Source organism: Candidatus Stoquefichus massiliensis AP9, assembly GCF_000455285.1.
Lineage (GTDB): Bacteria > Bacillota_I > Bacilli_A > Erysipelotrichales > Coprobacillaceae > Stoquefichus > Stoquefichus massiliensis.
In genome coordinates, this window is record NZ_HG005295.1 from 5,415 (window position 1) to 49,803 (window position 44,389).

The 44,389-nt window shown below is 31.0% G+C and carries 49 protein-coding genes; 17 read left to right on the forward strand and 32 right to left on the reverse strand.

Annotation, left to right across the window (positions count from 1 at the left end; all coding sequences use genetic code 11):
• The 3 genes from glgB to BN350_RS15875 all read right to left on the reverse strand — a co-directional run.
• Positions 1-1,738 (reverse strand): 1,4-alpha-glucan branching protein GlgB (glgB, locus tag BN350_RS19590; protein WP_044600410.1); only part of this gene is annotated, 1,738 nt, incomplete at its 3' end.
• A 122-nt stretch (positions 1,739-1,860) separates the two neighbouring features.
• Positions 1,861-2,070, reverse strand: a complete 210-nt coding sequence (locus BN350_RS20410) for a helix-turn-helix domain-containing protein (RefSeq protein ID WP_081652952.1) — start codon at positions 2,068-2,070, stop codon at positions 1,861-1,863.
• Between the two features lie 109 nt (positions 2,071-2,179).
• Positions 2,180-3,163: a nucleoid-associated protein gene (locus BN350_RS15875; RefSeq protein ID WP_028044465.1), complete on the reverse strand. Its 984-nt coding sequence runs from the start codon at positions 3,161-3,163 to the stop codon at positions 2,180-2,182.
• Positions 3,164-3,282: 119 nt separating this feature from the next.
• On the opposite strand from BN350_RS15875, the gene BN350_RS15880 reads away from it, so the two are divergent.
• A complete protein-coding gene (locus BN350_RS15880) occupies positions 3,283-3,993 on the forward strand; it encodes a YaaA family protein (protein ID WP_028044466.1) in 711 nt (236 codons plus the stop codon).
• A gap of 10 nt (positions 3,994-4,003) precedes the next feature.
• Here BN350_RS15880 and BN350_RS15885 read toward each other — a convergent pair whose 3' ends face one another.
• The 3 genes from BN350_RS15885 to BN350_RS15895 all read right to left on the reverse strand — a co-directional run bounded on the left by BN350_RS15885 (position 4,004) and on the right by BN350_RS15895 (position 5,646).
• Entirely contained in the window at positions 4,004-4,543 is a 540-nt protein-coding gene (locus BN350_RS15885) for a DJ-1 family glyoxalase III (RefSeq protein WP_028044467.1), read from the reverse strand.
• A complete protein-coding gene (locus BN350_RS15890) occupies positions 4,521-4,961 on the reverse strand; it encodes a DUF2871 domain-containing protein (protein WP_028044468.1) in 441 nt (146 codons plus the stop codon). Before BN350_RS15890 ends, BN350_RS15885 begins: the two co-directional genes overlap by 23 nt.
• 82 nt (positions 4,962-5,043) lie before the next feature.
• On the reverse strand, positions 5,044-5,646 hold the full coding sequence (locus BN350_RS15895; RefSeq protein WP_028044469.1) for a hypothetical protein: 603 nt from the start codon (positions 5,644-5,646) through the stop codon (positions 5,044-5,046).
• 182 nt (positions 5,647-5,828) lie between these two features.
• Between BN350_RS15895 and BN350_RS15900 the strand changes: the two genes are divergently transcribed.
• The 6 genes from BN350_RS15900 (at position 5,829) to trpA (ending at position 11,702) form a co-directional block, all read left to right on the forward strand.
• Complete coding sequence (locus BN350_RS15900; protein WP_028044470.1) at positions 5,829-7,001, forward strand: AI-2E family transporter; 1,173 nt, start codon at positions 5,829-5,831, stop codon at positions 6,999-7,001.
• 400 nt (positions 7,002-7,401) lie between these two features.
• On the forward strand, positions 7,402-8,415 hold the full coding sequence (gene trpD, locus BN350_RS15905; RefSeq protein WP_028044471.1) for an anthranilate phosphoribosyltransferase: 1,014 nt from the start codon (positions 7,402-7,404) through the stop codon (positions 8,413-8,415).
• The gene (trpC, locus tag BN350_RS15910; RefSeq protein WP_028044472.1) at positions 8,412-9,200 is read left to right on the forward strand and encodes an indole-3-glycerol phosphate synthase TrpC; all 789 of its coding nucleotides are present in this window, start codon (positions 8,412-8,414) and stop codon (positions 9,198-9,200) included. Before trpD ends, trpC begins: the two co-directional genes overlap by 4 nt.
• A complete protein-coding gene (locus tag BN350_RS15915; RefSeq protein WP_028044473.1) occupies positions 9,190-9,777 on the forward strand; it encodes a phosphoribosylanthranilate isomerase in 588 nt (195 codons plus the stop codon). Before trpC ends, BN350_RS15915 begins: the two co-directional genes overlap by 11 nt.
• The gene (gene trpB / locus BN350_RS15920; RefSeq protein ID WP_028044474.1) at positions 9,764-10,945 is read left to right on the forward strand and encodes a tryptophan synthase subunit beta; all 1,182 of its coding nucleotides are present in this window, start codon (positions 9,764-9,766) and stop codon (positions 10,943-10,945) included. Before BN350_RS15915 ends, trpB begins: the two co-directional genes overlap by 14 nt.
• Positions 10,938-11,702 (forward strand): tryptophan synthase subunit alpha, encoded by a 765-nt coding sequence (gene trpA / locus BN350_RS15925; protein WP_028044475.1) that lies wholly within the window; start codon positions 10,938-10,940, stop codon positions 11,700-11,702. The genes trpB and trpA overlap by 8 nt, the downstream gene beginning before the upstream one ends.
• 61 nt (positions 11,703-11,763) lie before the next feature.
• On the opposite strand, the gene BN350_RS15930 is transcribed toward trpA, so the two are convergent.
• The gene (locus tag BN350_RS15930; RefSeq protein WP_028044476.1) at positions 11,764-12,498 is read right to left on the reverse strand and encodes a nitroreductase family protein; all 735 of its coding nucleotides are present in this window, start codon (positions 12,496-12,498) and stop codon (positions 11,764-11,766) included.
• An 88-nt stretch (positions 12,499-12,586) separates the two neighbouring features.
• Here BN350_RS15930 and pepT point away from each other — a divergent pair, with 88 nt between their 5' ends.
• Positions 12,587-13,807: a peptidase T gene (pepT, locus tag BN350_RS15935; protein ID WP_028044477.1), complete on the forward strand. Its 1,221-nt coding sequence runs from the start codon at positions 12,587-12,589 to the stop codon at positions 13,805-13,807.
• 21 nt (positions 13,808-13,828) lie between these two features.
• Here the strand turns inward: pepT and BN350_RS15940 are convergent, their stop codons facing one another.
• From BN350_RS15940 to BN350_RS15975, 8 genes are all read right to left on the reverse strand, one after another.
• Positions 13,829-15,049 (reverse strand): MFS transporter, encoded by a 1,221-nt coding sequence (locus BN350_RS15940; protein WP_028044478.1) that lies wholly within the window; start codon positions 15,047-15,049, stop codon positions 13,829-13,831.
• Positions 15,050-15,064: 15 nt separating this feature from the next.
• Positions 15,065-16,291, reverse strand: coding sequence for a M24 family metallopeptidase (locus BN350_RS15945; RefSeq protein WP_028044479.1), 1,227 nt, complete (start codon positions 16,289-16,291; stop codon positions 15,065-15,067).
• Positions 16,292-16,345: 54 nt separating this feature from the next.
• Positions 16,346-17,977: a peptide ABC transporter substrate-binding protein gene (locus BN350_RS15950; RefSeq protein ID WP_028044480.1), complete on the reverse strand. Its 1,632-nt coding sequence runs from the start codon at positions 17,975-17,977 to the stop codon at positions 16,346-16,348.
• A gap of 13 nt (positions 17,978-17,990) precedes the next feature.
• Positions 17,991-18,974, reverse strand: coding sequence for an ABC transporter ATP-binding protein (locus BN350_RS15955; RefSeq protein ID WP_028044481.1), 984 nt, complete (start codon positions 18,972-18,974; stop codon positions 17,991-17,993).
• 2 nt (positions 18,975-18,976) lie between these two features.
• Positions 18,977-19,990, reverse strand: a complete 1,014-nt coding sequence (locus tag BN350_RS15960) for an ABC transporter ATP-binding protein (protein ID WP_028044482.1) — start codon at positions 19,988-19,990, stop codon at positions 18,977-18,979.
• Between the two features lie 12 nt (positions 19,991-20,002).
• Complete coding sequence (locus BN350_RS15965; RefSeq protein ID WP_028044483.1) at positions 20,003-20,935, reverse strand: ABC transporter permease; 933 nt, start codon at positions 20,933-20,935, stop codon at positions 20,003-20,005.
• Positions 20,936-20,951: 16 nt separating this feature from the next.
• Entirely contained in the window at positions 20,952-21,869 is a 918-nt protein-coding gene (locus BN350_RS15970; protein WP_028044484.1) for an ABC transporter permease, read from the reverse strand.
• A gap of 308 nt (positions 21,870-22,177) precedes the next feature.
• Complete coding sequence (locus BN350_RS15975; protein WP_028044485.1) at positions 22,178-22,993, reverse strand: mechanosensitive ion channel family protein; 816 nt, start codon at positions 22,991-22,993, stop codon at positions 22,178-22,180.
• A gap of 139 nt (positions 22,994-23,132) precedes the next feature.
• Between BN350_RS15975 and BN350_RS15980 the strand changes: the two genes are divergently transcribed.
• The 3 genes from BN350_RS15980 (at position 23,133) to BN350_RS15990 (ending at position 26,662) form a co-directional block, all read left to right on the forward strand.
• The gene (locus BN350_RS15980) at positions 23,133-24,005 is read left to right on the forward strand and encodes a DegV family protein (protein WP_028044486.1); all 873 of its coding nucleotides are present in this window, start codon (positions 23,133-23,135) and stop codon (positions 24,003-24,005) included.
• A gap of 90 nt (positions 24,006-24,095) precedes the next feature.
• Positions 24,096-25,847: a ribonuclease J1 gene (gene rnjA / locus BN350_RS15985; RefSeq protein ID WP_044600411.1), complete on the forward strand. Its 1,752-nt coding sequence runs from the start codon at positions 24,096-24,098 to the stop codon at positions 25,845-25,847.
• Positions 25,844-26,662, forward strand: a complete 819-nt coding sequence (locus BN350_RS15990) for a metallophosphoesterase (RefSeq protein WP_028044488.1) — start codon at positions 25,844-25,846, stop codon at positions 26,660-26,662. Before rnjA ends, BN350_RS15990 begins: the two co-directional genes overlap by 4 nt.
• 8 nt (positions 26,663-26,670) lie before the next feature.
• Here BN350_RS15990 and BN350_RS15995 read toward each other — a convergent pair whose 3' ends face one another.
• Together BN350_RS15995 and BN350_RS16000 are read right to left on the reverse strand one after the other, a co-directional pair.
• Positions 26,671-27,483, reverse strand: a complete 813-nt coding sequence (locus tag BN350_RS15995) for a MurR/RpiR family transcriptional regulator (RefSeq protein WP_028044489.1) — start codon at positions 27,481-27,483, stop codon at positions 26,671-26,673.
• Positions 27,480-28,241, reverse strand: a complete 762-nt coding sequence (locus tag BN350_RS16000; protein WP_028044490.1) for a metallophosphoesterase — start codon at positions 28,239-28,241, stop codon at positions 27,480-27,482. Before BN350_RS16000 ends, BN350_RS15995 begins: the two co-directional genes overlap by 4 nt.
• A gap of 153 nt (positions 28,242-28,394) precedes the next feature.
• On the opposite strand from BN350_RS16000, the gene BN350_RS16005 reads away from it, so the two are divergent.
• On the forward strand, positions 28,395-29,045 hold the full coding sequence (locus BN350_RS16005) for a PTS sugar transporter subunit IIB (protein ID WP_044600412.1): 651 nt from the start codon (positions 28,395-28,397) through the stop codon (positions 29,043-29,045).
• A gap of 7 nt (positions 29,046-29,052) precedes the next feature.
• Here BN350_RS16005 and hflX read toward each other — a convergent pair whose 3' ends face one another.
• The gene (hflX, locus tag BN350_RS16010) at positions 29,053-30,270 is read right to left on the reverse strand and encodes a GTPase HflX (protein ID WP_028044492.1); all 1,218 of its coding nucleotides are present in this window, start codon (positions 30,268-30,270) and stop codon (positions 29,053-29,055) included.
• Positions 30,271-30,303: 33 nt separating this feature from the next.
• Here hflX and BN350_RS16015 point away from each other — a divergent pair, with 33 nt between their 5' ends.
• The 3 genes from BN350_RS16015 (at position 30,304) to rbr (ending at position 32,307) form a co-directional block, all read left to right on the forward strand.
• Complete coding sequence (locus BN350_RS16015) at positions 30,304-31,224, forward strand: hypothetical protein (RefSeq protein WP_028044493.1); 921 nt, start codon at positions 30,304-30,306, stop codon at positions 31,222-31,224.
• Between the two features lie 73 nt (positions 31,225-31,297).
• Positions 31,298-31,702, forward strand: a complete 405-nt coding sequence (locus tag BN350_RS16020) for a Fur family transcriptional regulator (protein WP_028044494.1) — start codon at positions 31,298-31,300, stop codon at positions 31,700-31,702.
• 17 nt (positions 31,703-31,719) lie between these two features.
• On the forward strand, positions 31,720-32,307 hold the full coding sequence (gene rbr / locus BN350_RS16025; protein WP_028044495.1) for a rubrerythrin: 588 nt from the start codon (positions 31,720-31,722) through the stop codon (positions 32,305-32,307).
• A gap of 653 nt (positions 32,308-32,960) precedes the next feature.
• On the opposite strand, the gene BN350_RS16030 is transcribed toward rbr, so the two are convergent.
• The 3 genes from BN350_RS16030 to BN350_RS16045 form a co-directional block, all read right to left on the reverse strand.
• A complete protein-coding gene (locus tag BN350_RS16030) occupies positions 32,961-33,533 on the reverse strand; it encodes a DUF2812 domain-containing protein (RefSeq protein WP_028044496.1) in 573 nt (190 codons plus the stop codon).
• Entirely contained in the window at positions 33,533-33,850 is a 318-nt protein-coding gene (locus BN350_RS16035; RefSeq protein WP_044600413.1) for a PadR family transcriptional regulator, read from the reverse strand. The genes BN350_RS16030 and BN350_RS16035 overlap by 1 nt, the downstream gene beginning before the upstream one ends.
• Before the next feature lie 201 nt (positions 33,851-34,051).
• Positions 34,052-34,672, reverse strand: coding sequence for a phosphatase PAP2 family protein (locus tag BN350_RS16045; RefSeq protein WP_044600414.1), 621 nt, complete (start codon positions 34,670-34,672; stop codon positions 34,052-34,054).
• A 79-nt stretch (positions 34,673-34,751) separates the two neighbouring features.
• Between BN350_RS16045 and BN350_RS16050 the strand changes: the two genes are divergently transcribed.
• Positions 34,752-35,348, forward strand: coding sequence for an HAD family hydrolase (locus BN350_RS16050; protein WP_028044499.1), 597 nt, complete (start codon positions 34,752-34,754; stop codon positions 35,346-35,348).
• A gap of 14 nt (positions 35,349-35,362) precedes the next feature.
• Positions 35,363-35,959 carry an HAD family hydrolase gene (locus BN350_RS16055; protein ID WP_028044500.1) on the forward strand — a complete coding sequence of 199 codons (597 nt, stop codon included), beginning with the start codon at positions 35,363-35,365 and terminating at the stop codon, positions 35,957-35,959.
• A 29-nt stretch (positions 35,960-35,988) separates the two neighbouring features.
• Here BN350_RS16055 and BN350_RS16060 read toward each other — a convergent pair whose 3' ends face one another.
• The 11 genes from BN350_RS16060 to BN350_RS19595 form a co-directional block, all read right to left on the reverse strand.
• Positions 35,989-36,594: a DUF1349 domain-containing protein gene (locus tag BN350_RS16060; RefSeq protein WP_028044501.1), complete on the reverse strand. Its 606-nt coding sequence runs from the start codon at positions 36,592-36,594 to the stop codon at positions 35,989-35,991.
• 5 nt (positions 36,595-36,599) lie between these two features.
• Complete coding sequence (locus tag BN350_RS16065; RefSeq protein WP_028044502.1) at positions 36,600-37,184, reverse strand: sugar O-acetyltransferase; 585 nt, start codon at positions 37,182-37,184, stop codon at positions 36,600-36,602.
• Between the two features lie 14 nt (positions 37,185-37,198).
• Complete coding sequence (locus tag BN350_RS16070) at positions 37,199-38,017, reverse strand: Cof-type HAD-IIB family hydrolase (protein WP_028044503.1); 819 nt, start codon at positions 38,015-38,017, stop codon at positions 37,199-37,201.
• A gap of 77 nt (positions 38,018-38,094) precedes the next feature.
• Positions 38,095-38,985: a DMT family transporter gene (locus BN350_RS16075; protein WP_028044504.1), complete on the reverse strand. Its 891-nt coding sequence runs from the start codon at positions 38,983-38,985 to the stop codon at positions 38,095-38,097.
• Between the two features lie 21 nt (positions 38,986-39,006).
• On the reverse strand, positions 39,007-39,486 hold the full coding sequence (locus tag BN350_RS16080) for a pyridoxamine 5'-phosphate oxidase family protein (RefSeq protein ID WP_028044505.1): 480 nt from the start codon (positions 39,484-39,486) through the stop codon (positions 39,007-39,009).
• A gap of 60 nt (positions 39,487-39,546) precedes the next feature.
• Positions 39,547-40,512, reverse strand: a complete 966-nt coding sequence (locus BN350_RS16085) for an SIS domain-containing protein (protein ID WP_028044506.1) — start codon at positions 40,510-40,512, stop codon at positions 39,547-39,549.
• A 69-nt stretch (positions 40,513-40,581) separates the two neighbouring features.
• Entirely contained in the window at positions 40,582-41,418 is an 837-nt protein-coding gene (locus tag BN350_RS16090) for a PTS system mannose/fructose/sorbose family transporter subunit IID (protein ID WP_028044507.1), read from the reverse strand.
• A gap of 13 nt (positions 41,419-41,431) precedes the next feature.
• Positions 41,432-42,232, reverse strand: coding sequence for a PTS mannose/fructose/sorbose/N-acetylgalactosamine transporter subunit IIC (locus BN350_RS16095; protein ID WP_028044508.1), 801 nt, complete (start codon positions 42,230-42,232; stop codon positions 41,432-41,434).
• A gap of 19 nt (positions 42,233-42,251) precedes the next feature.
• Positions 42,252-42,719 (reverse strand): PTS sugar transporter subunit IIB, encoded by a 468-nt coding sequence (locus BN350_RS16100; protein WP_028044509.1) that lies wholly within the window; start codon positions 42,717-42,719, stop codon positions 42,252-42,254.
• Positions 42,720-42,733: 14 nt separating this feature from the next.
• Positions 42,734-43,165 carry a PTS sugar transporter subunit IIA gene (locus BN350_RS16105; protein WP_028044510.1) on the reverse strand — a complete coding sequence of 144 codons (432 nt, stop codon included), beginning with the start codon at positions 43,163-43,165 and terminating at the stop codon, positions 42,734-42,736.
• Positions 43,166-43,176: 11 nt separating this feature from the next.
• Positions 43,177-44,389 (reverse strand): PRD domain-containing protein (locus tag BN350_RS19595; RefSeq protein ID WP_147573619.1); only part of this gene is annotated, 1,213 nt, incomplete at its 5' end.

Below are 44,389 nucleotides of genomic sequence, written 5' to 3' on the forward strand. Positions count from 1 at the left end.
AATCTGTATCAGTATTAATAATCTCTTTATACGTTCCTTCTACAGGGACTGGAATATGATATCCTTTATGAGTATTTCCAATAAAGTTCATAACACAAATCAAGACTTCACCATCTGGTGCATATCTTGCATATGCAAAGACACTTTGCTGCATATCATCTACAACTAACCATTCAAATCCTTCAGGATAATAATCATATTGATATAATGCTGGATGATTTAAAATCAAATGATTTAAATCACTAAAATATTTGTGGAATGAATCATGTTGTGGATATTTTAATAATACCCATCCTAAAGCTTTCTTTTCATCCCATTCTTTATATTCTGCAAGTTCATTTCCCATAAAGTTCAATTTCTTACCAGGATGTGTCATCATATAAAGATAAAGTGCCTTACATTGTGCAAACTTCTGATCATTATTCCCCCACATTTTATCAAGAATCGTTCCTTTACTATGAACAACTTCATCATGAGATAATGGTAAGATATAGTTTTCACGATAAAAATACATCATTGAGAATGTTAATTTGTAATGTGTATCAGAATATTGTCTAAAAAGAGGATCTTTTTTAAAATAAGCTAATGTATCATTCATCCATCCTAAATCCCATTTATAATCAAAACCTAATCCACCATCCCAAGCAGCTTTTGTAACATTTGGATAATCCGATGAATCTTCTGCAATCAACATAACTCCTGGGAATAATCCAGTCATATGTGAATTCATACGTTTCATGAATTCAATTGCACCATCATTAACGCCTCTTTCTTTATTTCCTTTCCAATATATTAAATTACTAACAGCATCGAAACGAATACCATCAATATGGAAATACTCTGCCCAATAATGAACAGAAGACATCAAGAAACTTCTTACTTCTTCCCTACCTAAATCAAAGTAACAACTATCCCATTCTGTATATCTTAAATTAATATCAGGATATTCATAAACAAAACCACCATCAAACTGATGTAACCCATGTCCATCTTTTACAAAATGAGCTGGAACAAAATCCATAATGACACCAATATTATTCTTATGACAAGCATTAATAAAAGCCATTAATTGTTTTGGATTTCCATAACGACTTGTTGCACTAAAATAACCAGTCGCCTGATAACCCCAAGAACCATCAAATGGAAACTCAATTAAAGGCATGAGTTCAATATGAGAGAAACCATTTTCAATAACATAAGGAATCAATTGATCAATCATTTCCTCATAACTATAATATTCACCATCTTCTTCATCAGTGAAATCTTTCTTCATTTTCCATGAACCAATATTTGCTTCATAAATATTTAAAACTCTATCAAAATTCTTTGTACGCTTATTCATCCAACGCTTATCAGCCCATTTATAACCATCAATCTTATAAACTTTAGAAGCAGTTGCTGGACGTAGTTCACTAAAGAAAGCATAAGGGTCGGCACGATCTACCCAAGAACCATTTGGTGTTTCAATACGATATTTATATGTATCATACTGTTTTAATTTTGGAATAAATAATGTAAAAATCCCACCATCAGTATATCTTTCCATATAATGATTTTCACCATTCCATTTATTAAAATCTCCTACAACCTGCACACTTCTTGCATTAGGTGCATAAACAGTAAATCTAACACCCTTTTGTCCTTCATCTTCTTCTAAATGTGCTCCAAATACTTTATACATTTCCAAACAATTTCCTTCATGGAAAAGTTGAATCAAAAAATTATCTAATTTTGCCATAATTTAACCCCTTTCATATATTTCTATTATACATGAATTGAGTTCAAAAAGCATTAACATTCATCATTTGTAAAAATATAAATAATACAAAAAAATAACATATCTCATTATATAAAGACATGTTACTCACTATCATTATCAATAAATTCAAAAACATCATTAGGTGTGCAATTTAATATTTTACATAGCCTTTCAACTGTATATGTTGAAATATTTTGGCCATGTTTGATGTTATTCATTGTTCTAGAATTAATATGATGTTTATAAATCAATGCATAACTGGTTATTTTTCGTTTTTTCATTGTTTCATATAACGGCCTATAACTAATCAAATGACACCACACCCTTTGTATACATTATCCCTTTTTATTCAATTATTGAATATACCGAAAAATGTATACATATATGTATAAAAAAAATAGATTGGAATGTTTATCCAGTCTATTTTACAATCACTTCATTAATATCTTTTAACACAATAGAATATGTGCCATCCTCCTGTTTTATTTTTTCCAAATGAGTCCCTGATAAATACTCTTCTATCGGTAACTTCACTTCAATTTCATCATCCAATACTAATTTACAAGTATCCATAGCACCTGCTAATACAGCAATTTGATCTTCCTCACTGATACCTAAATCTTTCATCATCAGTTCACTTTCTTCCTGTGCCTGATAATCTCTTTCAAGTACCTTTTTAACAATTTCTAATGGCTTAACTGGTTGATTTGTTTCCACTTTCTCCTGTATTTCTTGCTTCATTAATGGCAAAGCCTTCCCATCATTCACATTATAAATATCATCCATCTTCTTAACGACTTTTTTCATAGTTGAAAACTTCTGTTTATCTGTTAATTTTTCTTCACCTTTAATCCATTGTGGATTAAGATAGAAGTCTGGTTTCCCATCAATCGTAAACTTCTTTTCAATTAAGAATAACTGTTTTTGGTCACAATTCATAATGATAGCTTCATCAACAGCTGAACCCATCATTGGAAGCACTTGTTGTTTAGTAATACGAACAATACCTTCTTCTACTACACTCATAGGAATTGTACGATAATTCAATTTTAAAACTGCCATAAATCTTTCACCATTTTTATAACAATCTACAAAAAGAACATTACTATTGGGCATTTCTTCAATAACAGAACCTAAAGAAAATAACTTATCTGTTATTTCTTGAGCCTGTTTGATAAATTCTTCATCACTCTCTACTAACTTATCACATCTTAACATCATTTCATGCAATGAACCAACTGTTAATTCTTTCATCGTTGGAGAACTCAAAGCTTTTTCTACTTTTTTACGATAATAATCTATAGATGTTTCATTAAGATCTACAAATGCTGTAGAATGATAAATTTTACGATGTTCAAAATCTAACATATGCATTAATATTTTATTGATAATAATTGTATTCATATCTTTCACCTGCCGAAGTGATTATAGCATACTTTCATACAGATTATAAGTTTTTTCAATGCATTGTCGTAGATAACTCTATGAAAGCATGATAGAATAATTAAAACAAGGAGGATTCTATGAAAATAATTATTGCCCCTAGTAAAACAATGAAATATAAAAAACATCAATTTTCTACAACTGATCTTATTTTTCCAGAGCAGACTGAATATCTTCGTTCTCTATTAGAACAATATACTGATGAAGATCTTTGTAATCTTATGAAAATATCATATAAACAGGCACTTCAGGTTTATGATTACTATCATCAACAACAAGTTCAAGCCCCTGCTCTCACCCTATACCAAGGCACAGTTTTTAAACAGTTACAGTTAGATCAATATCATCTTCATACTGATTATTTACATCAACATGTAAGAATTATGTCTGCATATTATGGTGTCTTACAATATAATACCGCTATAACTCCCTATCGTTTAGATATGACTATAAAACCAGATCATCTGAATCTTTATAGTTATTGGTATACACCCATCTACCAGTATTTTGAACAAGAAGATTTCATTATCTCACTTGCTTCCAAAGAATTTACTGATATGATCAATCATCCCCATATCTACTTCATCGATTTTATAGAAATTGATAATCAAAAATACAAAAGAAATGCGATGATCATTAAAAAGGCAAGAGGACAAATGCTCAATCAAATGATATTACAAGAAATCAAAACATTGGATGAACTAAAACAAATGGATATTGATGGATTTACTTATAATCCAGACAATAGTCATGAGCACACTCTTGCTTTTATAAGGAAAAAGAACACCTAGTGTTCTTTTTCTATAAATAATGATATTGCATACCTTCTAGTACATTTTTTGAATTGACTCCAAGTTTTTCTAAGATAGTATAACCAAACATGAGTGCTGCTGCCGGACCTCTACCTGTGATAATATTTTGATCTACATATGTTAAAGTATCTTGATAAATACCTGAAGGAATTTGTTCTTCAAATCCTGGATAGCATGTAAATTTCTTTCCTGTCACAACTTTTGCCTTCTCTAAAGAAATAGGTCCTGCACAAATTGCAGCAATCCATTTTCCTTTATCATTAAAATCTTTTAAGATATCAATGACTCTTTGATCATCTCTTAAAGAAGTGGCACCTGGCATCCCACCTGGCAAGACGACAACATCAGCTTCATACGCTGACTCATCAAATAACTTATCCATTTTGACTTCAATACCATGCGAACTTGTTACATTCATTTTATCCATTCCAATCATCTCACAAGTTACATTGGCTCGTCTTAAAACGTCTACAACACTAAGGGCTTCTATTTCTTCAAACCCTTCTTTAAATAGAACAATTGCTTTCATCTTTAATCTCCTCACTTACCTTCATTAAAATTGTCATTAACAATATCAAAGAAATTCCCAGCAAGATATGTCCAATACCAGCCATCCCAGATATGGATGCATCCAATCCCTTAGACAAATTCATTGCTAAAACTTGTGTTATCCCTCTAACACTCATCATTATAACAGTTAATCCCAAGCCTATGTTATATAAAATCATAAATAACTTAAATTTCTTTGCTTCTAAAAGTTGAGTTCTTTGAGCAAACAATGCCAAAATCATAAACATAAAAGTTCCTAATACCATAAGATGAACATGAATATCTGCTAATCTTGTTACACCTGTAAAACCATTAAACTTTGTAAACTCTCGATAAAAAACACCACCAATCAAAGCCAAAATAACATATATCAATGATACTTTTAATAACTTCTTCATTTTCCTCACTCCTTGAAAAGATTATAATCCTATTACACTCAAAAAATCAAATTATATGCAAAAGAACTATCTTTTGATAGTTCTACCATGTTAACATCTGTTCTCTTTTTTCTATATCTTTTAATGCATTAATAAATTCCTGAAGATTAACTATCTTCTCTTTTGTTTTCTTTTGATTAGCAATTGCAACATTATTATTATCACTTAGTAAAGTCAATGGAATCTGCTGATATGTAATATGTGCATTAACAACTTCATATGTTTTCTCTTTTGTTGTTGTATTCGTTTTTTCTATAACATCTCCACTCAATAACATTGTATAAGCATAATGTGTCATAATATTCTTTGAACCTTTAATTAACTTCTGTTTTTCATCAGGTCCCAATAATTTTATATATTTTATAAAAGTCTGTTCAGATGAAAGTATATAATCTCCTACTTTTTGTCCTTTTTCTAAAACAATTTTATTTTCAACATAATTTGTAGAAGATTTCTCAATAGAAATAGAATCAATATACGTTGATTGCAATTTTACATCTTCTCCTACCAATTGAACTGTATATTGATCTGTTTTATTTTCTTGATTTTGTTCTTCACTTGGTTTAAACAATAAAAAAGCAGTGATTAAAAAAATTCCTATCATAAATGTAAAAATGAGTACCTGTGCCTGCCGCGTTAATTTCATAACATTTTATCGAGTTAATCTCTCGACTCGACCCTCCTTTTATATAAATTTACATTCTTTTCCACTATTATCCAATATCTTTATCCCTTATGTCATATTTTAGCATGTTTTCATGCTTTTCACAATCAACTACACATTTTATTCTATTTATGTTATGATAAAAAAGCAAAGAAGGTGGAAATATGATTGACAAAACACATATTGTCAAAAACAACAAAACAATGCTTTATATTACCTATGCTATTGTATTAGCCTTTGTCGTATTTAACTTTAATACGGTCTTTTCAATCATTGGTTATATATTATCACTAGCAACACCATTATATATTGCAATTATTATTGCATTTATATTAAATATACCTATGCGTAGAATTGAGCATTTGTATGGCAAGAAAATTAAAAAGAGAGGATTAAAAAGAGGTTTAGCTATTGCTACAACTCTTATTTTAGCAATTATTTTAATTGTTTTATTCTCTTCCTTTATTATTCCTAAATTAGGTGAAAGTATTACATTAATTATTTCAAATATATTTAACTACTCTAATCGTCTTGTTACATTAATTAATGATACAATGGCTAAATTCCATGTGAATTATGCAATTAACTATGAATCAATTCAACAAGCTTTATCAAATTTAGATTTAAATAATCTGTTATCTAAAAGTGGTGATTTATTAGGGAATGCTGGGATTAATTTGATTTTCCAATCAATTGGTATATTTGGATTTTTTATTAATGTAATTACATCATTCATTATGTCTCTTTATTTATTAGCAAATAAAGAAACTCATTTAAGACAATTAAAAAAAGTTGTTACTTTCTTATTTGGATATAAAGAATCACTTATGATTTTTGATATTGGAGCAGAAGCTAACCATTACTTTAATGGTTTTGTTTCTGGACAATTATTAGAGTGCTGTATTTTAACATCATTGATGTATGCGGGCTTTAGATTAACAGGATTACCTTTTCCAGAATTAATTGCTTTTATTATTGGATTGGCAAGTTTAGTTCCAATGTTTGGTGGATTTGTTGGTTTTGGGATTAGTTTTATTCTTGTATTAGCTGTTGAGCCAACACAAGCTATTATTTTTACAATTTGTTTTGTAATTATTCAGCAATTTGAAGCAAATATTATTTATCCTAGAGTTGTTGGTGGGGCTGTAGGTATTTCTGGATTATATGTTTTATTATCATTGGTTGTTTTTGGAAATTTATTTGGGTTCTTTGGTTTATTAATAGCTGTCCCAAGTATGGCATTGATTTATGCTGTAGGCAGTCGATTTATTAATATTGCTCTTTATCGTAATCATATTGAAGTAACTGATAAATCTATAAAAAAAATGAAAGAATAAAAATGAAAAATTCTCTTATTATGAGAGAGTTTTTTTCTTTTATAGATTGTATAAACAATTGTAATTTAAATATTATGTTGACAATTTTTTATTACAAGTATATGATATGTACAAGTAAACCGTTGAGGTGGAGATAAAAATAGATCGTGCACTACTAGAGAGCTTGGATGGTGGAAACAAGCAGAACGCAGCCTATTAAATGGACCACTGAGGGCAAAGTGAAAAGCCTAGCTGAGTATTCTTTGACGTCATTGACTTACGTAAGTAGTCAGAGATGTGATAGCATCTTATAAGCGCACGATTATTTCGTGAAACAAGGTGGCACCGCGGGTTATGTATCCGTCCTTGACAGAATTTTTCTGTTGGGACGGATTTTTTATTTATAGAAGGAGGAAAACAAATGATTAGAACAGCAATTCAATTATTATCACAAAACAAAGATTTAACAAAACAGCAAGCTTATGATTGTATGAACGAGATTATGGCAGGACAAGCATCTCCAATTCAAATATCAAGTTATTTAACAGCCTTAGGTCTTAAGGGCGAGACCATTGATGAAATAACTGGGAGTGCTGCTGGAATGCGTGAACATTGTATTAAACTTCTGAATGATGAAGATGTTTTAGAAATTGTTGGTACAGGTGGGGATCATTCTCAATCTTTTAATATTTCTACGACTTCTGCCTTTGTGATTGCTGCAGCCGGTATAAAAGTAGCAAAACATGGTAATCGTTCAGCCAGTTCCCAATGTGGCGCAGCAGATGTATTAGAAGCATTAGGTGTCCGTATCGATGTCACTCCAGAACATAGTGCTAAGATTCTTAAAAAACATGATATCTGCTTTCTGTTTGCCCAAAATTATCATCTTGCAATGAAATATGTCGCACCCGTTCGCCAAGAACTCGGTATTCGAACTGTCTTCAATATTTTAGGACCACTCACCAATCCTGCTGGTGCATCAATGCAGTTAATGGGCGTTTATGATGAAAGCTTAGTAGAACCATTAGCAAATGTCTTGCATAACTTAGGTGTCAAAAGAGCTATGGTTGTTTATGGTCAAGATGGATTAGATGAAATTTCATTATCATCTTCTACTAAAGTCTGTGAAATTAATAATGGACATTATATGAATTATATCATTACCCCTGAACAATTTGGTTTCAAACGTTGTCAAAAGGAAGAACTTGTTGGTGGTAGTCCTGACGAAAATGCCCAAATCACTTTAGATATCTTAAATGGAAAACACAATCCAAAAAGAGATGCTGTCTTACTAAATGCTGGTGCTGCAATTTACCTTGGTGGACAAGCTCAAAATATGCATGAAGGTATCACTATTGCAAGACAAATGATAGATGAGGGAAAAGCCATTCATAAATTTAAACAGTTTATGAATGCTTCACAGGTGAATATATGATTCTAGATGATATTGTTATGCAGACTTATAAACGACTGGAAATGCAAAAACAAAAAATCTCATTAGAGGAGATGAAATCTCTTGCTGATAATTGTCCTATTTACTATGATTTCCCTTTTGAAAAAGCAATGCGTAAACAAGAGATGAACTATATTCTTGAAGTAAAAAAAGCTTCTCCCTCTAAAGGTATAATTGATCAAGACTTTGATTATATGAGTATTGCTAAAGAATATGAAAGTATTGGAGCTGACGCTATTTCTGTTTTGACAGAACCACACTTCTTTTATGGAAGTCCTGACTATTTAAAAGAAATTAAAAAAGCAGTTCATATTCCAATACTTAGAAAAGACTTCATCATTGATGAATATATGATTTATGAAGCAAAAGTTATCGGAGCAGATGCTATTTTACTGATATGTTCAATTCTCACACAAGACCAATTAACGAAGTTTATGAAAATGGCCTATAGTCTTGGCTTAAGTGTTCTTGTAGAAACCCATGATGCTATGGAAATACAAAGAGCACTTAATGCTAAAGCGAAAATGATTGGTATTAATAATCGTCATCTTCAAGACTTTACAGTTGATCTCAATACAAGTATCAATCTTAGAAAACTTATTCCCAATGATATCATCTTTATCTCTGAAAGTGGTATCCATACCCATGCAGATATTCAAAGTCTTACCAAACAACATGTCAATGCTATTTTAATTGGTGAAGCACTCATGACTTCTCAACATAAACAGAAAACATTTGATATTCTGCGTGGTTATCATGAAAATTAAAATATGTGGACTTTTTAGAGAACAAGATGTGAAATATGTCAATCAGGCTATGCCTGATTATATTGGTTTTGTTTTTGCTAAAAGTAAGCGTCAAATCACTATAGACCAAGCTTATCATTTTAAAAAAATGCTTAATCCACACATTTTGACTGTTGGTGTTTTTGTTGATGCACCAATTTCAGAGATTAAAACAGTTGTACAACTTGGAATCATTGATATTGTACAATTACATGGTCAAGAGGATCAGAAATACATTTCACAATTAAAACATCAGGTTCATCTTCCCTTAATAAAAGCAATGACAGTAGAGGATATTTATAGCGAGTATGAGGATATTGATTATTATCTTTTTGATTCATCGAATGCTGGTAGTGGTAGATGTTTTGACTGGACTTTAATACCTCAAATTAGGAAACCTTTTTTTCTAGCTGGTGGTATTCGTCTTTCTAATATTGATGAAGCAATAAAATTAGATTGTTATGGTATTGATATAAGTAGTGGTGTTGAAACACATGGTTATAAAGATCAAGAAAAAATAAATGAAATTGTATGGAGAGTAAAAAATGGAAACAGGTAGATATGGTATACATGGTGGACAATATATTCCAGAAACATTAATGAATGAAATTCACAAAATTGAAGATACCTATGAATATTATAAAAATAATAAAGATTTTCAAGATGAACTCAGTCAGCTTCTCAATGAATATGCTGGTCGTCCTTCTTTATTGTATTACGCTAAAAAAATGACAGAAGATTTAGGTGGTGCGAAAGTTTATTTAAAGCGAGAAGATTTAAATCATACCGGATCACATAAAATCAATAATGTTTTGGGTCAAGTTCTTATGGCTAAAAAAATGGGAAAAACACGCGTGATTGCTGAAACAGGTGCAGGACAACATGGTGTTGCAACTGCAACAGCAGCTGCATTATTAGGACTAAAGTGTGAAATATTTATGGGAAAAGAAGACACTGATAGACAATCTTTAAATGTTTATCGTATGAAGTTGTTAGGTGCCCAAGTTCATAGTGTAACAACTGGAACAATGACACTCAAAGATGCTGTTAATGAAGCCATGCGTGAATGGACTAAGCGTATTGATGATACTTTATATGTATTAGGTTCAGTTATGGGTCCTCACCCTTTCCCAATGATTGTTAGAGATTTCCAAAGTATTATCTCGAAGGAAGCTCGAAAACAGATATTTGAGTATGAAGGGAAATTGCCAACTGCGGTGATTGCATGTGTAGGTGGTGGCAGCAATGCTATGGGAATATTTTATCATTTTATTAATGATCCTGTACAATTGATAGGTTGTGAAGCTGCTGGTAAAGGTGTTGATACTGCCTTAAATGCAGCAACTATCAACACTGGAACATTAGGTATATTCCATGGTATGAAATCTTACTTCTGTCAGGATGAAAATGGTCAGATTGCTCCTGTTTATTCTATTTCAGCAGGTTTAGATTATCCTGGTATTGGTCCAGAACATGCTCATCTATATGATACAAAAAGAGCCCAATATGTTCCCATTACAGATGATGAAGCTGTTGAAGCCTTTGAGTATATTGCAAAAACAGAAGGAATCATCTGTGCTATAGAAAGTGCACATGCAATAGCCTACGCTAAGAAATATGTACCAACATTATCTTCTGATGATGTAGTCATCATTTGCTTATCAGGACGCGGTGATAAAGATGTTGCTGCCATAGCAAAGTATAGGGGGATAGATATTCATGAATAGAATAAAAAATGCTTTTAGAAATCAGAAAGCCTTTATTGCTTTTTTAACTGCTGGTGACCCAATACCACAAAAGACTGTTGAATATATTTTAGAAATGGAAAAAGCAGGGGCTTCACTCATTGAAATTGGTATTCCTTTTAGTGATCCTGTAGCAGAAGGACCAATTATTCAAGAAGCTAATCTTCGTGCCTTAAAACAAGGAATAACACCTAATCAAGTGTTTGATATTGTTCAAGCTGTTCGTCAAGTCTCAAATATTCCTATTTGTCTAATGACATATTTAAATCCTGTATTTCATTATGGTTATGAACGTTTCTTTCAGAAATGTCAAAATGTTGGTGTTGATGGCATTATTATTCCTGATTGTCCATTTGAAGAAAGTCATGAAGTGAAAGATATCTCTAAAAAATATCAAGTTCATTTCATCCATATGATAGCACCGACATCAAAAGAAAGAGTGCTTCAAATCGCTAAAGAAGCACAAGGATTTATCTATCTTGTCTCATCTATGGGAGTGACTGGTGTTCGTGAATCATTCTCAAGTAACTTATCTGCAATCGTTAATACAATTCGTTCAGTGACAGATACCCCAGTTGCTGTAGGCTTTGGTATTCATAGTCCAGAACAAGTACAGAAGATTTCACAAATCGCTGATGGCATTATTGTTGGAAGTGCAATTGTTGATATCATAAAAATATATGGTGAAAATGCTCACCAGCCACTTCATCAATATGTTAAAAAGATGATTAATGACTAATATGTAAAGAGGTTTCAAATCTATGATTATAGATTAAGAAACCTCTTTTTGATTAAAATTATTATTTTATCCAATGTTTTAGCATTTCTCTAGAAGATCTATTCATCTCATCTCTAAATTCTGCAAAGAACTTTCTTTTTGCAAAAGATGATATATATTTTCCAAGTTCTTCTTCACTTTTACCTGATTGTTTCATAAACATCTGTTTTGTTTCTACTATAGTTTTTTGATGATATGTATCAATACTTACCATATCCTCAACTGTAAATCTCTTTGGTTTTTGTCTTGTTTTTTGTTGTTCAGTTGGTCTTCCAAATACAACCATAACAAATGGAACAGCATATTTAGGCAAATGAAGTAATTTTTGATTTTCTTCAAAATTCTCCAAAATATCACCAATATAACAAGATCCAATTCCTAATGATTCTGCTGCAACAACTGCATTCTGTGCTGCTATAATACAATCTTGTGTCGCTAAAAATAAATCTGATTCTTCTAATTGAGGTACACCAGGTGTATACTCATTAAACATATCAAACCATTTTTGATAATCTGCTAAAAAGATGAGAACAAGTGGTGCTTTTGCTATAAATGGCTGATGGTCACAACGAATTGCTAATTCATCTTTCAATGATTGATCTTGTACATCAATGATTGAATATAAAGCCATATTTCCAGCGGTTGGAGCTTGTAATGCCGATTCTAATATGAGCCTCTTTTCTTCTTCTGTAATAGCTTCATCTGTATACATACGAACTGATTTTCTTTCATATAATTCTTTAATTGTCTGATTCATGATTTTTCCTCCATTTCTTTTTCATTATATCATAGATTATTCATACATTTCCATGTATAATATAGAAATAGAAAGCGAGGTTATATCAATGAATATTGAAGAAAAATTTTTAAAATATGTGAGTTTTGATACACAATCTGATCCTAAATCAGATACTGCTCCTTCAACAATGAAACAATTAGAATTAGGGAAATATTTAGTTGAAGAAATGAAATCAATTGGTATTGAAAATGCTCAATTAGATAAATATGGAATTGTTTATGGAACAATTCCATCAAATAATAACAATCAAGGGAAGAAAATTGGATTTGTTGCTCATATGGATACTTCTCCAGATGCTGCTGGAAATAATATTCATCCTCAAATCATTAGAGATTATCAAGGAGATACAATTGTTCTTAATAAAGAAAAGAAATTATATCTTGATCCCCATGAATTCCCTGAATTACTTAATGTTCTGCATCATGATTTAATCACAACTGATGGAACTACTCTTCTTGGTGCTGATGATAAGGCTGGTGTTGCAGTGATTATGCAGATGGCAGAATATGTAATGACTCATCCTGAATTTAAACACAATGATATTCAAATAGCATTCACACCTGATGAAGAAATTGGACGTGGAACAGAAAATTTTGATGTTAATTATTTCAATGCTGATTATGCATACACTGTTGATGGTGGAGATATTGCTGAAATAGAATATGAAAACTTTAATGCATTTAGTGCTGTGGTAGAAATTACTGGGAAAAGTATTCATCCAGGTTCAGCAAAAAATGCAATGATAAACTCCATTCATGTTTCTCAAGAGTTTGATGCCATGTTACCAATTCATGCAAGACCCGAATCAACTGAAGGATATGAAGGATTTAATCATTTACATGATATTCATGGAAATTGTGAGAAAACAGTCATGGAATATATTATTAGAAATCATGATCTTGATTTAGCTAAAAAACAATGTCAGGATTTTGAAAATATTGCACAGTTCCTTAATCAAAAGTATGGATATGATATGATTAAAGTGACTATCGAACAAAGCTATTTAAATATGAAAGAACATATTGCGAAAAACATGTTTATCGTAGAAAATGCAATGGAAGCAATGAAACAATGTCAAGTAGAACCACGTGCTGTTCCTATTAGAGGTGGAACTGATGGAGCTAACTTAACATATATGGGACTTCCTTGTCCAAACTTAGGTACTGGTGGTTATAACTACCATGGTCCATTTGAATATGTATCATTGACAATGATGAATAAACAAGTAGAAGTTCTACTAAAAATCTTAGAAAACAATGTAAAATAGGAAGTTCCGAATTGGAACTTCCTATTTTTGTAATAATGGGTATTCTTTTTGATCCATCTTCTTTAAGACACTTATCATCATAACACCAATAACAGTCAATATACTCACCAAAGTCCACATAAAAACCATTGTATGATGATCAATTAATACACCTACCCCTTTTTGCATCACTGCAATAAATATCGCACTTAACATCCTTTGTAAAGAATTCATACGTCCTCGATGAGATAAAGGTATTCTTTTTGTCACAAATGGTAATTGTCCTAAAGCATTAAATATCTCTCCACATGTAAATATAAACATAGAAATAAAATACAAAGGAATCATTCCCTGAATAAAAATATACATTGATAAACTCAACATAAATAATACAGTACTTATCCATATTTTATTCAAATCACTCATACGATGAAACCATGCTGTTAATAAAGGTGTTCCAATGACAACAACAATTGCATTTAAACTTGTCATCGCCCCAAAATAAAGTGCTCCCTGTTGCCCATAAAGCTGTTCCAAATTTAAAGGTAATAAAAATTGATATTGACTATAAATAAATTCAATGACAATAAAACAGCAAAGATAAAATACCAAGACCTTTCTTGTCTTTAATACCTTCCATAATCCACCACTCTGTGCTTCTTCATATTTTTCATCACTTTGTGATTTCACTACTGAAACATCTTTTACCATTAGTATAATCATAATGGTCGAAGCTAATGTTGATAGAGCATCAATGAAAAAAGATAATTGAAGATGCTCAGCAAACAATAATCCACCAATCATAGGTGCTAATACCATACCTAAATTTGCTCCTAAATATGTTAAACTGTAAGCACGCTCTCGATCGTTACTATGACTCAGATCAGCAATTAATGCATCATAAGCCGGATGCTCCATCATAGCGAACAACCCTGCTATAAAAAATATAATGATCGTACTCATATTAATATCTAATAAAGCAATGAGTAGATATCCAGCTACAGTTACTAAATCGCAGAAAATAATAATCATCTTTTTATTAAAATGATCCGCTATATATCCAGCAAACATCATACATGGAATTTGAATGATATTCATGATAAGCAAAAGGGATGCTATGTGTGAAGCATCCATCTTAAGTTTACTAGATAAAATCAGGGTCATCATAGGCCATACCATTGCCCCGAGGCAAGTGACAACTTTACCAAAAGTTAAAACATAGATTTCTTTTCTTAAGCCCTGATACTGCTTCAATATCTTCATAGCATCACCTATATATTATCGAACGAAATATATTTGATCTCTATTTGGATAAAGGAATGTTACACCTTCTTTAGTGAATGAAACAGTTTCTTCACTAAACATTGTATAAGTTATTCCATTATATACATATTTCACATTTAATTCTAATGCATAAACCGTATCATATGACATCTTGATATCACCTTTAAGTGGTATTGGATTCTGATTATTCCATAATCCAATCGTTGGTCCTGGTCCATGTCCATAAATGTTACATGGATGAGAATAAAGGCAAGCATCAATACCTTCTTCTTTTGCTTTATTTAAAGAATCCATTAATACATCATTTCCACTCTTATCATCTGCCATACACATACATACAATATCCTGGAAGCGATTATTCACTTTAAATCCATCTTTCATCCATTGTGGGATATCAGTCTCGCTATCTTTTGGTACATAAGCCAGTCTCTGAGTATCGCTACATAGATTTAAATACTTAATACCAAAATCACAATGTAATAAATCACCTTTTTCAATAACACCATTGTAAATTACTCCATCATGCCCTTCTCTTTGAATGTCAATTGTTGGAGAAAACCAATATTCTAGACCAAATTGTGTCACTTTGTCCATCATAAAGAATTCAACATCTTCACATGTTGTTAAGCCAGGTTGAATTGTTTCAAAACTAAATGCTTTTTCAATAATTGAAAAGGCAATTTTCATTAATTCAGGATATAATGATAATTCCGTAGCTGTTCTTATTTCCATGACTTTAATTGGTAATAATTCATCCACAATAAATCTTTCTACATATTCAGGTTTTAATGATTCTTTTAATGTGACATACAACCCATGACTTAATCCATCAGCATATGTGAAATCCTTTGAAATATTAATAGCAATACTTTGTGGATTATATTCATCAAACAAACGATTTAAAGCATCCATTTGTTCTTCTTCTCCAAATTTCCAATATTGGGGATAATATTGGTTCAAAGCTTCATCTGGCATACTTAATGAAAATCTCTTCACTTCATCTTCGCTTTTAATAAAGACAAGCATAGTAATACGTCTTGCTGTTAAATAACTGGCAGGAGTCAATGAATCAAAAACCAAATCTTCATGATACTCTTTACTAGCAACAATCCATGCATCACTTTTACTTTGTTTCATAATATTAGGAACTATGAAATCTAATCTTTCTTTTAAGCATACATCTTTTATTTTATACTGTTCTTTTATAGATCTTATTTCCATACTTTCTCCTCCATATCATAAAGGAGCACATTAGTGCTCCTCTGTTTCAGTTGCTTATTTATAATATGCTCTTGTTAAGTCATAATGTCCTTCTGGTGAAGAAGTAATACCTTCAAGATCAGAAGCTTTTAAGAATGGATCAGTGTATCCAAATAAAGGAATCATGTAGCATTGTTCTTGAATTAAATATTTTTCTGCTTCATGTAATTTATTAATACGTTCTGCACCATCTAATTTTTCAGCAGCTGTAATCATTGCTTCATATTTATCATCATCAACAGTATTACCTGCTAAAGAATGACCATAATACATTGATAAGTAAGCCATTGGATCTAAGAAGTCAGCAGTCATAGCATGACGAGCTAATTCAAAGTTTCCATCATCACGACTCTTGAAGAATGTTTCTTTTTCTTCAACTTTTAATTGGAAGTCAATGTAAACTTCTTTTAAAGAAGCTTGGATTGCTTGAGCAACATCTTTGTGTAATGGTAAATCATTATATTTGTAAGTTAAAGTTAACATTTTATCAGCACTATAACCTTTAGATTTCATGATTTCTTGAGCTTTAGCTTTATCATAAGTACCATAAACATCATCTTTTACTTCTTCGTTATAATCACCATTAGCTCCTGGAATACCTACAGGTACTATTTTATCTAATACATATGCATATTCACCATATCCAGTAGCTTGTAATACACTTTCACGATTAATACCATAAGAGATTGCTTTTCTAATATCAACATCTTTTAATGCTTCATTTTTATTTTCATCTCCAGCATTAATTAAAATATAGTAGTTACATACAAATGGATCAATAATGTATGCTTGTTTCTTTAATTCTTCAGTGTTTTGAACAGTTTCATTGTTAACAGAAGTAGCCCAATCTAAATCTCCAGCTTGGAAACCACTTGTTTGTGTATCAGAATCTTTCATAACTTTGAAACTAATTTTACTAATTTTTACTTCATCAGCTGCATGATATTTATCATTCTTTTCAAGAACGATTTCATCTTTTGCATTGATTGCAGTTGCACGGAATGCACCATTTGTAGGGTTGTCTAATCTATCAGCCCAATTGTTAGTCAATGGCTTTCCACCATCTTTTTCAACAATATCCTTACGTAATGGATAGAATACTGTATTTGTTAATAATGATGTGAAATAAGCACATTTTTCTTTTAAAGTAATAACGATTGTGTTGTCATCTTTTGCAACAGCACCAAAATCTTTAATATCATCAGGACTGCTTAATGGTTTAGAACCATCAGTAGTTCCAACGATTTTGTTAATGAATTGTGAATAATAAGCTTTACCAATACCCATTGCTGAAGCACGTTTCCATGCATATACATAATCAGCAGCTTTTAAAGGTTCACCATCACTCCAAGTATAACCAGTTTTCAATTTGATTGTATAAGTTAATCCATCATCACTGATTTCTGGAGCAGCTTCAGCAACATTAGGTTGTGCAGCACCATCTTTGTCTAACTTATATAATCCCTCATACATTTGTGCTAAAATATTAGCAGTAATAGAATCGTCTACGATTGCAGGATCAAGGAATTCACAGTCTCCACCAAGTGCAACTCTAATAAGAGATGTATCGGCACGACCTCCTCCACCACATGCTGTTAATGTGGCAACCATAGCGAAACATAATAAAGAACTCAATAATTTTTTCATGTTTGTCTCCTCCCTATTCTTTATTATCTTCATACAAGAAACATGCGACAAGTCGACCATTGACTTCCTTTAATTCAGGTTTTGCCTGTGCACATTTCTCTGTAGCCTTAGGACAACGTGTTCTAAACACACATCCTGAAGGCGGATTGATTGGACTAGGAAGTTCTCCCTCAAGAACTATCCTTTGTCTCTCACGAGCTATTTTAGGATCTGGTATTGGTACAGATGATAAAAGAGCTTGTGTATATGGATGTAGTGGATCAGTATAAACTTCATCACTATTTCCAACTTCAACTAAATTTCCTAAATACATAACTCCAATACGATCTGAAATATGTTTCACCATACTCAAATCATGAGCAATAAATAAATAAGAAATTCCCATTTCTGCTTGAATTTTTTCAAGCAAATTTATTACCTGCGCCTGAATAGAAACATCTAGCGCTGAAATAGGCTCATCACAAACGATAAACTTTGGATTAAGTGCAAGTGTTCTTGCAATTCCAATACGTTGTCTTTGTCCACCAGAGAACTCATGTGGATATCTACGGATATGGTCTTGTTTTAAACCAACCAAATCAAGTAATTCTCTTACACGTTTTTCTCTTTCTTCTTTTGTATCAAAGATTCCATGTATATCCATTGGTTCACGAATAATCTCACCAACAGTCATACGTGGATTTAAACTTGCATATGGATCTTGGAAAATCATTTGGACATCTTGTCTAAACTTTTTCAAATCTTCTCCATGAATTTTTGTAATATCTTGCCCATCAATTAAAATTTGACCACTGGTTGGTTGATTAATTTTGACAATAGCACGACCAGTTGTTGATTTCCCACAACCAGATTCACCAACTAAACCAAATGTCTCACCTGGATAAATCTTTAAGGAAATTCCATCAACTGCTTTAACTTCATCTTTTTTCTTTAGGAATCCGCCATTCACATAGAAATATACTTTTAAATCTTTCAGTTCTAATATAGGTTCAGCCATTATTATTCACCCTTCCCTTCTTTTGCAAGAGGATGAGATAACCAACAAGAAGCCTGATGAGTATCAGAATAAACTTCTTGAGATGGCATTTTCATCTTACAAACTTTCATTGCTTTTTCACATCTATCAACAAATGGACACCAATCTCCAAGGTTTAATAAATCTGGTGGTGATCCAGGAATTGGATGTAACTCTTTCTTTTCCTTATCTTCAGGATTTGCGATACAAGATAATAATCCTTTTGTATATGGATGTTGTGGATTATAGAATATTTCATCTGCTGTTCCAATTTCAACAATTTTCCCACCATACATAATTGCAATTCTATCACATAAACTTGCAACAACACCCAAATCATGTGTAATCATAATAATACTAGAATCAAGTTCATCACGTAATCCAGAAATCAAATCCAATACTTGTGCTTGAATTGTTACATCCAATGCAGTTGTTGGTTCATCCGCAATAATTAATTTTGGATTACAAGCCAAGGCAATCGCAATAATAATACGTTGTCTCATCCCACCTGAAAATTGATGTGGATATTGCTTAATTCTAGATTCCGGCGAAGGAATTCCAACTTTAGCCATTAACTCAATTGCACGTTGTCTAGCTTCAGCTTTTGAAACGTTATTATGATTTAAAATTGGTTCTGTTAATTGTGTTTCAATTGTTAATACAGGATTCAAGAATGTCATTGGATCTTGGAAAATCATTGCCATATCATTTCCACGAATATCACTCATTGTATCTTCATATTCTTTTTCACTTTTAAATGCTAATGGTGAAATATTCTTACCATCAAGAAGTATCTCTCCAGTTGCAACTCTACCATTACCAGCTAATAAACCCATTACAGAAAACATTGTTTGTGATTTTCCTGAACCAGATTCACCAACTATACCTAAAATTTCACCTTTCTGAACTTCAAACGAAACATCTCTTACAGCTTGAACAGTTCCATTATCAGTAGAAAACTCTGTAGAAAGGTTTTTGATTTCTAACATTGCAGACATTTTATAACCTCCCTACTTCTTCTTTGGATCAAGAGCAACTCCTAATCCGTCTCCAATAAAGTTTAATGCTAACATTGTCAAACAAATAGCCATAACTGGCCAAATAATTTGAATTGGTTGAGACATCATCATACGACGTGCATCATTTGCTAAAGTTCCCCAACTTGCTTGTGGAGCATTCAACCCAATTCCTAAGAATCCTAAAAAGGCTTCATTAAAGATAACACTAGGTACTAACATTGTCACTGAAACAATGATAGGTCCCATTGAATTGACAATTAAATGTTTTAACAAAATACGTTTTCTACTTGCTCCTAAAACAAAAGCAGCTAATGAGAACTCTTGTTCTTTCAATGTTAAGACTTGAGCACGTACTTGTCTTGCCATCCCCATCCAAGAGGAAATTGTAATTCCCAACATAATTGAAGTTAAACTAGGTTCTAGCACAACAACAATCATAATAATATATAAGATATCTGGAATAGAATACATCATATCAACAAAACGCATCATTAACATATCTATTTTTCCACCAAGATAACCGGCAATACCACCATAAATAACACCAATACCTAAAGCAATAAACGCTCCCATAAATCCAACACTTAACGAAATACGACCACCACACATAATACGAACTAAGATATCTCTACCAAACTTATCAGTTCCCATCAAGTGAGCCATAGTAGGTCCTTGATTCGCAATAGCCATATTTTGTTCATCATAACTATATGGTGAAACCATTGGAATTATGATACAAGCTATAATCATAAACAAAACAAAGAATAATCCAATTAATGCCATTTTATTTTGCTTAAAACGTACCCATGCATCTTGAAAGTATGTTTTACTCTCATATGAAATCTTTTCAGCATTCTTTTCACTATCATCCAGTTTTTCAAATAAGTCTGGAGTCAATGTTAATTCTTCTTTTTTCAAATCCATAATCTTAACTCCCTCCCTATTTCAATTTAATTCTTGGATCTACCATAGCAGATACAATATCAGTAATTAAGTTGAATGAAATAATCAAAATACCTAAGAAAATAGTCATTCCCATAATCAATGGATAATCACGGTCCATAACAGATGTAACAAATGATGATCCAAGTCCAGGAATTGCAAAAATTGTTTCAACAACTAAACTTCCTGTTAATAAGAAAGCAAACATTGGCCCAATATATGTAATAACAGGCAACATTGCATTCTTTAAAGCATGTTTGATAATAACTTTTTTATATGGTGTTCCTTTAGAACGAGCTAAAATAATATAATCCTGTTTCATAACTTCCAGCATACTACTACGTGTCAAACGTGAAATCATTGATATTGGGTACAATGACAATGCTAATGCTGGTAAAATATAATGTGCTGGCGTTGCCAAACCTATAAATGGGAACATTTTTAAATTAACCCCAAATATAACAACCAGTAACATTGCAATCAAGAATGAAGGAACACTGACTCCAATTGTCGCAATAAACATACAAACATTATTAACCCATTTCTTTCTTGAAAGAGCTGCAGTTGTCCCCAATGTAATTCCTACAGTCACAGCAACAATAAATGCTACAAAAGCTAATTTCGCTGTAACAGGAAATCCATTTCCAATATAATATGTAACAGTACGTCCCTCATGTACCATACTTTCTCCCAAATCACCTTGAGCAACACCCTCTAAATATAAAGCATATTGCGTCACAACTGGTTTATCTAAATTATATCTTTCTTCTGCTGCTTTTCTTGCTTCAGCAGTCTTGAACTTTTCACCACTAATTGGCGAACCAGGCGTAGCCTTCATCAAAAAGAAAGTGGCACTAGATAAAACAAATAACGTTATAATCCCTATTAATATACGTTTTACTACATACTTACCCATTTTTTACCATACCTTTCATCATAACAAAGATATTTTCATCTTTTACAAGCCAAACTTTATATAAAATATATCTTCGTACAATACATCATACATAAAAATTGTTCTTTGGTCAACTTTCTTTTTAAAAAAATTTTGTCGATTTCATAATTTTCCAAAAATCTTTTCAATAATTTGTTTTTTTCATTAAAAAAGCGTTTGCTTTTTTATAATTGTATACATGTGTAAACAATTTGTTTTATCTTTTAGATATTTGTTCTGAACTAAAATGTAAAATTTATACAAAAAAACATACATCATGTATGTTTTTGTTAAGATTTATCAGATTGATGAATATGAACATCTAATTGTGAGTATGGAATGGCAATTCCCTGTTGATCAAAGGATTGTTTGATTTGTTCCATAAGATCATCTTTCAAATCATAATAATGATCAGTTTGTGACCATACTCTTAATCCAATAGCAATTGCATGATCTTTATATTCACTTACTCTCACATAAGGAACAGGTTCTTTAAGAGCATAGGGATGATTTTCAATGACATTCATTATTAATTGTTTAGCTAACTCAACATCACTTTCATAATGAATATCCATTGTCATATCTACTCTTCTAATATCCTCATGTGAATAATTCACAAAAGTAGAAGATGCTAATTCATTATTAGGAATAACAACCATTTTATTATCAAAGGTCATCAGTATAGTATACAACAATTGAATTTCTTCTATCTTTCCTATATAACTGTTAACCTCAATAATATCACCTTTTACAAATGGTTTCGCAAATAAGATAATAATTCCAGAAACAATACCTTTCATTGAATCCTGCAATCCCAAAACAATAGCTGCTCCAGCTGTGGTCAAAACAGCAACCAAAGAAGTCACAGAAACACCTAATTGTCCAATAACCGTAATTATGACAATAATTCTTAATCCAACATTGACTATGGACTTTACAAAATTAATCACAATTGGATCAACATTAGATTTTTTCATCATTTTTACTAAAATATGAATTAAAATCTTTGTTCCATACCATCCTAATATAAAGACAATCAATGCATCAACCAAATTAAGTCCCACATTTGTATACTTATCTATAAACGTTTGTAGTATATCATTCATCCAATATTCCTCTTTTCATTGTATTATATATATAGTTTAAGAAATATTGTGAACATGTCAATATAAAAAGGTTGCATTATTTTATAAATAAGATAAAATAGAAATGTCAAATTACATACAATCAAGAAGGAGGAATCTCATGAAAGTCGCTATAATGACTGATAGTAACAGTGGTATAACACAAAAGGAAGCCAAAGAATTAGGAATTTTTGTTTTACCAATGCCTTTTACTATTGATGGTCAAGAGTATGAAGAAGATATCAATCTCTCACAAGATGAGTTTTATGATAAATTAATGAATGGTGCTGAAGTTTTCACTTCACAGCCTGCGGCTGGTGAGGTTACAAAGTTCTTCAATAATATTTTAAAAGATTATGATCAGATTGTACACATTCCAATGTCTAGTGGATTAAGTGGTTCTTGTCAAACAGCATTAATGCTATCTGATGAAGAAGAATTCAAAGATAAAGTTTACGTTGTTGATTCACAGCGTATTTCTGTGACACAGAAATATGATGTATTAGATGCAATTGAACTTGCTAAACAAGGAAAAGATGCAAAAGAAATTCATGACATATTAATGGATAACAAGTTAAATGCAACAATTTATATTACTGTTAATACTTTAGAATATTTGAAAAAAGGTGGCAGAATTACTCCTGCTGCTGCAGCATTAGGTGGATTACTAAAAATTAAGCCAATTTTAACAATTCAGGGTGAAAAGCTTGATTCATTCCAAAAGACACGTACAATGGCAAAAGCCAATAAGATCATGATTAATGCAGCTTTAGAAGATATTAAAACACGTATTGATCCTGAACATGATGATATGTCAGGGGCACGTATTATGATTGCTTATACTTATGACAAAGAACAAGCTCTTGAATTTAAGAAACAAGTTGAAGAAACTTTCCCTAACCATGAAATTATCTGTGATCCATTATCACTAAGCGTTGCTTGTCATATTGGGCCACATTCACTTGCAATTGCTGCATGTAAAAAGATTATTTAGTATGTAAATGAGAATGGCTTCCATTCTCATTCATTTTATTATAAAATGAAGACAAAGTGGTATACTATAAAAGAAAGAAAGGTGAAACAAATGGCAGATATGCCTCAAAAACGTTCTCCTCAACGTAGAAGAACACCTCATAATAGAACCAAAAAGACGAATATAAAAAATGACAACCACACACTAGATACAAAAGTCTTTGCTTTAGGAGGACTTAATGAAGTTGGAAAAAATATGTATTGTATTGAACATGATGATGAAATCATCATCATTGATGCAGGTGTCAAATTCGCCGAAGATGGATTACCAGGAATTGATTATGTTATTCCTGACTACTCTTATCTAAAAAGAAATCAAAAGAAAGTCAAAGCACTTTTAATTACTCATGGTCATGAAGACCATATTGGAGGAATTCCATTCCTCTTACAAATTGTTTCTGTTCCTTTTGTTTATGCTTCTCCTCTTGCTTGTGCAATGATTAGAAGAAAACTAGAAGAAAGAAGATTAACAAATGCTACAAAATTAATTCAAATCAATAATTTATATCAAGTGAAAACAAAACACTTTAATATTGGTTTCTTTAAAACAAATCATTCTATTCCTGAATCATTAGGAATTATTGTTAATACGCCTAATGGACGTGTTGTTTCTACTGGTGACTTTAAATTTGATTTGACACCAGTTGGTGATCCTGCTGATTATCAAGTTATGTCATTTTTAGGAGAAACCGGTGTTACATTATTAATGAGTGATTCAACAAATGCTGAAGTTCCTAGTTTCTCTATTAGTGAAAAACAGGTTGCTTATAGCGTTCAAGAAGAATTTAGAAAAACAGAAGGTCGATTAATTGTTGCAACATTTGCATCAAATGTTCATCGTGTACAACAGATTATTGATGCAGCCGTTAAATTTAACCGTAAAATATTAGTCTTTGGACGCTCAATGGAAAACAATATTCAAGTATCAAGAAAACTTGGATATATTAAATGTCCTGATCGTTTCTTTATCAAGAATGATGAGGCCAAACGTTTACCAGACAACGAAATTCTTATTTTATGTACAGGAAGTCAAGGTGAAGCATTAGCTGCCTTAAGTCGTATTGCTAATGGAACACATCGTCAGATTTCAATCAAACCTGGAGATACTGTTCTTTTCTCATCTAATCCAATACCAGGTAATGCTGGCAGTGTCAGCAAAGTGATTAACAAACTTTATCGTGCTGGAGCCCGTGTTCTTACAAATGAAGCTATTAATAATTTACATACATCTGGTCATGCTTCACAAGAAGAACAAAAACTTATGTTACTATTAACAAGACCAAAATATTTCTTTCCAGTTCATGGGGAATATCGTATGTTAAAGATTCATGCAAAACTCTTTGAAGAAGTTGGGCTTATTAAAGGTAATTCCTTTGTTTTATCTAATGGTGATTCAATATTACTTCGTAATGGTGAAGCACGTTTAGGGCCTCGTGTTCATGTTGATGATATTTATGTTGATGGTAATGATATTACAGGATTATCTACAGCTGTATTAAGAGATCGTCAAATATTAAGTGAAGATGGAATGGTTTCAGTCTTAATCTCTATGGATTCACGTTCAGGATGTCTGTTAAATAAACCAATCATTATGTCACGTGGCTTCGTATATATGCAAGAAAGCAAAGATATGATTAGAGAAGCTGAGTTCTTAGTAAGTCGTGAACTTTCTCAGTTACTTAAACGCAAAACAACTTTTGGTGAAATTAAAACAACAATCAGAGACACTCTTGGACCATACTTCTATCATAAAACAAAGCGTAATCCTATGATTATTCCTGTTATTATGAATAAGAAAGCATGAAAAAATTAAAATTATTAAGACGATTAATACTTTTATTAATCGTCTTTGGTTTATTATTTATCGGTTATTATACCTACGCTTTGTCACCAAAAGATTATACTTTTTCAAATTATGAATATGTCCATAAAAATATTAATTCCCAATTAAATGGTTTTAAAATTGCCTATATTACTGATATACATCTTACAAATAAAGATAACTTAGAACGTTTTCAAAAAATGATAGAAAGACTTAACAATTATCCTTTTGATATGGTTATCTTTGGTGGAGATCTTTATGATGGGAGTGTTTTTAATGCTAAAGAAGTATCAGCAGCTTTAAAAGATATTGATTGTAAATATGGTAAATTTGCTGTCTTAGGAGAAAATGATAAAAAAGCTTCATTAGAAGTCTCTCAAGTCCTAAACGATGGAGGATTTGAAGTCCTTGAAAATGAAGTACGAACAATTTATTATAAAGATTCTTCCTTCCTCTTATATACTTATGATGGAGAATCAGATATCTCAGCACTCAAAGGTGAAACCAAGACAATTAAAATAATGGTAGCTCATCAGCCTGATACATTTTCACAAACACAGGGTCAAATTGATTTACAATTATCAGGTCATAGTGCTGGTGGTTCTATTTATATTCCTTATTATGGACCATTAATGAGTATTGATGGTGCAAAAACATATAATCATGGAGTCTATCAAAAAAGTGGATCAACTTTATTGGTATCCAATGGTTTCTCAGGTCCTTCAAGTTTTCCATATAAATTTTTTGCAAGAAATCAAATTAATTTTGTTACATTAAACACAAGTAGCAGTTCTTAAAAGAACTGCTACTTTCTTGTTCCATATTTTAAATGATATAAAGCCTCTAAAACTTCAAATATATATGTAATAGAGAATTTCCCAATAAGTGAATGGTGATTATTTCCTACATGTAAAATCATATCCACTTTATCACTATATGGAAATTCATCTAATTGTGTAATCGCAATCACATAAGCCGGTGTTTTCATTAATGCTCTCATAGCATCTGGATGATCCTGAAAAAATCCTCCAGCTATAGATGTCACAATAACCAAATCTTGATTGTCTAATGATTTATAGATTTCTTTTTGCTGTTCTAACGGATACATTGCAATACAATCTTTTCCTAAATAAGACAATTCAATTTGAAGTTGCATTGAAACAGATTGAGTAAAGAAATTACCAGCAAAACAAATATGTTTTGAGTCATGTATTTTATCTACTATCTTCATGAGATCTTCATATTGAATATTATCATATGTATCTTGTAAGTTATGAATAATATTTTGAAAATGATCTTTAAAAATTTCTTTCCCTTCATTAATTGTATCACGAGAAGGTAATTGATGATCAAAGTATAATCTTTTTGCATCTTGATTAAAGAAGTTCAGATTCATAGTGACATCATTTTTAAAATCAGCAAATGATTCATAGTTTAGCTTTCGACATAAGCGAGATATTGTTGCAGTGGAAACATAGCACATATCTGCAACTTCAGTAATTGTGCTATGTGGTATTTGATAGATGTTCTGAAGAATCTTCTTTGCTGCTCCCCAATAAACATCATGGACATTCGTCATATTAATAAAGTTAATTAAATTATAAAATGCACTTCTCACTTAGGCTGTCCCTCCTCATATTTAATAACTGTTACTTCTCCAGTTGATAAGCAAAGGCAATTCAATTGTCCTTTATTTCCAACAGCCAGTCCACCATCAATAGCTATTTTATTATGATAATCAGGATCATACCAGATATTAAATGAATGATCTTCATTAATAAAACAACATGGTGTATGTCCAAAAATATAAGTAAAGTCAGGATTTGCTTCATTTAAATAAAAATACTCTCTAATCCACGCTAGAATTTCCTCATCATTTTCTTCTAATGGAATCTCTGGATCCACTCCTGCATGTACTAACACATAATGTTTTCCATTAACATCCAACTCTATATAACTAGGCAACGAATCAATAAAAGCAATGAGTTCCTTTATAAACATTTGCTTTAAATCAAAATACTCTTCATATGGAATATAATCCTTTTGGAGATATTCTCGAATACTGTTCACTGTTTTTTGCGCTCCGTTTTGTTTCCATAGTCGATATGGATTTGATCTTTCAGAATCCAAATCATTATATTTCAAAGCAGTTTGCATTGACTGACGCATCATAATCTCATGATTACCTTTAATCATATGAATATTATCCATAGCCTGTACAAAATAATAAATATCAATACTATTAGGTCCTCTATCCATGATATCACCTAAAATATATAATTCATCATTATCATTAAATCCTATGCGATCTAATAACAACTGCAATAAAACAAACTGACCATGAAGATCTGATATAACAAATATTCTTTTTTCCATATATCATCACCCCATTACATTCTACCATAATTATTTTTTTTATTAAACTAAACATGCTCATATTTTAAAAATTTAAAGTTTTCCTTTTCTATTAAGGAAAAAAGGTTCACGTTAGGCAATAAAAAGGTTATGATATATAAGAAGGTGATAATTATGTTAGATGAATTCTATTTACCCCTATATCATGATTTCTTTATAAAATGGATTATTCTTAATGAAACATCTTATCAAAAAGATGGAGTTCAATGTCATATAGAAGAAAACAATGATAAATTTCAATCCATCTCTTTTGAAATGTCTCATGTGAAAGGACTCGTGACTGTCTGGTATAACAATATTGTAGAAGAAGAACTTTATCGTAAAAATAATAATGATCTTCTTTTCTATTTACATTACACTATTATTGACCTTTCACAATGCTGTCACCTCTTTCATGAGTTTTATCAAACTATGATTAAGCATAATAATCAAAAACGAATCAAAATAGCTATGTGCTGTAGTGGTGGCCTATCAACCTCAGTTTTTGTTAATCAAATGAAAGAAGTTTGTGAATTAGAGAACATTCCTTTTGAATTTGATTCTCTTTCAATAGAACAAATTTATAAAGAATATCATCATTATCAAGCTTTATATTTAGCACCTCAAATTGCATATTTTGAACCAAATATACTAGCCTATACAAAAAAACAAATACCTATACATTGTATTGATCCAACTGATTATGCTACAAAAGATTATCGTAAAATTATCAAGACAATTCAAAATAATTATAATATAGATGCAAAATGCTACCCTTCACGGTAGCATTTTTTCAATTTAAATATAAATAATCCTGATATTTATATTTATCTTTAACATCAACATAAAAAGACACATATATTCCATTCTCTAAATAATCCTCATGAATCATTTCATAGTGTTGTTTGATATCACTATAAACTTCTCCATGATCATATGGAATATAAAGTTCAATTAATTCATAATCTTTAAAGAGCATATCAATCATCATATTTTCTAAAATATCAAGATTGACTTCATCTTTAATTGAAATAAATACAGAAGGCTCTTGTGGCTGTAAAAATGCATAACGATCTTTATCTACCTTATTATAAACATAAATCATTGGTGTATCTTTAACACCTATTGCTTCTAATACTTCTAATGTTGTTTCTATCTGTGATTCACAATAAGATGATGATGAATCAATAACATGTAATAATAAGTCCGCCTCTTTGACTTCCTCTAGCGTAGAACGAAATGCCTGTACCAAATGATGAGGCAACTGATTAATAAATCCTACTGTATCACTCATAATGATATGATGATTCTTTAATCTCACTTGTCTTGATGCTGTTTGTAAAGATGCAAATAACATATCTTCTTCAAATACTTTCTTATCAGTAAAGTAATTCAGTAATGATGATTTCCCACTATTTGTATAACCTACCAAGCATACAACTTTTTCTTGATTTCTTTTACGTAATTGACGTTGTGTCTGCCGTTGTTTAACAATGGTTTGTAATTCTCTTCTGGCTTGTACCAATTCACGATGAATAATTCTACGATCTAATTCAATCTGTTTTTCACCACTACCTCTAAATCCAGAACCACCTTGCTGAGAATACAGTTCCTCTTTCATACCAGCTAATCGAGGTAATAAGTACTGATTTCTTGCAATTTGAACTTGTAATTTTGCTTCTTTTGTTTGAGCTCGTGATTCAAATATACGTAATATTAAATCACTACGATCAGTCACTTCTACATCTAATGCATCAATTAAATTCTTAACTTGTAAAGGTGATAATTCTTCATTAAAGATCACAATATCATCATCACTAATCATTGTTTTTAATTCTTCTACCTTACCTTTTCCAATATAGTACTTAGGAGATATCTGATCTAATTTTTGTATCAGAACATCTTTCACCTCAATATGACAAGCTGCACTTAATTCTTTTAATTCCTTCATTGATATATCTAGATCATAATACATATGATCATATTCAACCCCAACAAGTATTGCTTTCACATTATCACCTCTTCTCTATTATAAGGAGTCACTATGAAAAAAGCCAACTATTATTTTACACTTTGTCTTGTTTTATTTACAACTATCTTTTCATTTATGAATATGTTTCAGATTGTCAAAGTCTCAACAAATGTTATTCAGATTGTTCTTAATAACTTATTACCTTCTTTGCTCCCTTTTATGATTCTTATATCATTATGTCTTTCACTAGGCTTATTTAATCTTTTTAGTTATTTCATACAATTCATATTTTCTCCACTATTTCATTTAACACCACATATGTCATCTTTATATTTTGTATCATTTTTCTGTGGTTATCCAACCAATGCAAAAATTATAAAAGAATCCTATCAATTTGGTTATATTAATATTCATCAATTACAACATCTTCTATCTATTGCCTCTTTTTCATCATTAAGTTTTATCTTTGTCTCATTACATCTTCCTATCAAAATATCTCTCATGATCTATATAAGTCATATTATTCCAAGTATTATAAAGGCTATTCTCCATAAAGAAACATTTCAATTTTTAACATTTAAAGATACGATTTATGAATTAAAGAATCCTCATATGTCATTTGTGGAAGCAATAAAACAAAGTATTACAACATCTTTAACAGCATTCATCTTTATTCTTGGTTATATGCTTGTTTTTCAATTTGTTGGTTATAGTTTACAAACAGTTATCCACAATGATTTTCTATTAAGTATTATTCAAGGTATCCTTGAATTTAGTTCGGGTTCTATTCAATTATTACAATATCATCATTTCCTCGTTTATCCTATTGTCAGTTTATATTTATCATTTTCTGGTTTATCTGTCTTAATGCAAGTAGATAATATTTTGGAAGGCATCCCTTATTCTTTTCCTACTTATTTTAAAGATCGTGTTATCCATGGTATTTGTTCCTTTTTATTATGTTGTTTACTCCAATATATTTTCTTTATTTAAGTTGCTACAATATTTGACATTATAGAAATATATGATAAAATAATAGTAACCATTATTAATAAGGAGGAGACTTATGGCCGAGACAAAATTAAGATACTCTAAACAAAGAGAAACCATCTATGATGTCTTGAAAGAAGATAGTACGCATCCTAATGTCGATCGCATCTATATGAATGTACGTAAAATCATTCCAGATATAAGCTTAGGGACAGTTTATAGGAATTTGAATTTACTTGCTGACCAAAAAAGAATTTTACGTTTAGATGTCGGTGATGGTGTTATACACTTCGATGCAAGAGTTGAACCACATTATCATTTGGTTTGTGATGAATGTGGAAGCATTCAAGATTTATTTTTAGATGAATCTCTAATTTCCCCTCTTATCGATAAGGTTCAAGATATCTGCGACGACCAGATTCATTCTGCGGAGATATTATTCCATGGAACTTGTCGCCACTGCTTAAAAAAGAAACATTAGAAAGGAGGGCATATCAAATGCCTACATTAAAAGGATCAAAAACTGCTAACAATTTATTACACGCTTTCGCTGGAGAATCTCAAGCAAGAAATCGCTACACTTATTATTCATCAATTGCTAAAAAAGAAGGATATGTGCAAATTGCTAATATCTTTGAAGAAACTGCTAACCAAGAAAAAGAACATGCAAAAAGATTAATGAAATTATTAAATGCTGAACTTAAAGGTGAAGCATTACATGTTGAAGGAGATTTCCCAATCATGTTAGGAACAACTGCAGAATGCTTAAAAGCTGCTGCTGCAGGTGAAAACGAAGAATGGACTGATATGTATCCAGAATTCGCTAAAATTGCTGACGAAGAAGGATTCCCAGCAATCGCTGAAGTATGCAGAAGTATCGCTATTGCTGAAAAAATGCATGAAGCAAGATATTTAAAATTATTAGAAAACTTAGAAAATGGTACTGTATTTGAAAAATCTGAAACAGTTACTTGGAAATGTAATAACTGTGGATTTATTTTTGAAGGAACAAAAGCTCCTGAAAGATGTCCAGCGTGTGATCATCCACAAGCTCATTTTGAAGCTTATACATTCTTCAAAGGTTAATATAAAACATTGCCCTCAAATAATTCTGAGGGCTTTTTTATATCATTTTATTAATGAATAATCAATCATCATTTCCTCACTTTTAAGTCTACTGAATTATCTAAGTTCATTAATGGCAGTGATGCAGATTTTGCATCAAAAAACATTTCAACAGTATTCGGGACAGGACTTATATCATTATCCAGTCATTATGAAATTTAAAAAATGAGCGAAGAATGATTGTATTATTCAATGTAGAGATGGTATACCACATACTTATAGTATTATTATTGGTGCTATGATGAATGATCAGATTTATAACTATATTTCTGATTATATTAATGAAATAATTACTTATAAATAATCTTTGTTATTAGTACAATTCAAATATTCCTCACATCGTATTAGTTTTAATAGCCAAGAAAATTATAACGCCTTATATATATTTCGTGTGAGGACGTTGCATATGATAAGAAGAGAAACATAAAAAAACATATGAACTTGCTGATATTTATCATAGTGATCATATCACTAATGTGAGTGATAAAATAGATAATTATAATTCAAGTTTTTACTATGATACACCACAAAACATATTATTAGTTTTTCTAGAAAATAAAATAGATGATTAAAACGGAGTCAATGATTCTACTCCGTTTTTAAATTCTTTTCATTCATTTATTTTCATGATCATCCAATGGATTTGCAAGACTTTGAATTAATTTATTCAGTTTAATGATATTATGAACACACATACTTAATAAGAAAACCATGATAAGTATATAAACAATCCATATCATTTTAAAAACAATATCTTCATTAAGAAAATGATTGATTGCTGTTATGAATATTGGTAAAAATAAGACAAACGGTATCAATACCAACATCTGTTTCCACATAACTTTCTTAATCATATCAATCTTAGAATCATTATCACTAAATATTTCCTGATCACTCTCATTCAGTGATAATTTTTTCTTTCTAAAATAATACCATGTCTGATATTTCATCAAATATTCCCATCCACAATCCTGAAATATCTGCAAATATGCTTCCTCATCTTTTTCTTCCTCATTGTAATCCAAACGATAAATATAATCTTCATGTTCACATTTTTCAAAAGTATATTTCCTAGGGGCTTCAAATTTTATAAATTTCCAGCCTTGTTTATGCTGTTCCTCTAAAAATCTTTGTTCTTCTAAGAAATCAGCCAATCCAAAAAATCTCTTCATTACTTTTGTTTCCATCACTTACTCACCCCCTGACTATTTTTATATAATCTTTCAATGCGTTTAATTTCAATATCTAAAATCTTTTTTCCTAAATCAGTAATAATATAACTTTTTCTTTTCCCTTCTTCTTTTGTAAACTGAATTAGTCCATCTTTTTCCATTTTAGATAAACTCCCATACATTGTCCCCGCTCCAATTTGAATGTCTCCATTTGTCATTGAACTTACTTTTTGAATAATGTTATAACCATGCATTTCAGTCTGTAAACAAAACAAGATATAAAAACCAGTTTCTGTCATGGGAATATAAACACGCTTAATTTTATCTTCCACGCTTATCTTCCTTTCTTTTTACTCGCATATGCTATAACAATTGCGACTGCTAAGCCCATTACAATCCAAGGTAATGCTGCTAATACAAAATCATAAATCATAGGCTCTCCTCCTATATATCGTACCTCGATATATCACACCGATATTATATCGTGGTGTGATATAATTGTCAACATAAAAAGTTGATTAACTATCAACTTCTTAATAACTCCATTTCTTTTTACCAATTCCATAAATAATTAAAGCCAAAACAATTGCTGCAATCATATCGACAAAGGCATGTTGTTTAATTAAAACTGTTGATGCACAAATAAAGAATGTTAATACAATAATGAAAATACAAAGCATATGATGTTCCTTCATCTTTTGACTTTTCATTAATGAAATACTCATCATAAGACTATTATAAACATGAATACTTGGACAGACATTAGTTGGTGAATCTATTGAATATATGAAACCAACTAAAATTTGAAAGACATTTTCATTATTGAGTTCTACTCTTAGATCTTGGCCATTAGGAAAAATCAAATAAATAAGCAAAGAAATCATCATTCCAGTAAAAAGATAAAAGGCTGTTCTTTGAAAACCCTCCTGATCAATAAATATAAAATAGACAAAACCAAAAGCAATAAATGCAAACCATAGTAAATAAGGGATTACAAAATATTCATTAAATGGAATATACTGATCTATCAATGAACTTGTCATGATTGTTCTTGTAGACATACGTTTTTCTAACAATAGAAATCCAATCATATAAATCAAAAGAAAAATCAAAAGATATTTTATGTTTTTATATTTCTTTAAAAATGCTTTCATGATTTATCCCTCCATGATAAAATATATAATACAATGATGTTTAAATAATGTGAATTCTGTATGAATGGAGCTTAATGATATGAAAAATATTATTTTTGATATAGGAAATGTTATTCTAGATTTTCAGCCCGAAGAATATCTTCTTCAGTATTTTGATAAAAATGTTATGGGCGATTTAATGACAATTGTTTTTTCTAGTGATGAGTGGGTTAACTTAGATATTGGAACATGTACTTTATCAGAAGCTATCAATTCATTAACATTAGCACATCCTCACTATCATGATGAACTTATCTTCTTTTTAACCCATTGGACATATATGATGGTTCCTATTCCAGAAACAATACAATTACTTTATGAACTTAAAAATAAGGGTTATCTATTATATATCTTATCTAATTTTTCAACTGATGGGATAGATACTTTATTCAAAAGATATGATTTTTTTGAACTATTTGATGGTGCTGTTATTTCCTCAAAAGAAAAATTAGTTAAACCAGAAGAAAAAATCTATCAAGTTTTACTTGATAGATATTCATTAAATCCTTCAGAATCTGTCTTTATTGATGATCTTTTGGCTAATGTTAATACAGCAAAAAGACTAGGTATGTATGGTATTTATTTACCTTATCAAACTGACTTAAGAAATGAACTTATCAAAATGAATATACTATAGAAATGGAGAAATGTATGAAAAATATTATCTTTGATATTGGAAATGTATTATTAAGATTTCAGCCACGTGATTATTTAAAACAGTTTTATGATCAAGAAACAGTCAATGAACTTATGGGAAGATTATTTGCGAGTGATGAATGGATTGAGTTAGATAGAGGAACTATGATGATTCATGATGTTATTGAAATTCTTACAAAAAGACATCCTCAATATAGTGAAGAAATAACATTTGTCTTAAATCATTGGACTGATATGATGACTCCTATTGTTGAGAATGTTAAAATTGCATATCAGTTAAAAGAAAAAGGATATTCATTATATTTATTATCTAATTTTCACTTAGAAGCTATAGAAACTATGTTTCATAAATATGATTTCTTTAAAATATTTGATGGAAAAATCATATCTGCTCATGTTCACTGTATAAAACCAGATCATCAGATTTATCAGTTATTAATTGACAAATATGCACTCGCTCCAAAAGAATCTGTTTTTATAGATGATTCTTTTATGAATGCAAATACTGCTGATGAATTAGGGATAACGGGTATTTACTTACCTTATGAAGAAAGTCTAGAAGAAAAATTAAAAGCATTACATATTTTATAATACAAAGGAGACTGAAATTCAGTCTCCTCTTATATTTCATCAGGTTTTTGTCCATTATGAGCTAACCATTGGCACTCTAACATTTGCATATGTCTAAATATTGCTTGAAATGAAGAATCTTCTGGAGAACAAGCATAGATACCAAATTGAATCTTTCCTTTACCTTTGTGCATATGACAAATTCTCATTTGCTGAAAATTCACACCATCCATTGAACACTCTATACAATAATCATCTTCTCGTCTACTTAACCGATACCACATGGATTTTATCGAAGCATCAATCTCTGTTGTTGCCCAATCTGAATACCCATTATTTGTCACAACACTGCCTAAATGCTGAAAGTTTTCATTTTCATATTCTATAGATGCTTTTAACCAATTCTCACTATCTAAATACATGACAATGCCACATTGATCAAAACGATGATGGCTATCATGAAAATCTGTTTTCACAACAAAACTAAAATATTGCTGATCTGTTTCCATTTGTAATACAGGGGCATTATCATTTTGAAAATGATAATACGTCCTTTGCCATAAATCTGTATGAGGCGTCGTTACAATTTCAACTCTATCATCTGTTATATGATAAGATTGAGGTTGTCTTGTCCACTTAAAATCACTCATATTCATATTATTTACTCCTTTGAAATAATTGAATCATCTGCTGTAATAGAACGAATCACATGACAAGGATTTCCTACTGCAATCACATTTTCTGGTATATCTTTCGTGACCGTACTTCTAGCTCCAATCACACTACCTCTTCCAATTGTCACACCAGGTAGGATTGTCACATCTCCACCAATCCAAACACCATCCCCTATTGTAATAGGTAAAGCAATTTCAAGACCAGCATTTCTCTCATCAGCAACCAAAGCATGATTAGCTGTATAAGCACCAAAGTTTGGTCCTATAAAACAATTCTTACCAATAGTAATCGTTGCACAATCCATTAAATATGCATTACGATTAATAAATGTATGATCTCCTATATAAGAATTATAACCATAATCAGTATAAAATGGTGTTAATAAAGTTATATCACTTCCTATATGAGGTATTAATTGTTTCAATATTTCTGATTTTCTCTTCACATCTTTAGGATTTGTCTGATTCAATAGAAAACATAATTCCTCTACATCTAATCTTTCACTTAATAATTGTTTGTCATTATTAGCATCATACCAAAGTCCCTGTTCCATCTTTTCACGTTCTGTCATTCATTTTCTTCCTTTCATATTAAGAGATATTTATTAATGGCCTCTACAACGCCATCATGTTCACAATCATTCACAATAATATCAGCAATATTCTTTACATTTTCATTCGCATTTCCCATTGCAATAGCTAATCCAACAGTATCTAACATTTCTAAATCATTATCTGAATCACCCACTGCAATACATTGGTCAGTTGATATATTTAAATAATCACAAAGATGCTCTATTCCTAATCCTTTATTAACACCTTTTGGTGTTAATTCTAAAGAAGATATTTCTACACAAGCTTTAACAATAGCTAAATCTTTTAAAGATTGTAAAGATTTTTCTCTTTCTTCTGTAGAACGATGATAGAAATTAACTTTTTCAACATGATTCATATGTTTCTGAAAGAATAATTCAACATTCATTATAGGCTCTACACACTCCAAAAACATATTCTGATATTTTCCCATCTGATATTCATCCATTCTCTGTCTTTGTCCATCAGGTGAATATGAATACCCATTTGTAAATATATGTAACATAATATCTTGTTTTTGTAATGTGTTATATATTTTTAAAATGTCATCTTTTGAAAAAGTTTTTTGATAAATCATTTGATGTTCATATAAATCATAAACACAAGCACCACTCTCTAAAATCATATATCTTACCATTGTTAAATCATCCAAATAATGTTTCATTTCACTGAGTGATCTTCCAGTAGAAATCACAACATACTTATCTGCATCTTTCGCTTTTTTCATAGCATCTAGATTACTCTTCGTTATTTTCAATTCATGATTTAAAAGTGTTCCATCCATATCCAAAGCAATCAATTGATAATTCATATCTCTCCTCCTTGCTTTCCCATTGTAAAACAAAACTTTATGAAATACCAATATTTTCGTAAATAGAAAAAACATATCTAATGATATGCTTTGACTCTTTCTCGTAGTCTATGTGTAACAATTTTAAGGGAGGATGTTTGGACAAGGACCACAGATATTAATATGAATAAACCACCTATAATAACATTCATCTTAATATATTCATTAAGAATGATTGCTGAGAAAATCACAGCAAATAAACTCTCAGTTGATAAAATCACTGAACAACTGCTTGCGCTTGCTACTTGTTGTGCTCGTGTTTGTAAGAAAAAACATAGAAATGTTGCAAATACAACAATATAAATACATGATAAAATAGATTCACCAGAAATCTGAGTAGGAACATGAGAAAATAATAAAACACAAGGGATAGATAAAACTGCACATGTTCCTAATTGGACTGCATTAATAATCCGACTATCTTCTAAAACACAAGTATATTGTAAAGAGACAAGATGAGCAGCAAAGAATACTGCACATCCTAAAGCAAGTAAATCGCCTATTTGGAATGTCATTTGTGACGAAGTCAAAATAGAAACACCAAATAAACAAAGACATGAACTTAATATTTGTCTTTTAGATGGTTTCTTCTTAAATACAAAATAACAAAAGTAAGGGACCATGACAACACCAGATGCTGAAAGGAACGCATTATTACTGACACTTGTCAATGTCTGTGCATATGTCTGTAAGCCATATGCAATAAATAGTAATATACCATTAAAGATTCCCTTTTTGACAACACGACTATCTATTTGTTTTATCTTCTTTATAATTAATGCCCAAGCAAGTAATGCCGATCCCATAAAACGAATAAATAAAATATCAAAACAAGAAAATGAAACCAAAGCTCTTTCCACTGCAATAAAACCTAAACCCCATATAACTGCGACAATACCACAATAGAGATGTGCTCTTTTTTCACTCATCATAATCCCCCTCTCTACCATTTATTTTTTGAGTTCAATCGCTTCTTTTCCACTCATATGTTCAATATCAATAACCACAATCATTGTTTGATTAAACAATTTATCAATTTCTGCTTTTCTTCCTAATTCATCATAAGGAGAATATTTTTCAGCAAATATTTCAAATGCATTTCTTTTTTCAATAGTATCTTCTAATATTTTTGCCTTACCAAAAACAATCACACTTCTAAAATATGTTGTATATTCTTCTTCTACAATCTGGTCTTGATCAATCACACAAAAAGATACTTTTGAATGATCTTTTATTGCATCTAACTTATGCCCTGACTTAGCCATATGAAAGATAATTCTTGAACTATCATGGACATAACTTAAAGGAACAGTATATGGATAATCATTATCTCCTAGAACTGCCAATACACCTGCTGTTCCTCTTGCTAAAATATCAGTGCATTCTTTTATTGATAGAATTTGACGATGACGTCGCATTTCTCTAAACATATTTTTCACTTCCTTTAAATAGAATGAATCTGGCAATAAGCATTGCCAGATAAGTTACTATTAATATTTATATTTCCACATATATTTTCTTTTGCTTAATGGATGATTTCTCATATCAGCTAATAATTCATTAAATACACCAAGCATTGCTGTATGGAAGTCATAATCGAAGTATTCACTAACTTCACCTAAGTCATTCATACCATATTTTTCACCATCAATAACTGTGAAATGATGATTGTATTGACTTAAGAAAGAAATAGCTCTTTCATCTAATGGTTTTGTTTTACCAGTTGATTTTAATAATAAGAATGCTGTATCTGGATCAGTAATTTCAAATGGACCATGGAAGAATTCACCAGTGTGGATAACAGCTGAGTTAATCCATTGCATTTCCATTAAGATACAAATCTGTTGTTGTTGCGCTGCTGACCATGCAGTTCCTGAACCCATTGTATAAATAATATTATCATCTTTATAGTTGATTGAGAATTGAATTGCTTCTGGAATAATTGCTTTTTCAGCAGCTGGAACTAAATTATTCATTTTTTTCATAGCATCCAACATCATTTCATATTTTCCAGTTCCTTCAACTTGATGTAATGTTTCTACAGCAATACGTAAGATATATCCAGTTTTGCTTTCTTCATAAACTGCCTCAGATAAATCTTTAAATAAGACAACATAATCAGAAACGTCAGTAATACCATTATCCCCTTCTTCATGAGTCATTCCAATAACAGTTGCTCCTAATTTCTTAGCAACACGCCCTGCTTCAACAGTTTCAGCTGTATTTCCACCACGAGACGAAATCACAACGATTGAATTTTCCCCTACACATGATGGTGTATCATGTACAAATTCATTTGATGAAGTATAACTTGTTGTTACATTTTTTGCCTCTCTTGAAACATAGTAATAAGGTGCATAGAAACAAGCTAATGATCCTCCAACTCCTGTAAAACTAATGTTTTTGATTTCTTTCTTTGAAGTAATTTCTTCAATCATTTTTTTAACATCGAACATTTTTTCTTCCTCCTCTTTTATCTTTTCTAACGTTCAATAATATATGGAAAACTTATTGCTAAGATATTCCTAAATTGCTAAGATACCAAAGTAATTCAATATGATACCTACAATAAAACATGAGATAATAACAACCATTGGTTTAACACCTTTTTTCACTAAGAAATACATAACTCCAGTTAATGCTAATGGAATTAATTTAGGCATAATACCATCTAAGATGACTTGTAATTGTAATGCTTCTCCATAAGCTAATGGTGTTGTAATATTAACCAAACTTGCAACCATACCACCAATAACCATCAAACCAGCAACGCTACAACCATACATAATCTTATCCATCAAATTACTCTTAGAAATTTGTTCTAAGTATTTTTGACCATTTAAATATCCAAGTTTAGCTCCAAACCAAGTGATTGGGAAGCTGACACCAAATGAAATTAACATAGCTAAGATAGGACCTAAGATTGATCCTTGCTGTGCTAATGAAATACCAATACTCATAGCAATAACTCTAACAGTTCCTTGGAACAGTGAATCACCAATACCTGATAATGGACCCATTAATGCAACTTTCACTGAATTAATCATCTTTGGATCAAATGTTTCTGGATTATCAGCATATTCTTCTTCCATTGCTGCTGTTAAACCTAATACAAATGCTCCAAACTGAGGTGTAATATTAAAGAACTCTAAAGATCTGCGATAAGCTTCTTTTTTCTTTTCATCTTCCTCTGGATCTGGATACAAACGATCTATTGTTTTAGATATCCCCCACATGAAAGCTGTATTCATTTGTCTTTCATAATTCCAAAGCGCCTGCATACACCAACCACCCCAGAAAAATTCTTTAACCTTTTTATTGAGTGGATAATTTCTTTGAATTTCTAATCCTTTTTTTGACATAGCTTCTCCCCTCCTAATCATCCAATTCGTCATCTAGTTCATCTAATTCATCAATATCTGCACCAGCTGCCTGTAATGAAGAAGAACTATTTCCAAATTTGATTTGATATAATAAGACTGTGACTACAATTGAAATGACTGCGATAGCTGTTAAACCTAATCCTGAATATGCTGCAATTACAAATCCTAAGAAGAAGAATACTGCATTCTTTTTATTAATCATTGTAGATAACAACATTGCAAACCCAAAGAATGAAATTAAGTTAGCACCTAAAGAAACACCACTCATGATAAATTCAGGAACTGCATTTACAATTGTGTTAATTAAATCATTTCCAAAGTAAACTGCAAAGAATACTGGGATAAATTTAAATACTGAATATACAAGTGGTCCAAATAAGATATGAACACGTCTTGCCATTGCATATTGACTCTTTTCAACATATCCATCACACATATGGCATAATTGAATACGAATAATATCAGCAACTGTTGTTAATAACTGATCTAATAATGTCATTGGTACAGCAATTGTTAGAGCTGTTTCAATTGATGCACCTGATGTAATAACAAGAGCACATCCTGTGATCGCTCCAATGTTCATATCAACACCTGAAGCTCCAATACTCATCATACCTAAAGTGATCATTTCCATTTGGGCTCCAACTAATAGTCCTGTTTCAACATTCCCCATAATAAGCCCGACGATTGTACAAGTAATCAATGGTCTTTCAAAATTCAAACGTCCTAACATACGTGAATCCAAAACCATGAAGACTGCAACCAATCCAATTAAAATCGATTGAAATAACATAATACTTTTCCCTCCTGTTTTAGTTTAATTTCAATTCCTCTCTCTTTGATGTTGGTAACTGCTGCATGAAAATCTTTACACCAGCATCCAAAATCTTTTTTGTATCCGCAATTTCTTCATCATTCAAATAAATAACTGATGAGAATTGTTGAGACCCTTCTTTTTTCGCAATACCACCATAATTAACTTCCTTAAACTTTGGATATTGCTCTATAAATCTTGCTGCATCATGTGTACAACCAAAGACAATAAAGATTGTATCTTTCAATGTTTCAACTTTTTCCATCTTTGATAAAGCTTTCTCAACTGTGAAGATATTTAATTTTACTCCAGCAGGTTTTGACATATTTAAAGCCATCTTTTGAAATTCATCATTAGCTGCTTTATCATCAATAACAATAATTCTTGTTGCTCCTAAAAACTGTGTCCAAGAAAATGCGACCTGACCATGAACTAATCGATGATCAATTCTAACTGCTTTAATCATTAAAGTTCTCCTCCTTATAAACTATCATCTAAATCATCTTCATAATGATTCACTAAACTATTCACATATTTAACAGAGACCATTTCATCACTGACTTTTGCATTGAGTATTTCCGTATTGATTTCCCCTGGTGTTAATACCAAATCAACTAAGAAAGCTAAATTTGTATTTGTAACAAGATAGAATGGGTATTGTGATAAGTGTTTTACAAATTCATTATTAACACTTCCACCCATCATATCTGTGCAGACAATGACATCAGTTGTATCAAAATCAACACTTGTCATTATTTTTTCAATTTCATCTGCTAAGTTAAAATCTGGTGTAAGATATCCACAAATTGTTTCAATCCTACTTGTATCTCCAACGATAATATTCAATGCACTCACAAACCCTCTAGCAAGTTCTCCATGTGTTGCAATAATAATCTTTTTATCTTTTTCCATTTTTCATTCCCCTATTTCCCATTTAATTTAGAGACCAACTCTCCATCTTCAAATTTCTCTTCATCTGCTGCAATAAACTCATACAGATATGCAATTTCACTTGTTGGTATTGTAATATTGTATCTTTTTGATAATGTCTGAAAAGATTCATAAACTGATTGTATAAACTCTTTGTTTTCTCTTTCAAATCCTTCCAGATCCACAAATTCTGTAATAGCCGTCTTTGTTACAAGTCTTTCAATTAAACAGCAAACATGAATATAAATACCAATTAATGTTTTTCCACCAAAACTTTTATTCAGACGCTGCTGTAAATCTTCAATCGCTAACGTGACATTATCTAATAAAACTTTTGGATTAAGAATTGTTAAATATCCTACTACATTTTGTAAAGTAAACTTCTTGCGTAAATTATCTAGCAAATGATCTAATTGTTCAGGCTGTAAATATTTTGACAAACGTGATGTCATCACATCAATATTATTTCCTGATATGATATCTTCTAGCGCAATGAACACTTGACCTTCAATATGTGGATTCGCTGTTCCAGTAATAAACAAAACATTATTGTTTTGAAAAATTTCATGATTTTGTCCATTCGCAATTAATTGTGTATAATCACAAACTTCTAAATCAATTGGTGTTTGTGTAGAAAAACTATTTTCAAATAACTCACGCATTCTTTGTGCCATATGAATTCCACTTTCACTTGTAAATAATATTGTGTCATTCTTTTGACGTTCAATAATTGTATAAGCTGCTTTTGATTCAGCACTGACCTTTTCTAATGTCGTTTGAATATCACGATCATTTAAGATACAGTTTCCAACATTTAGTGCAAGCCTTGTTGACACATTGTTAATCACGCCAACACTACAATTAATAGCAGTACTTAAGCTATTTCCTAATTGTTCAAGAGATCCCATATCAACCATAACGATGACATCCGCATTATGATTCATACGATTTAATCGTCCTACTAATACTTCTTTAATTTCATCAACTGTCACATCTAATGGCATATCCACAGCATCAAACACATAATTTTCTAATAAACTGTTCACTGCTTCTGCAATCGAAGTTGCTGTTGAATAACCATGACAAACAATCATTCCAAAAATATTTCGTCTTGAGACTTGAGCATTGTAATGATGTAAATAGATAATCATAATAATAGAGAGAATATCTATCATCTTCATTTCTAAATTTGTATTAATCAGATGT

Excerpts from the sequence above, each read along its gene's own strand:
- trpD (WP_028044471.1), top strand. The coding sequence starts at position 7,402 with ATGATTAGAACAGCAATTCAATTATTATCACAAAACAAAGATTTAACA.
- BN350_RS15980 (WP_028044486.1), top strand. The coding sequence starts at position 23,133 with ATGAAAGTCGCTATAATGACTGATAGTAACAGTGGTATAACACAAAAG.
- BN350_RS15875 (WP_028044465.1), bottom strand. The coding sequence starts at position 3,163 with ATGAATACAATTATTATCAATAAAATATTAATGCATATGTTAGATTTT.
- BN350_RS15880 (WP_028044466.1), top strand. The coding sequence starts at position 3,283 with ATGAAAATAATTATTGCCCCTAGTAAAACAATGAAATATAAAAAACAT.
- BN350_RS16000 (WP_028044490.1), bottom strand. The coding sequence starts at position 28,241 with ATGGAAAAAAGAATATTTGTTATATCAGATCTTCATGGTCAGTTTGTT.
- BN350_RS15930 (WP_028044476.1), bottom strand. The coding sequence starts at position 12,498 with ATGAATCAGACAATTAAAGAATTATATGAAAGAAAATCAGTTCGTATG.
- BN350_RS15940 (WP_028044478.1), bottom strand. The coding sequence starts at position 15,049 with ATGAAGATATTGAAGCAGTATCAGGGCTTAAGAAAAGAAATCTATGTT.
- BN350_RS15890 (WP_028044468.1), bottom strand. The coding sequence starts at position 4,961 with ATGAAGAAGTTATTAAAAGTATCATTGATATATGTTATTTTGGCTTTG.
- BN350_RS15885 (WP_028044467.1), bottom strand. The coding sequence starts at position 4,543 with ATGAAAGCAATTGTTCTATTTAAAGAAGGGTTTGAAGAAATAGAAGCC.
- BN350_RS16050 (WP_028044499.1), top strand. The coding sequence starts at position 34,752 with ATGAAAAATATTATTTTTGATATAGGAAATGTTATTCTAGATTTTCAG.
- BN350_RS16020 (WP_028044494.1), top strand. The coding sequence starts at position 31,298 with ATGGCCGAGACAAAATTAAGATACTCTAAACAAAGAGAAACCATCTAT.
- BN350_RS16045 (WP_044600414.1), bottom strand. The coding sequence starts at position 34,672 with ATGAAAGCATTTTTAAAGAAATATAAAAACATAAAATATCTTTTGATT.
- BN350_RS16090 (WP_028044507.1), bottom strand. The coding sequence starts at position 41,418 with ATGTCAAAAAAAGGATTAGAAATTCAAAGAAATTATCCACTCAATAAA.
- BN350_RS15950 (WP_028044480.1), bottom strand. The coding sequence starts at position 17,977 with ATGAAAAAATTATTGAGTTCTTTATTATGTTTCGCTATGGTTGCCACA.
- BN350_RS16085 (WP_028044506.1), bottom strand. The coding sequence starts at position 40,512 with ATGTTCGATGTTAAAAAAATGATTGAAGAAATTACTTCAAAGAAAGAA.
- BN350_RS16005 (WP_044600412.1), top strand. The coding sequence starts at position 28,395 with ATGTTAGATGAATTCTATTTACCCCTATATCATGATTTCTTTATAAAA.
- BN350_RS15970 (WP_028044484.1), bottom strand. The coding sequence starts at position 21,869 with ATGGGTAAGTATGTAGTAAAACGTATATTAATAGGGATTATAACGTTA.
- BN350_RS15990 (WP_028044488.1), top strand. The coding sequence starts at position 25,844 with ATGAAAAAATTAAAATTATTAAGACGATTAATACTTTTATTAATCGTC.
- BN350_RS15895 (WP_028044469.1), bottom strand. The coding sequence starts at position 5,646 with ATGAAATTAACGCGGCAGGCACAGGTACTCATTTTTACATTTATGATA.
- BN350_RS15945 (WP_028044479.1), bottom strand. The coding sequence starts at position 16,291 with ATGGAAATAAGATCTATAAAAGAACAGTATAAAATAAAAGATGTATGC.
- BN350_RS15975 (WP_028044485.1), bottom strand. The coding sequence starts at position 22,993 with ATGAATGATATACTACAAACGTTTATAGATAAGTATACAAATGTGGGA.
- BN350_RS16075 (WP_028044504.1), bottom strand. The coding sequence starts at position 38,985 with ATGAGTGAAAAAAGAGCACATCTCTATTGTGGTATTGTCGCAGTTATA.
- BN350_RS16070 (WP_028044503.1), bottom strand. The coding sequence starts at position 38,017 with ATGAATTATCAATTGATTGCTTTGGATATGGATGGAACACTTTTAAAT.
- BN350_RS15955 (WP_028044481.1), bottom strand. The coding sequence starts at position 18,974 with ATGGCTGAACCTATATTAGAACTGAAAGATTTAAAAGTATATTTCTAT.
- BN350_RS15965 (WP_028044483.1), bottom strand. The coding sequence starts at position 20,935 with ATGGATTTGAAAAAAGAAGAATTAACATTGACTCCAGACTTATTTGAA.
- BN350_RS15960 (WP_028044482.1), bottom strand. The coding sequence starts at position 19,990 with ATGTCTGCAATGTTAGAAATCAAAAACCTTTCTACAGAGTTTTCTACT.
- trpC (WP_028044472.1), top strand. The coding sequence starts at position 8,412 with ATGATTCTAGATGATATTGTTATGCAGACTTATAAACGACTGGAAATG.
- BN350_RS16030 (WP_028044496.1), bottom strand. The coding sequence starts at position 33,533 with ATGGAAACAAAAGTAATGAAGAGATTTTTTGGATTGGCTGATTTCTTA.
- BN350_RS16080 (WP_028044505.1), bottom strand. The coding sequence starts at position 39,486 with ATGTTTAGAGAAATGCGACGTCATCGTCAAATTCTATCAATAAAAGAA.
- BN350_RS15915 (WP_028044473.1), top strand. The coding sequence starts at position 9,190 with ATGAAAATTAAAATATGTGGACTTTTTAGAGAACAAGATGTGAAATAT.
- trpA (WP_028044475.1), top strand. The coding sequence starts at position 10,938 with ATGAATAGAATAAAAAATGCTTTTAGAAATCAGAAAGCCTTTATTGCT.
- BN350_RS15900 (WP_028044470.1), top strand. The coding sequence starts at position 5,829 with ATGATTGACAAAACACATATTGTCAAAAACAACAAAACAATGCTTTAT.
- BN350_RS16100 (WP_028044509.1), bottom strand. The coding sequence starts at position 42,719 with ATGATTAAAGCAGTTAGAATTGATCATCGATTAGTTCATGGTCAGGTC.
- BN350_RS16065 (WP_028044502.1), bottom strand. The coding sequence starts at position 37,184 with ATGACAGAACGTGAAAAGATGGAACAGGGACTTTGGTATGATGCTAAT.
- BN350_RS16105 (WP_028044510.1), bottom strand. The coding sequence starts at position 43,165 with ATGGAAAAAGATAAAAAGATTATTATTGCAACACATGGAGAACTTGCT.
- pepT (WP_028044477.1), top strand. The coding sequence starts at position 12,587 with ATGAATATTGAAGAAAAATTTTTAAAATATGTGAGTTTTGATACACAA.
- trpB (WP_028044474.1), top strand. The coding sequence starts at position 9,764 with ATGGAAACAGGTAGATATGGTATACATGGTGGACAATATATTCCAGAA.
- BN350_RS16060 (WP_028044501.1), bottom strand. The coding sequence starts at position 36,594 with ATGAATATGAGTGATTTTAAGTGGACAAGACAACCTCAATCTTATCAT.
- rbr (WP_028044495.1), top strand. The coding sequence starts at position 31,720 with ATGCCTACATTAAAAGGATCAAAAACTGCTAACAATTTATTACACGCT.
- BN350_RS16055 (WP_028044500.1), top strand. The coding sequence starts at position 35,363 with ATGAAAAATATTATCTTTGATATTGGAAATGTATTATTAAGATTTCAG.
- BN350_RS16015 (WP_028044493.1), top strand. The coding sequence starts at position 30,304 with ATGAAAAAAGCCAACTATTATTTTACACTTTGTCTTGTTTTATTTACA.
- BN350_RS16095 (WP_028044508.1), bottom strand. The coding sequence starts at position 42,232 with ATGTTATTTCAATCGATTTTAATTGGATTGGTTGCAGTCTTCATGGTT.
- rnjA (WP_044600411.1), top strand. The coding sequence starts at position 24,096 with ATGGCAGATATGCCTCAAAAACGTTCTCCTCAACGTAGAAGAACACCT.